Source organism: Zoogloea sp. GW822-FHT05C07 (genome assembly GCF_058800215.1).
This window is the reverse complement of sequence record NZ_CM179510.1, coordinates 5,336,132-5,390,668: the sequence shown is the minus strand read 5'-3', so window position 1 is coordinate 5,390,668 and position 54,537 is coordinate 5,336,132. Positions and strand designations below refer to the sequence as shown.

The window sequence follows — 54,537 nt, the reverse complement described above, 5'->3', positions numbered from 1 at the left end:
AGCGGCGGTGAGCCTTGGTGCCAACCGCTGGCAGGCTTTCCGCCACGTGGTCTTCCCGACCGTGCTGCCGGCGCTGATGACCGGCTTCGCGATGGCCTTTGCCCGCGCGGTGGGGGAATACGGTTCGGTGATCTTCATCGCCGGCAACATTCCGCTGGTGTCCGAGATCACCCCGCTGATGATCATTACCAAGCTGGAGCAATACGACTACGCCGGCGCGACCGCCATCGCCGTGGTCATGCTGCTGATTTCGTTCGTGCTGCTGCTGATCATCAACGGTCTGCAGGCATGGACTGCCAAACGTACCGGGAGGGAACGCTGATGTCCGGCGCTGCTGCTGTATTGCATGGGTCGGCGGATCACGCCGCCCGATTCGAATCGAAGGCCGCCACGCGCGAACCGGCGCTGGTGAAGTGGGGCATCCTGGCGCTGTCGCTGACCTTCTTCAGCATCTTTCTGCTGCTGCCACTGATCACGGTGTTTGTGGAAGCGCTGCGCAAGGGCTGGGATGTGTATTTTGCTGCGCTGATCGAGCCCGATGCGTGGGCGGCGATCAAGCTGACGCTGACCGCCGCGGTGATCTCGGTGCCGCTCAATCTGGTGTTCGGCGTGGCCGCGGCGTGGGCGATCACCAAGTTCGAGTTCCGCGGCAAGCACCTGCTGATCACGCTGATCGACCTGCCGTTCTCGGTGTCGCCGGTGGTGTCTGGCCTGATCTACGTGCTGGTCTTCGGCGCCCAGGGCTGGTTTGGGCCGTGGCTGTCGGAGCACGACATGAAGGTGATCTTCGCGGTGCCCGGCATCGTGCTGGCGACGGTTTTCGTGACCTTTCCCTTCGTGGCCCGCGAGCTGGTCCCGCTGATGGAAGCCCAGGGGCGCGACGAGGAAGAGGCCGCAGCGGTGCTGGGCGCGCGGGGCTGGCAGACCTTCTGGTACGTGACCCTGCCCAACGTGAAGTGGGGCCTGCTGTACGGCGTGATCCTGTGTAACGCCCGCGCGATGGGCGAGTTTGGCGCGGTGAGCGTGGTGTCCGGCCACATCCGCGGCCAGACCAACACGATGCCGCTGCACGTGGAAATTCTTTACAACGAATACCAGTTCGCCGCCGCCTTTGCGGTGGCCTCCCTGCTGGCGCTGCTGGCACTCGTGACCCTGGTCATCAAGACCTGGGTGGAGCATCAGGCTGGCAAGGCTAGCCAGCAATCCGAGGAATGAGATCATGAGCATCCAGGTTCACAACATCCGCAAGGAATTCGGCAGTTTCACCGCCCTCAACGACGTGTCGCTGGACTTTCCTACCGGCGAACTGGTGGCGCTGCTCGGGCCGTCCGGCTGCGGCAAGACCACGCTGTTGCGCATCATCGCCGGCCTGGAGTCGGCGGACAGCGGGAAGGTGCTGCTGGATGGCGCCGACGCTTCCGATACCCATGTGCGCGAACGCCAGGTGGGTTTCGTGTTCCAGCATTACGCGCTGTTCCGCCACATGACCGTGTTCGACAACGTGGCCTTCGGCATGCGCATGAAGCCGCGCAGCCAGCGCCCGTCGGAAAGCGCCATCAAGGCCAAGGTGACCGAACTGCTAAAGCTGGTGCAGCTCGACTGGGTGGCGGACCGCTTCCCGTCCCAGTTGTCCGGCGGCCAGCGTCAGCGCATCGCGCTGGCCCGGGCGCTGGCAGTTGAACCCCGCGTGCTGCTGCTCGACGAGCCTTTCGGGGCGCTCGACGCCAAGGTGCGCAAGGAGTTGCGCCGCTGGCTGCGCCGCCTGCACGACGAATTGCACATCACCTCCATCTTCGTGACCCACGACCAGGAAGAAGCCCTGGAAGTGGCCGACCGGGTGGTGCTGATGGACCACGGCAAGGTGGAGCAGGTGGGCACGCCGGAAGAGGTGTACCGCCATCCGGCGTCGCCCTTCGTGTATGGCTTCCTCGGTTCGGTGAACCTCTTCCACGGCCGCGTGGATGGCCAGAAGGTGCATGTCGGCGACGACGTGCTGGCGCCGGGCAAGGTGGATCTGGCCCACGGCTCCGAGGTGTTTGCGTTCGCCCGTCCGCACGAGCTGAACATCGTCGTCAATCCGCAGGAAGCCGGCGGTGTGTCGGCCAAGATCAGCCGCATCCTGGCCTTCGGCGTGACGGCGCGCGTGGAGCTTGATGGGCTCAACGGTTCGACCGGCCAGTTGTTCGAAGTCGAAGTGACCCGCGACGAGGTGCAGCGCCTCGGCCTGGAGGAAGGACAGACGGTTCGTCTGGTACCCTCGCGCCTGCGGGTTTTTGAACGCAATGCAGATAAGAATGGCGCCGACCAGGCGCCCAACTGGGTGATCTGATGAATTTCCAGCAACTGCGCATCATTCATGAAACGGTGCGCCGCAATTTCAACCTGACGGAGGTGGCCAATGCGCTGTTCACCTCCCAGTCGGGGGTATCCAAGCACATCAAGGATCTGGAAGACGAACTGGGCTTGGAACTGTTCATCCGCAAGGGCAAGCGACTGCTCGGGCTGACCGAGCCGGGGCAGGAGCTAGTCCACATCGTGGACCGCATGCTGATGGATGCGCGCAACATCAAGAGCATCGCCGACCAGTTCAGCAACAAGGACCACGGCCAGCTGACCATCGTCACCACCCACACCCAGGCGCGCTACGCGTTGCCACGGGTGGTGACCCAGTTCAAGCAGGCCTTCCCGAAGGTGCATCTGGTATTGCACCAGGCCAGTCCGACGGAGATCGTCACGATGCTGCAGGACGGCCGCGCCGACATCGGCATCGCCACCGAATCGCTGGCCGGCGTGGCGGACTTCGTGTCCTTCCCGTACTACGGTTGGCATCACTCGGTGATCGTGCCTGCCGGCCATCCGCTCGAATCCGTCGAGCCGCTGACGCTGGAGGCGGTGGCCGAGTACCCGGTGATCACCTACCACGAAGGCTTCACCGGCCGCGCGAAGATCGACGAGACCTTCGCCAGGGCCGGCCTGACGCCGGACGTGGTGATGTCGGCCCTCGACGCGGACGTGATCAAGGCTTACGTGGAGCTGGGGCTGGGCGTTGGCATCGTCGCGTCGATGGCCTATGACGGCCACCGGGATCAGGGCCTCAGGATGTTGCCGAGCAGCCATCTGTTCGAGGAGAACGTGACGCGCATCGCGGTGCGTCGCGGCCACTTTCTGCGCGGTTTCGCGTACCGCTTCATTGAGCTGTGCTCGGAGGAGCTGACCGAGAGCGTGGTGCGTTCTGCGCTGCGCCCGGAGAAGGAAGGATACGCGGGGGACTTCTGACCCTGGCAAGCGCGCCGGATTGCTGGCACAAAGAGACAGCCCCGCTTCGTGCGGGGCTGTTTCGTTTCCGGGGGCTAGGGACGCCCGCGCGTGCCGTGGCGCAGGCGGGCGAGGGCGCCCTGGCGGCCCCGCCGCACGAGGCTGAAGTCATCGATGCTGCCGAGGGGCAGGTCCTCGGCGGAGGCCTTCAGCGCGTGCAGCAGTTCGAGCCCACGCGGCCATGGGCCGTGGCCGGAATCCACGTTGATGTGTCCGGCGGCGCCGATCTCCACCAGGTGGCTGCCCCAGTTGTCGGCCCAGTAGGCGGCGGAGGACAGGCGCACCCACGGATCGTTGGTGCTGGCGACGACGATGCTTGGTGCGCCGATGGCATTGCGGGGAATCCAGTGGCTCAGGCTTTCGTCTTCCGGGTAGGTGTCTTCGTCCCGTAGGCCGAAAGGCGTGAAGCGTTCGGGATCGGCCGGCGCGACGAGCAGCAGGCCGGCCACCCGGTTGAGGCGGTCGCTGGCGGCGACCACGGAGGCGAGGCAGCCGAAGCTGTGGGCGACGAGCCACACTGGACCAGGCGAGGCGTCGATTTCGTCGCGGACGGTTTGTGCCCAGCGGGCCAGGACCGGGTTTTCCCAGTCGATGCCGCGGACCCGGCGGGCGTCGGGAAGCTGGGTTTCCAGCCAGGTCTGCCAGTGGGCGGGGCCGCTGCCGTGGAAGCCGGGGACGATGAGGGTGGTGTGGTGCATGGGGCGCTTTCCGGCGAGCAGAATGGCGCGGGCGGAACGGCTTGGTGGCCGCTTCGCCCGCACCCTGCTGCCTGTGTCACGTTTTATGGGATGGGGGCAGTCTAGGCAGCGGCGGCGGCGGACTGAACCAAGAAAAACGTGGAAGCTTATTCGTGCCCGGGGATTGCGCCGTCAGAGCAGCAGGAAGGCGCTGCCGGCCACCAGCGTCGGCAGCAGTGCGGCGACGAACAGCCCGCCGGCGTTGATCGATTCGTCGTCGAAGCCGCCGCGCAGGATGGCGCTGCCGGCTGGGTTGGGGGCGTTGGCGATGATGGTGAGGCCGCCACCGGTCACCGCGCCGCTGACCAGCGCGTACTTGAATGCATCGCTGAGCCCTTCGACGAGGGAGCCGAGGTAGGTCAGCGCGGCGTTGTCGGTAACGGCGGTGAGGGCTGTCGCGCCGACAAAGACCGCGTCGCTGCTCATGCTCATCAGTAGCGGCTGCAGCCACCATTGCTGCTGGCCGCCAAGCACCACCAGGCCGGCCAGGAAGAAGGCCACCAGCAGGCCTTCGCGGAGGATCAGGCGGTCCTGGTGGCGGGCGTAGGCATCGGCGACGCCCAGGAAAAACAGGAACAGGCCCAGGAAGATCGCCGGATGGTGGGCGGACACCACGACGCCGCACAGGAACAGCAGGTGCACCAGCGTCAGTGCCATCGGAACGCTCTGCGTGCCGGCATCGCTGGTCACGGGGCGAAGGGCGGCCAGTTCCCGGCGGAAGATCAGGGTGGCACCGAGGGCGTTGATGCCGACGGCGAGCGCGGCCTTCCAGCCGAATTGGCTCAGCATGAAATGGGTGTCCCAGCCCCATTTGCCGGCGACCATCAGCACCGGCGGTGCGGCGAAGGGGGTCAGCGTGCCGCCTATGGAGATGTTGACGAACAGCACGCCCAGGGTCGCGTACTTCAGGCGCGTGGACAGGCCACGGCTGAAAAATTCGTCGCGCAGCATCAGCGCCGCCAGCGTCATGGCCGCCGGTTCGGTGATGAAGGAGCCGAGCAGCGGTACCAGCGCGAGCACCGTGAAGTAGCCGGCCGCAGGGCCGGGCAGCGGCACGGCGCGGGCCGTCAGGTGGACGAGTCCGCTGGCGGCGTGGAGGATCGGGCGTGTGCCGGCAATGACCATGATCGCGAAGACGAACATCGGCTCTGTGAAATTGCGCGATTCGATGTAGGCGATGGCCGGCTGGGTGCCGTCGATGGAGAACATCGCCACGAGCAGGACCATCGCCCAGAAGCCGAACACCACCTCGACCTCGCCGAGCAGATGCCAGATGCCGGCGTGGGCAGGGCGCGTATGGGCCAGGTGCTCGAAGAAGCGGGTGGAGAAGGTGTGCAGGATGGCGACCGCGAAGAGGGCCGCACCGATGAGCTGGATGGCGCTGGGCGTCATGGGATCAAGGCAAGGTGTTGGATGTCGTTTTCATGCAGAGCCCATGCCCATGCACTTGGTTCCCGCATCCGTCAGCGGCGTGCGCGGCCGCGGGGTGGTGTGAAGGGCTTGGCGGCGGCCGGCTTGCTGTATTCCTTGAAGACGCGCTTGGCATCCTGCTCGGCGCGAAGCTGGGTGCAGATGGAGGGATCGTCGTCGTGGCCGCTGAAGTAGCCAGCGGCCTGGGCCTTCATGACCAGCTGGATGGCGGCCTGTTCGGTGAGCTTGTAGCGCTCGAAGAGGAGGGTGGCGACTTCGTCCAGATGTTCTTCGTAGGTCATGGGAGGCTGGGCCGCCGGGCGGCAATCGGTTACGGGCCGCTATTTTAAAGCGCTCGGGCGATCTGTGTCCGATTGCCGCTGCCGGAGCGCTGCCGGGATAATCGGCGCGATTCGCCGGCAGGCTGCTTCGATGGCCTGCCATTTCGATCCTGCAATCCGGGTATCCAAGCCCAACAGAGAAAAAACGCCATGTCCGACAAGCAGCTTGTCCTGTCCGCCCTCTATCGTTACCCAGTCAAGTCCATGCGCGGCGAGCGCCTCGAGGCCAGCCCAGTGAGCCCTATCGGCCTGCCTTTCGACCGCAACTGGATGGTTGGCGACCCCAACGGGCGCTTGATGACCGGCCGGGAGTATCCCGAGCTGGTGTTGATCGACGCCGTCCCGGCGGTGGATGGCGTCCGCCTGTCGGCGCCCGGGCGCGAGCCGCTGTTCGTGCCCAACACAGCCTTCACCAAGCCGCATCCGGCGACGGTGTGGAGTGACACGTTTTCGGCATGGCACGGTGCTGACGAGGCCGACGACTGGATCTCGGCCTACGTGGGCGCGCGCCTGAAGTTCCTGTGGATCGGCGCCGAGACGTCCCGGCGTTTAAGAAATGACGCAGAAGTGCCGCTTTCCTTTGCTGACGGCTTTCCGTTGCTGTTGGCCACGCAGGCTTCGCTGGACGATCTGTCCGCACGGGTCGGGCGTCCGCTGGAGATGGAACGCTTCCGGCCGAATTTGGTGGTGACGGGCTGCGATGCGTTCGCGGAGGACGGCTGGAGGCGCCTGCGCATCGGCGGAGCGGTGTTCCGCATCGCCAAGCCCTGCGAGCGCTGCGTGTTCACTACCGTCGATCCGCAGACCGGGCGCAAGGGGCTGGACCAGGAGCCGCTGCGTACGTTGGCCCAGTATCGGCGGACGCCGGCCGGGGTGATCTTCGGGCAGAACGTGATCGCCGAGGGCTGCGCCGGTTTGCAGGTCGGCATGCCAGTCGAGATTCTCGAGTGACGGATGTCATGGAGAAAACTTGACAAGGGGGTGGGGAAACACCTATTCCGGAAAGCATGCCGGTGTCGCATAAATGTCTGCAGAGCCGCGCCAAACCTTGATATTGATCAAGGGGAGTGCATTTCATGTGTATCGAAATGTTCTGACAAAACAGCACACGCCGATAATTCAGCAGTCGGAATTATGAGGAAATCACGTGTTTGCCAATTTCAAGAACAAGCTGTGCGGAGCCCTGGCCTTGCTGGTCATGCTGACTGCCACGGCATTTGCCGACGATCCCCCCCCAACGCCGGAAGAACTGGCCAATATCAAGACGGCCAATGCCGAGTGCCTGAGCTGTCACTCGGAAGCGGGGCTCAAGAAGCCGCCCAAGGAAGGGCTCGATCTCAAGAAGCTGCGTAATTACCTCGTTGATGTGGATACCTATACGGCGTCTGATCACGGGCAAATGGCATGCTCCAAATGCCATGGTGACGGCTACGACAAGCATCCCCACGCCGCCAAGGCCAAGGAAGGCCTGAGCGAATGCCAGGACTGCCACGCCCGCAAGGCGATGCGCATCGAGCGCCAGTTCGACAAGTCGGTGCATGCCGAGCATCTCAGCGACACCTTCACCTGTTCGACCTGCCACGATCCGCACGTGATGACGCTGGCCGCCAAACTGCGCGACCCGCACAAGATCGTGGCCCAGGACAACAAGATCTGCCTGGACTGCCATGACTCCGACCTGGCCTTCGCGAAGATTGCGCCGGAAAAGAAGAAGCGTCCGCCCATCGACGACATCCACAGCTGGCTGCCCAATACCCGCCTGCACTGGCAAGCCGTGCGTTGCATCGAATGCCACACGCCGACGGAGGACAAGCTGTCCCTGTCCCACGAGATCCTGAACAAGGACAAGGCTGAGAAGAAGTGCGCCACCTGCCATAGCGCCAACACGTCGCTGAATGCGCGCCTCTACCGTCACCTGGCCAAGGAAGAGCAGAACAAGTACGGCTTCCTCAATAGCGTGATCCTCAGCAATTCATACGTGGTGGGTGCGACCCGCAACCCGTCGATCGACTGGATCGTGATCGGCCTGTTCGTCGCCACCGTCGTCGGCGTAATCGGCCACGGCCTGGTCCGCATCATCACCACCCGCATGCGCCGGAGCAAAGACCATGACTAATCGCGTTTTCATGCTGCCCCTGTGGATCCGCCTGTGGCACTGGAGCAATGCGCTGTCGATCATCGTGCTGGCGGTGACCGGCGTCAGCCTCCACTTCTCCAACCCTGATCTGCCACTGGTGGAGTTCTCGCTGGCGGCCCGCATCCACAACGTGGCCGGTGTGTGCCTGGCCGGGCTGTACGTGGTGTTCGTGGTCGGCAACGTCGTTACCGGCAACTGGTGGCAGTACGTGCCGAAGCCGCCCGGCATCATCGGGCGTTGCCTCAAGCAGATGCAGTTCTACGGCTCGGGCATCTTCAAGGGCGAGCGGGAACCGTTCCCGCCGACGCCGGAGGTCAACTTCAACGCACTGCAGGCGGTCACCTACTGGTCGATCATGTACCTGGTGCTGCCGGTGGTCATCGCCACCGGGCTGATCTTCCTGTACCCGCAGTTCGCCCCCGACCGCCTGTTTGGCCTCGACGGCCTGCTGCCGATCGCGCTGGTCCATTACCTCGGCGCCACGGTGATCGTGCTGTTCGCCGTCAGCCACATCTACCTGGGCACCATGGGCCCCAAGGTCTCAAGCCTGTTCAAGATGATGATCAGCGGCTGGTACGAGCACTGATTTCCCGTTCTAACTCAAGCAATAAACATCCTCCAGGAGAGTCGCACATGAAATCCAAACTGACCGTCATTCTGTTGTCCGGCCTTTGCGCATCCGGCCTGATGCTGTCCGCCGAAGCCTTCGCCCTCGACGCCGACGCTGCCCAGGCCCTGGCCAAGAAGGAAGGCTGTACCAAGTGCCACGCGGTGGACAAGAAGAAGGAAGCCAAGTCCCTGACCGAGATTTCCAAGTCCTTCAAGGGCAAGCCGGATGCGGAAGCCAAGCTGCTGCATCACCTCACCTCCGGCGAGATGGTCAAGTTCGATGATGGCAAGGAAGAGGAGCACAAGATCCTCAAGACCAAGGACAAGGCCGAGATCAAGAATCTGACCGACTGGATTCTGTCCCTCGGCAAGTAAGCCGTTCGGGTGGGATGCCCGACTTGCAGGGCATCCCGGACAACGCAGGTAGTACCAGGTAGTACCAGGGAGATACAACATGAAATTTCTGCGACAGCTGATCGCCTCATGCATGGTGCTTGGGGCACTGGCGGGCAGCACCGCCGTGCTGGCGGCCGATGCCCCGACCAGCGGCGGCAAACCGCCCGCGAAGGATCTTGTGCTGAAGGGCGACGCCAAGTGCACGTCCTGCCACGACGAGAGCGATGAACCCAAGCTGCTCCACATCGGCAAGACCAAGCATGGCAGCCTGGCTGACGGCCGCACGCCGACTTGCACTAGCTGCCACGGCGACAGCGACAAGCACGTCAACAACCCCGAAAAGCTGAAGGAACGCCCGGCCGTCGACCGCAGCTTCGGCAAGTCGTCGAAGCTCAGCGCCGATGAGAAGAGCGAGGCCTGTACGACCTGCCACCAGGGCGGCAAGCACATCAACTGGAACACCAGCGCCCACGCCAACCGGGACGTCTCGTGTACCTCCTGCCACCAGGTCCATGCGGGCAAGGACAAGGTCCGCGACAAGCGCACCCAGGCGGAAGTCTGCTACACCTGCCACAAGCAGCAGCGCGCCGAGGCCAACAAGCCGTCGCACCACCCGATCCCCGAAGGCAAGATGACCTGCTCGGACTGCCACAACGCGCATGGCTCGGCTGGTCCGAAGATGCTGGTGAAGGACACCACCAACGCCACCTGCTACACCTGCCACGCCGAGAAGCGCGGCCCCTTCGTGCATAACCACCAGCCGGTCGTCGAGGACTGTGGCAACTGCCACAACCCCCACGGCACCACGGCGGACGCGATGCTCAAGGCGCGCCAGCCCTTCCTGTGCCAGCAATGCCATGGTGATTCCTCGCACCCGGGCAACATCCCGGCGACCCGCGGCAACCTGCCCAATGCGGTCAGCACCAACATCGGCCCGGGCATGGCTCAGGCGCGTGGCTGCATGAACTGCCATACCAACATCCATGGCAGCAACAGCCCCAGCAATGCGACGTCCAGCGGCCCGTTCCGCTTCTTCCGCTGAGCGAGGAGGATGATCATGAGCAAGCATCTGAATTTCCGGCAGACTGCCATCGTCATGGCCCTGTCGGCGGTGTTTCCGGTCGCCAGCGTGTGGGCGGATGAAGTCGAGGAGCTGACCAGCCCCAACAAGACCGAGGCGGCGCTCAACCTGCCGTACTACAGTGCGGTAAACCCGCTGTACCGCCAGTACAGCGGTGTGAACAACGAAGGCTTCAACGGCAACGTGGATATCGACGTGGTGCGCCGCGACGAGGAAGCCAAGTGGTTCAAGCTCAATGCCCGCAATCTCGGCCTGCGTACCCAGGAACTGGACATCCGCTACGAGAAGCAGGGCGACTGGTCACTGGGCCTCAGCTATGACCAGATCCCGCGCTACGCCCCCTACGCTGTGACTACAGCGGTGCAGGGCGTTGGCCGCAACACCATCGTGCAGCCCAATATCGCCAGCACGGCGGGGGCTGCCAACAACCCGAACGCCTACGACGTCACCCTCAAGACCGAGCGCGACATCACCACGCTGACCGCCAGCAAGTTCGTCGCCGAAGGCCTCAAGCTGGGCTTCTCGTTCAAGAACGAGGACAAGACCGGCACGCGCATGGATGGCGTGCGCGGCGTGGCCGGTACCGGAACGCCCAACCTGTACAGCGGCTTCCTGTTCTCGCCGGAGCCCATCGACCAGAACCACAAGCAGTTCGAGGCCACGGTCGATTACACCACCGCAAAGTACCAACTCACCGGGGGTTATTACGGCAGCTTCCTGAGCACAAAGTACAACTCGCTGACCGTGGTGCCGGGCGCCAACACGGCGCTGGTCGCGACCGGCCTGTCGCCGATCGCGCTGGCGCCGGACAACTCGGTGCAGCAGTTCTACGTGAATGGGGCCTACAACTTCACGAAGGACACGCGGGCGAGCCTGAAGGTGTCCTACTCCGAAGGCCGCCAGGACGACACTTTCCTGAGCGGTCAGGCGACGCTGCCGGGCATCGGCGAGAACCTGATGGGCGTAGTGCGGACCACCGAAGTCTTCTCGTCGATCACCTCGCGGGTCAACAAGGACCTCAAGCTGCTGGCGTCCTGGCGTTACGAGGACCGCCAGGACAAGACGCCGATCCGCCTGTTCGCCACCACGACCAGCGCCGGCGTGACGACCAACTACTACAACAACCCCGAGTCCCATGTAGCCAACTGGGGCAAGCTCGAAGCGGATTACCGGATCGGTGGTGGCTACAGCGTGACCGCCGGCTTCGATTATTACGACAAGAGCAGCCTCGAGTGGGAGCGCCACCGGGTTTCCGAAACCACGTCCCGCCTGGCCCTGCGCAAGACCATGAGCGAGACAGTGAATGGCACGCTGTCGCTGGCCCACTCGGAGCGCACGGGTTCGGACTGGTTCGGCGCCAGCGCGTTGCCGATCTACCCGGTGTACCTGGCCGACCGCAACCGCGACAAGGTGCGCGGCATGCTCGACTGGAGCGCGACCGAGAGCCTGAACCTGCAGTTGGCGTATGAAGCCTATTTCGATGACTACCGCAAAAGTACCTACGGCCTCGACAAGGGCAAGGGGCAGGTGCTGTCCCTGGATGGTACCTATGCAGTCAGCGATATCTGGAAGCTGAACGCCTGGTATTCAAAGCAACTGGGTGAATCGTCCCAGAACATGCAGGGCGCGGCATGTACGACGGGTAACAACAGCAACTGCACGGTCAATACGTTCCGCACCGGCGCGCTCATTCAATGGGATGCGACGCTCAAGCAGAACTCCGACCAGTTCGGTCTGGGTGTGAATGGCAAGGTGAAAATGGTGGATGTGGGTGCCCAGTTCCTGTACTCCCAGGACACCAACAAGCAGTTGATCGGCAACCTGCCGGCTACCACCTGCACCAACGCAACCTGCACGACGACGGGCGTGGTGGCTTCGGGGATGGGAGTGCTGCCGGATACCAAGTACACGCAGAACACCCTCAAGCTGAACGCGACCTATCCGGTCAGCAAGCAAACCCGCGTGCGCCTGGATTACATCTACGACCTGCGCAAGATGGACGACTACACCTGGTCGCAGTGGGTGTATGCGGACGGCACCAAGGTCTTCGTGAAGCCGGATCAGGTCACGCAGATCATTGGCTTGTCGCTGCTGCACGCGTTCTAAGCGTTTCCTGAAGCATCAAGCAAGAAGCCCCCGGCGCAATGCCGGGGGCTTCCTGTTTTTGTGGGGCCGGAATCCCGCGCCCCACGGATCGTACCGCTATCAGCGGCTGATCGGCTTGTAGCGGATCCGCTTGGGCTTGGCGCCTTCTTCACCCAGGCGCTTGCGCTTGTCTTCCTCGTATTCCTGGTAGTTGCCGGCGAAGAAGGTCCATTGGGAATCGCCTTCGGCGGCCAGGATGTGGGTACAGATCCGGTCGAGGAACCAGCGGTCGTGGGAGATGATCAGCGCGCAGCCGGCAAATTCCAGCAGCGCGTCTTCCAGGGCCCGCAGGGTTTCCACGTCCAGGTCGTTGGACGGTTCATCGAGGAGCAGCACGTTGCCGCCACTCATCAGCGTCTTGGCCAGGTGCAGACGACCGCGCTCGCCGCCGGACAGGTTGCCGACGAGCTTCTGCTGGTCGCCGCCCTTGAAGTTGAAGCGGCCGATGTAGGCCCGGCTGGGCATCTCGAACTTGCCGATGGTCAGGATATCGGCGCCGCCGGCGAGCTCATCGAAGACCGTCTTGCTGCCGTCCAGGCAGTCGCGGGACTGGTCCACGTAGGCGATCTTGACCGTGGGTCCGATCACCACGTCGCCGGAATCGGGCTTGTCTTGACCGGTGATCATCTTGAACAGGGTCGACTTACCGGCACCGTTGGGGCCGATGATGCCGACGATGGCGCCGGCGGGGATGCTGAAGTTCACCTTGTCCATCAGCAGCTTGTCGCCGAAGCCCTTCGACACGTCGGTGAATTCGATGACCTTGTCGCCGAGGCGCTCGCCGACCGGAATGAAGATTTCCTGGGTCTCGTTGCGCTTCTGGTATTCGACCGAGGACATTTCCTCGTAGCGGGCGATACGGGCCTTGCTCTTGGCCTGGCGCGCCTTGGGGTTGGAACGCACCCACTCCAGTTCCTGCTTCATCGCCTTCATGCGGGCGCCTTCCTGCTTGGCTTCCTGCTCCAGGCGGGCTTCCTTTTGCTCCAGCCAGCTGGAGTAGTTGCCCTTCCAGGGGATGCCCTGGCCGCGGTCGAGTTCGAGGATCCACTCGGCGGCGTTGTCGAGGAAGTAGCGGTCGTGGGTGACGGCCACCACGGTGCCCGGGAAGCGCACCAGGAACTGCTCCAGCCACTCGACGGATTCCGCGTCCAGGTGGTTGGTCGGTTCGTCCAGCAGCAGCATGTCGGGGCGCGACAGCAGCAGCTTGCACAGGGCCACGCGGCGCTTTTCACCGCCGGACAGGGGGCCGACCTTGGCGTCCCAGGGCGGCAGGCGCAGGGCGTCGGCGGCGATCTCGAGCTGGGTTTCCACATCGGCGCCGCTGGTGGCGATGATGTTCTCGTACCTGGCCTGCAGTTCGGCCAGCTTGTCGAAGTCGGCGTCCGGCTCGGCGTAGGCGGCGTACACCTCCTCGAGTTTCTGCTTGGCTTCCATCACCTCGCCGAGGCCCGACTCCACTTCCTCGCGGACGGTCTTGTCAGCGTCGAGCTGCGGCTCCTGGGGCAGGTAGCCGATGGACATGTTGGGCTGCCACTGGACCTCGCCGTCGTATTCCTTCTCGACGCTGGCCATGATCTTCAGCACGGTGGACTTGCCGGCGCCGTTGAGGCCGAGCAGGCCGATCTTGGCGCCGGGGAAGAAGGACAGGGAGATGTCCTTGATGATCTGACGCTTGGGCGGGACGATCTTGCTCACGCGGAGCATGGACATGACGTATTGGGCCATCGGGGTACTTTCCGGAGATGCAAAAAATCGAAGGCGAGACTTTACCCGATGCAGGCGCGGGGCGCTGCCCTCAGGCGACGAATTGCAGCTTGGCGAGGTGAGCGTAGAGGCCGTCCTGGGCGATCAGTTCGGCGTGGCTGCCTTGCTGCACGATGCGGCCGTTGTCCATCACGACGATGCGGTCGGCCTTCTGCACGGTAGCGAGGCGGTGGGCGATGACGATGGTCGTGCGCTGGCGCATCAGCCCGTCGAGGGCCGACTGGACCATGCGCTCGCTCTCTGCATCCAGCGCCGAGGTGGCTTCGTCGAGAAGCAGGATGGGCCGGTCGGCCAGGATCGCGCGGGCAATGGCGATGCGCTGGCGCTGCCCACCGGACAGGCGCACGCCGCGCTCGCCGAGGTCGGTGTCGTAGCCTTCGGGCAACTCGGCGATGAAGTCGTGGGCGAAGGCCGCCACGCAGGCGGCTTTCACGTTGTCCAGGCTGGCGTCGGGGCGGGCGTAGCGTACGTTGTCGGTGACGCTGGCAGCGAAGATCACCGCCTCCTGGGAGACCAGCGCGATGCGCTGGCGCAGGGCCAGCGGATCGGCGGCTGTGAGGTCGATGCCGTCGATGCGGACGCGGCCGCGTTCCGGATCGTAGAAGCGCAGCAAGAGCTGGAAAACGGTGCTCTTGCCGGAGCCGGACGGGCCGACCAGTGCGACCGTCTCGCCGGGCCGCACCTGCAGGTCGAAGTCGTCCAGGGCTGGTGTGTCGGGCCGGGTGGGGTAATGGAAGCGCACGCCATCCAGCGCGATGCGTCCTTCCGCCGGGCTGGGCAGCCCCAGCGGCGCCTTGGGCGCCTGGATGGCCGGTGTGGAGGAGAGGATTTCCATCAGTCTCTCGGTGGCGCCGGCGGCCCGCTGCAAATCTCCCCACACTTCGGACAGCGCACCGACGCTGCCGGCGACGATGGCGGCGTAGAACACGAAGGCCGACAGTTCGCCGGCGCTAAGGCGGCCGGCCAGTACGTCATGCCCGCCGATCCACAGGATGAAGGCGATCGCACCGAAGACCAGCACCAGCACCGCCGCCACCAGGCGGGCCCGGTTGGCGATGCGCTGGCGGGCGGTGCCGAAGCTGGCTTCCACCAGTCGGCCGAAGTCGCGCCGGTCGGCATCCTCGTGGCTGTAGGCCTGGACGATGCGGATCTCGTGGATGGTCTCGTCGATGCGGTTGCCGAGCTCGGCGACGCGGTCCTGGCTTTCCCGCGCCAGGCGGCGCACGCGGCGGCCGAACAGGATGATCGGCGTGACCACCAGCGGCACGCCGGCGAGGGTCAGCAGCGTGAGCTTGAGGCTGGTGGTGAACAGCATGACCAGTCCGCCGATCAGCAGCAGCGCGTTGCGCAGCGCGATGGACAGGCTGGAGCCGACGACGTTCTCGATCTGGGTGGTGTCGGACGTGAGGCGGGAGATCACCTCCCCGGTGCGGCCGGCCTCGAACCACGACGGCGGCAGGCTCAGCAGGTGGTCGAAGACACGCCGGCGCAGGTCGGCGGTGACCCGCTCGCCCAGCCACGAGACGTTGTAGAAACGCAGGTAGGTGGCGGTGGCGAGCAGCGCGATGACGCCGAACATCGACGCCAGCGCGCGGTCCAGCCAGGCCGGGTCGCCGGCCATGAAGCCCTTGTCGATGACTGCCCGCAGCCCCTGGCCGACGGCCAGCATGGCGCCGGCGGCAACCACCAGCGCGATGGCGGCGATAACCATCCGGGAGCGGTAAGGGGCAAGCAGTTGCAGCAGGGCGCGGGCGGGGTGGAGCAGCATGGGCTTGAGAGCGGGCATGGCGAAGAGGAACCGTCGGGATTGTAGGTGGCGGCGTGATTGCCCGGTAAGCTAGGGCACTTCATTCACGAAAAATGTTCCTGCCATGTTGTCTGCCTCGCCTTTGACCGCCGGTGTCACGCTGTTGATTGTGTTGTTGATGTTCGGGACGAGCTTCGCCGTCGGCAAGGGGCGCCACAAGTACGGCATCCAGGCGCCGGCGGTGACCGGCCACCCGGTGTTCGAGCGACTGTACCGCGTGCAGATGAACACCCTTGAATGGGCGGTGATGACACTGCCGTGCCTGTGGATCTGCGCCGCCTATGCGAGCGACGCGCTGGCGGCAGGACTCGGTGGCGTGTGGATCGTCGGGCGGATCTGGTACGCGGTGGGCTATGCGCGGGCGCCGGAGAGGCGGGCCGGCGGTTTCACCATTGGGGCGTTGGCCTTCGGTGCGCTGGGGCTGGCAGCCGGCGGTGGCGTGTTGCGGCATCTGATCGGTGCGTGAGTCGATGCGCGCTGCATTGGCTTTCTGGTACGGACTGGTACTGCCGGCTGCGGTAATGGCAGCGCCGCCATTGCCCGCCGTCGGTGCAAAGGCGGACTCGGTCACGGTGTCGGGCATTTCATCCGGTGGCTACATGGCGGTGCAGTTCCAGGTGGCTTGGTCGCGGCTCGTCAAGGGCGCCGGCATCCTGGCGGCGGGGCCGTACGACTGCGCGGAGGGCAGCATCCGGCGTGCCCTCGTCAATTGCATGTCGCCGCAGTCCTGGGCCAGGTTGCCGACGCCAGCCGAAATACGTGCAAACGTCGATGCCCGCGCCCGTCGCGGCCTGATCGATCCGCCGGCGGGGCTGGCCGACGACAAGGTGTGGGTGTTCAGCGGTGGCGGCGATCAGACCGTCGCCCGTCCGGTGGTGGATGCGCTGGTGGCCTTCTATCGCCAGTGGGTGCCGGCCTCGGCGCTGCAGGTGGTGAGCCTGCCGAACGCGGGACACGCGATGATCTCCGTCGCCGACGCCCATCCGAATGCCTGTGCGACGTCGGAACCGCCTTACATCAACCGTTGTGGCGATTTCGATGCGCCTGGCGAACTGCTGCGCAGCCTGCTGGGGCCGCTGCAGCCGCGTGTCCGGGCGGATGTAGCCGCGCAGCAGGCCTTCGATCAGCGTCCCTTCATCGACGGCCCGGCTGTTGATGCGGGGTTGGCCGAGCAGGGTTATGTCTATGTGCCGCGCGGTTGCCGTGCTGGCGGCTGTGCGGTGCATGTGGCCTTCCACGGTTGTCTGCAGGGTGAAGACCAGATCGGCCGGCGTTTCGTCGACGGGGCGGGCTACAACGAGTGGGCCGAGGCGAACCGGCTGATCGTGCTGTATCCGCAGGTGGCGGCGCGTAGTGGCCTGGCCTCGGGTTCCTGGCGCTGGCTCTACAACCCGAAGGGCTGCTGGGACTGGTGGGGCTACGAGTCGCCGGACTACGCCACGCAGAAGGGGCCGCAGATGATCGCAGTGCGGCGCATGCTCACCCGCCTGGCGGAGCCGGCGGGGCGGTAAACGACAAAGTCCGGCCGGAGCCGGACTTTGCTGGGGTTGGGGGCGCTTTGTATTATTTTTCGACGAAAGCGCGTTCGATCACGTAGTCGCCGGGGGCGCCGATGTGCTCGGAGATCTTGAAGCCGAGGCCGTCGAGCATCTTGCAGCAGTCGTCGAGCATGGCCGGGCTACCGCAGATCATGGCGCGGTCCTGAGCCGGGTCGATGGTCGGCAGGCCGGTGTCTTCAAAGAGCTTGCCGGTGGTGATCACTTCGGTCACACGGCCCTGGTTGCGGAACTCTTCGCGGGTCACGGTGGGGTAGTACACCAGCTTGCTGCGCACTTCCTCGCCGAAGAATTCGTTCTGCGGCAGTTCCTGTTCGATGAACTCGCTGTAAGCCAGCTCGGACACATAGCGCACGCCGTGCAGCAGGATGACCTTTTCGAAGCGCTCGTAGGTTTCCGGATCCTGGATCACGCTCATGAACGGGGCGAGGCCGGTGCCGGTGGAGAACAGATAGAGGTTGCGGCCGGGCAGCAGGTCGGACAGCACCAGGGTGCCGGTGGGCTTCTTGCTGATCACGATCGGATCGCCCGGCTGGAGGTGTTGCAGGCGGGAGGTCAGCGGGCCGTTGGGAACCTTGATGCTGAAGAACTCCAGGTGCTCCTCGTAGTTGGGGCTGGCGATGCTGTAGGCGCGGGTGAGCGGGCGACCTTCCACTTCCAGGCCGATCATCACGAACTGGCCATTGTCGAAGCGCAGGCCTGCGTCACGGGTGACCTTGAAGCTGAACAGGGATTCGTTCCAGTGATGGACGGAGAGGACGGTCTGGGTGCTGAGTTTGCTCATGGCGGCGACAGATTGGATTGCGGTAGTGCAGCAATTTTAACCTGCCTGTAAGATCAGTAAAATGGATTGTATCTATATACATATTCTGTTTTGCAGATATGAAATACACCTTACGCCAGCTGGAAATCTTCGTCGCCGTGGCACGCCAGGAGAGCGTGTCGCGGGCGGCGGACGAACTGGCCCTGTCCCAGTCGGCGGCGAGCACTGCACTGGGTGAGTTCGAGCGTCAGTTCAATACTCAACTGTTCGACCGCATCGGCAAGTCCTTGCGTCTCAATGAGCTGGGGCAGGTTTTGCTGCCCCATGCGGTGCAGCTGCTCGAACACGCGGCGGAGATCGAGTCCCTGCTGGCGCGGAAGACCGATTTCGGGCCCTTGCAGATCGGCGCCACGCTGACCGTCGGCAACTACCTGGCGACGCTGATCGCCGCCGATTTCCTGCGCCGCCACCCCAGCGCGCAGGTCAAGCTGAAGGTGCACAACTCGACGACCATCGTCGATCAGCTGCTCCACTACGAGCTCGACCTGGGGTTGATCGAAGGCACTTGCCGGCACGCCGACCTGCTGGTGGAGCCGTGGGTGGAGGACGAGCTGGTCGTTTTCTGCGCGCCGTCGCATCCGCTGGCGAAGGCCGGGCGCATCAGCCTCGACGAGATGGCCGGCCAGGACTGGATCCTGCGCGAGAGCGGCTCGGGGACGCGGGAGACCTTCGATCAGGCGCTGCGCCATTTCAACGGCGAGCTCAAGGTGCGCCTGGAGCTGGAGCACACCGAGGCGATCAAGCGGGCGGTGGAGAGCGGCGTGGGTATCGGTTGCATCTCCCGCCTCGCGCTGCGCGAGGCCTTCCGGCGCGGCAGCCTGGTGCCGGTGACAACACCGGAGCTGGACCTGCGCCGCCAGTTCCAGTTCGTTACCCACAAGCGCAAGTACGTGACCGCCGGCATGCGCGAGTTCATTGCCCTGTGCCGGCAGATGACGGCCGGGGCGGCGCGTAGCGACCTGATCGATCTGCCCTTCATCCCCTGATGACGGGCGCGTTGGAGGCGCGCCCGGCGCCGTGTGGCGAGTAGAATCACGGCTCCGTCACATTTCCGCCCAGATCGATTCCATGCCTTGCTCCGTCCGGTTCACCATCCAGGCCGCACAGCCGGCCGCCCATCTGTTCGACATCACCTTGCGCATCGAGCGCCCCGACCCGGCAGGGCAGGTGCTCAGCCTGCCGGCCTGGATTCCCGGCAGCTACATGATCCGCGAGTTCGCCAAGAACATCGTGAGCCTGAGCGCCAAGGCCGGTACCCGCCACCTGGCGGTGGTCAAGCAGGACAAACATACCTGGGTGTTGCCGGCGGGGCTGGATGAGCCGGTGACGGTGAGCTACACGGTCTATGCATGGGATCTGTCGGTGCGCACCGCGCACCTGGACCAGACCCACGGCTTCTTCAATGGCACCAGCGTCTTCCTGAAGGTCCATGGCTGCGAGCAGCAGCCTCATTTCGTGGATATCCGTCCGCCGCGGGGCCTGAAGGATGCGGGCTGGCGCGTGGCCACCAGTTTGCCGGAAGCGGCCGGGGAAGCCGGCGCGGCGGAGCGCTACGGCTTCGGCCTGTACCGGGCGAACGATTACGACGAGTTGATCGACCATCCGGTCGAGATGGGCACCTTCACCCTGGCCGAGTTCGACGCCTGCGGCGTGCCCCACGCGGTGGCCATCACCGGGCGCCACGATTGCGACATGACGCGCCTGGTCGCCGACCTTAAACCTATCTGCGAGGCGCAGATCCGGTTGTTTGGCGAGCCGGCGCCGATGGACCGCTATGTGTTCCTGACCATGGCGGTGGGCGACGGCTACGGCGGCCTCGAACACCGGGCGTCCACCGCGCTGCTGTGCAGCCGCAACGATCTCCCCTACGCCGGCATGGACGAGGTGACCGAGGGCTACCGGCAGTTCCTCGGCCTGTGCAGCCATGAGTACTTCCACACCTGGAACGTCAAGCGCATCAAGCCGGCGGCCTTCGTGCCCTACGACCTGACGCAGGAAGGCTATACGCGCCTGCTGTGGGCCTTCGAAGGCTTCACGTCCTACTACGACGACCTGATGCTGGTGCGCAGCGGGCGGATCTCCGACAAGGACTACCTGGCGCTGCTGTCCAAGACCATCACGCAAGTGCACAAGGGCAGTGGCCGCCGCAAGCAGAGCGTGGCGGAGTCGTCCTTCGAGGCGTGGACCAAGTATTACCGCCAGGACGAGAACAGCCCCAATGCCATCGTCAGCTACTACACCAAGGGTTCGCTGGTGGCCTGGCTGCTCGACCTGCGCCTGCGCGCGGACAGCAAGGGCGCCCGCAGCCTGGACGACCTGATGCGTACCCTGTGGCAGCGCCACGGGCTCACCGGCGTCGGCGTGGAGGAGGAAGGTCTCTTCGCGCTGGCGGCGGAACTCGGCGGCGCGGCGCTGGGGCGCTGGCTGCGGGAACTGGTCGAAGGAACCGAAGAACTTCCGCTGGCTGTCTGGCTCAAGCGGCTGGGGCTGAGCCTGGCGTGGGAAGCACCGAACAGCAGCCCGGGCCTGGGCGTGCGCACGGCGGCCGATGGCGATGCGGTCAAGTTGGCCAATGTCTATGACGGCGGCGCGGCCCAGGCGGCCGGGCTGTCGGCGGGGGATGTGCTGGTTGCGCTGGATGGCCTCCGCGTCACCAACGCCAACCTGGACAAGCTGCTGGCCCGCCGGCTGGCCGGCGAGACGCTGCATGTGTACGCCTTCCGGCGCGACGAGCTGATGGAGTTCGAAGTGGAGCTTCAGGCTGCGCCGGCAGATACCGCCAAGCTGGCCTTCGCGGAGCGCAGCTCGGGCCAGGCCAAGGCCTTGCGCGAGGCCTGGTTGACGGCCGCCGCCTGAGCACGCCGCGTGCCCGTCTCGCTCAGAAGCGCCGCGCCACGCGGTACAGGTAGGCGCTGAACAGCACGGCCGCGGCGATGTTGCTGAGCACCGTGGCCTGCCAGAAACCTGCCACGCCCTGGGGCGGCAGCAGGTCGCCGACCCCGTGGAAGGCCAGGCCGTAGCCGCCGGCCAGGCCGATGCCCCAGAAGCACAGGGTGTGCACGAGCATCGGGCCGAAGGTGATCTTGTAGCCGCGCAACGCATGGGCAGCCACCGTCTGGATGGCGTCGAAGAGCTGGTAGAGCCAGATGTAGATGAGCAGGGATATGCCTAGTTGCTGGACCTGCGGATCGGCGGTGTAGGCGGCGAAGATCGGTTCGCGGGCGAGCCAGATGACGGTGGCCACCGTGGTCGACAGTCCTGCCGCCAGGATGACGCCGACCTTGGCCGCATGCCGGGCACCCTTGCCATCCCGGGCGCCGACGGATTGGCCGACCAGCACGAGGGTGGCGATGGCGAGGGCCAGCGGCAGCATGTAGATCAGCGCCCCCAGGTTGCCGACGATGCGGTGGCCGGCCACCACCGAGGCGCCCAGCTTGGCGACGAGCAGGGCGATCAGCGTGAAGGCGGTGATCTCCACGAAACTCGAGAAACCCATCGGCAGGCCCAGCCGCAGCAGGTCCGAGAGCACCCGTGGATGGGGCGCCTGCCAGTGGGAGAACAGCCGATAGCGGGCATAGGCCGGCGATCGGGCCATGTGGAAGAGCGCGCTGACCAGCGCCAGCCAGCCGACGACCGCGCTGGAGACCGCACAGCCGGTGCCGCCGAGGGCGTCCAGCCCGAGATGGCCATTGACCAGCGCCCACGACAGCGGGATGTGCACCGTGGTGGTGACCAGGCTGATCACCATCAGCACCCGGCTGTGCCCCAGCGCATTGGTGAAGGCATAGAAGGTGCGGTACAGCAGCACCGCTGGCAGGCCCCAGGCGATGGTGCCCAGGTAGGCGCGGGCGCGGGCCTCGATCTCGGGGCTCATCTCGCTGAACTGCATCAGCCAGTCCGGCCGGGTGAGCAGCAGCACGCCGGGAACGGCCAGCAACAGGGCCAGCCAGAAGCCCTGCTGGAGGGTTGGGGCGATGTCCTGGTGGCGCGCCGCGCCGATGTGATGGGCGACGGTCGGCGAGATGGCCTGCAGGATGCCGACCAGCAGCATCACGATGGAAATGTAGATGCCGCTGCCGACTGCGACGGCGGCCAGATCGGTGGTGCCATAGTGGCCGCTCAGCACGGTGTCGCTGACCATCTGGGTCATGGACGACAACTGGGCGACGAGTACCGGCCAGGCGAGTTCGAGGATGCGCCGGGCGAGGGAGGATGAGGAGGGCGATTTCATGAGCCGCGTAGTCTAGCCCAGCCGTGTCGACGGCTCTCAGGCGAAATGGCCGTGGAGATACCAGTAATGGGGCGCGACGCCGTCCCGGAAAACCCAGGCCAGGCCGCCATCCTGGCTGCGGGCGACGAAGTAGTCCCGGCGTACCGTGGCTTCGGGCCCATCCCACCAGCCGGATGCGATGCGCTCCGGACCGGCGAGCAGCGTCCACGGCGGCGGGGCCGGAATCGGACGGGGCTCCGGTAGCAGCCATAGGGGGCGCGGCGAAGCGGGCAGCGGCGGCGGTTCTTGGCGGCCGCGGCTGCGGTCCGGCGGCTGGGGTTCGACCCAGCGCCAGGCCTTTTCGGGGCGGTGGTCGGGGTGGGGGGCGAGGCAGCGCACGGCCTGGTCGCCGAGACGCGCCCGCAGGGTGGCCAGCAGCAGGCCCGCATCGCCCGGCTGACCGTCATCGCCCTGGAAGAGTTCGCCGGCGGGCGGCGCCAGCGGACGGGGCTCGTCGGCGGTGAGGCGCAGGGCGTCGACGGCGGCCGGCAGGGGCAGGCGGCTCAGGTGCTCGCGGGCTAGCAGCTGGCAGCGCTGCATGTCCTGGGAGAGGGTGCCCAGCACGATTTCCAGCGGCGCTTCCGGCGCTCGGCTGTTGCGTTCGAACTCCAGGACCAGCGTGAAGCGCTCGATGCCGGCCTGGCGGGCGTCCAGCCAGCCGGCCAGGCCGGCGAGCAGGCGGCGGGTGGCGAACAGCAGGGTGTCCACCTGGTCGGACGGGATCGGCAGCGGCAGGCGGGATGCGTAGCGTTCGGGCGGCTTGAACCACGGACGTGGATCGGGGATGTGCCCGTAAGCCCGGTCGAGGGCGTCGGTGACCGCCTGGGCATGGCGCCGGGCCAGGCCATGGCGGGGCAGGCGGCGCACCTCTCCCAGGCTGGCATGGCCGGTACCGGTGAGCAGGTCCAGGCTGTCGGGGCCGACCGGCGTGCCGTCGGCGAGGGCGATCAGCGGCAGCGGGTCGAGCCGCGCCGTCAGTGCCTTTTCGGTGTCATCCCCGGCGCCGAAGCGGGCCAGCCAGCGGGCCGCCAGCGGTGTCTGCGCGACTGCCAGGCGGGCGTGGAAACCGAGTTCCTCGATGCCTCTGGTGATCTGCTGGCCCAGCGGAACGAGTCCGCCGAACAGGCGCAGGCAGGTTTCCACTTCCAGCAGGATGGCGTGGGGCGGGTCGAGGCTGATGGCGGGGGTGAAACGTCCGGCCCAGGTGGCGATATCGATCTGCGCCGCGTGTTCGAGGGCGGGCTGCCGGTCGACCAGGCACAGCTCCGGCGCTATGGCCAGTGCGCTGGCCCGCCCAAGCCCTGGCTCCACGCCGCGCGCCATTGCCGCCGGATCCGCGGCCACCACCCGCCGGCGAGGGTGACCATCGAGGACCGCAAGCGGGGCGGCCTCACTGCGCCCCCGCGTGAAGACCTGGAGGGGCAGATCGGGGAGGTAAAGGGCGCACCAGAGCATGCTTGCCGGAGGGGGAGGAGGGCTGCGGTTCGCCCGTTGTCGTCGAAGGGCATTCGAGGCCGCCGTCGGGGCGTGGGCCGCCACCCGGCCATGGGAGTTCGAGGGCCAGGGGCTCGGCCAGTTGCGGCCCGCGGCGCTTCAGGATACGGATCCCGAGGCCGCCGCGGCAGGGGCTGAGCGCCAGCCGCAGGACGGCCGGTGAAGGTTGGTGGGCCGCGCTTTCTGGGCGGAGCAGGATCAGCGGTGTGCCGCTTTCTTCGGCGGCCAGTTGCAGGCGGCGCAGCGCGCCCATGTCGGCATCGGCCAGCCACAGCAGGACCACCTCGCAGCTGCGGGAGTCGAGGGCCTGGCGGGCCGCCCAGCGGGCATGGGCCGGGCTTTCGGCCTGCACGATGAGCAGGCGTTCGAGGGGCACGCCGACTGCTGCCAGGGCTGGCGCATAGGGCAGGCCGGGCGGGGCGATGCAGGCCGCCCAGCGGCCGGCCGGCACGTTGGCCAGCAGCGGCAGCAGCAGCCCCAGTTCGCCGACGCCATTGCGCGGCAGCAGCAGTTCGCTCAACGCGGCGAGGGGCCAGCCGCCGCCGGGCAGGACTGCGTCGAGTGCGGCATGGCCGGTCGGCCGTCCCGGCAAGGCCGGCGTGGCCAGCTGGTCGCCGCGCCAGACCAGCTGGTCGAGGGAGGAGGCGGATGCGGCCATGGCGTGGCTCAGGCGGGCAGGTGGGTCAGAAGCTGTCGTTGCGGATCAGGCCGACGGCGATGCCTTCGATTTCCAGCTGGTCGTTGCGGGTGTCCACGACGATGGGTTCGAAGTCCGGGTTGGCCGGCAGCAGCTCGACGATGGGGCCTTTGCGGGCCAGGCGCTTGACGGTGACTTCGTCCGCCACGCGGGCGACGACGATCTGCCCGTCCCGGACCTCGGTGGTGCGATGGACGGCCAGCAGGTCGCCGTCGAGGATGCCGGCGTCGCGCATGCTGAGGCCGCGCACCATCAGCAGATAATCGGCGCGCGGGGAGAACAGGCCTGGATCCACCTGGTAGCGGCCCTGCACATGCTCGGCGGCGAGGATGGGGCTGCCGGCAGCCACCCGACCGATCAGCGGCAGGCCGAGGCCTTCCTTCAGGCGGATGCCGCGGGCGCGGCCTTCTTCCAGGGAGATGGCGCCCTTGGCGGCCAGGGCGCGCAGATGGGTTTCCGCCGCGTTGGGGGAGCGGAAGCCGAAGGCGGTGCAGATCTCGGCCCGGGTCGGCGGACGCCCTTCCTGTTCCACGGTGTCGCGGATCAGCTGGAGGATTTCCTGTTGGCGGGGGGTGAGATTGTCGGACATTGGGGGCTCCTGTGAGTCTTGTGTAATTTTATACAGGTTGCGGCGGATGGCAAGCCACGCGTGCCTTCGCGCGTGCTTTACCGGCCGGGAGCCGGGCCCCGGCAAGCGTGACAAACTGCAGTGTGTAGACACAAATGACTTGAGCCGCCGCCCCCGGTGGACTATCCATTCAAGGGCATGCCTTCTCCTGATTGAGGCAGGTGTGGCAAGCTGGCATCCGGAACACCAGCCAACAGATTTCGCAGACAAGACACACCACATAGATAGATTTCACCCCAACCCGCACGGGTTCGCGAGAGCCCAGCCCCCGGAGGAGAGATGCCCATGTTCGTCGGCCCGCAACACGCTTCGGGTAGAGTTCTCAGCGCTGCTCGGTTAGAATCCTCCGACTCGCCGGCGACGCCTTGCGAAGGCTCGCCCGCTCCGCTCTTTTCCCTGCCCGATGCTGACATGGAGATGTTCGATCTGGCGTCGGTGCTGGGTTCCAGACACGTAGTCCTGTACTTTTATCCCCGTGACAACACTCCCGGCTGCACGCGCCAGGCCATCGATTTCAGCGACCACGATGCCGACTTCGAGCAGGAAAGCTGCATGGTGATCGGCATCAGTCCCGACGATTGCCTGACCCATGCCGAATTCCGCGACCAGCACGGCCTGTCGGTGGAGCTGCTGTCCGACGAGGATGGCGAGGTCTGCCGCCTGTACGGTGTGTGGCTGTCGGCCGTGGTCGATGGGGTCGCCAAGCGCAGCGTGCGTCGCTCGACCTTCATCATCTCCAGCGACGGGGTGGTGCAGCATGTGCTGCACGATGTGAATCCGCGCGGCCATGCCGCCGAAGTCTTCCAGCTGATAAAGCAACTCAACTCAAGGAATGTAAATGGAAATCGCCAAGAACACGGTCGTCACGCTTGACTACAAGGTTACCGACCCGGATGGCAACGTGATCGACGACGGCCAGCACCCGCTGGTGTACATACACGGCGGTTACGACGGCATCTTCACCGTGATCGAGGAAGCCCTGCACGGCAAGAACAGTGGCGACAACCTGAAGGTCAAGCTGCAGCCGGAAGACGCCTTTGGCGAATACGACGAGGAACTGGTGCTGGTGGAAGACGCCACCCTGTTCCCCGACAACATCGAAGTCGGCATGTCCTTCGAGCGCGTCGGTGAAGATGGTGAGGACGAAATGGTCTACCGCATCACCGACATCGCCGACGGCAAGGTCGTGGTGGATGGCAACCATCCCCTCGCCGGCACCGCGCTGATCTTCGACATCACCGTCAAGAGCGTGCGTGCGGCCAGCGCCGAAGAAATCGGCCACGGCCACGTCCATGGCGAAGGCGGCCATCACCACTGATGAGCCCGGTGGTCGGCGGGCCGGAAGCATTCCGGTGCCGGCCAACCCGTACTCGCTGAACGGGCCGCTTTGCGGTCCGTTTTTTTTGGAATGAATGGATTGGACTCGGACAATCAGGCGCTGTTGCAGGTGGATGGCCTGCAGGTTGAACTGGGGAACGCCGGCAAGCGCGTCCGCCCGGTGGATGGCATCAGCTTCGAAGTGGCGGCGGGACGTACGCTGGCGCTGGTCGGTGAATCCGGCTGCGGCAAGTCGATGACCGCGCTGGCCTGCATGCGGCTATTGCCGAGCGGCGGTCGGATCTCGAACGGGAGCGTCAGGCTCGGCGGCGAAGCGCTGCAGGGCCTGCCCGAAGTGCGGATGCGCGACATCCGGGGCCACCGACTGGCGATGATCTTCCAGGAGCCGGCCACCAGCCTTAATCCTGTGATGACGGTTGGCGACCAGATCGGTGAGGTGCTGGTCCGCCACCGCGGCATGCACGGCAAGCCCGCCTGGGACGAGGCGGAGCGCCTGCTCGACGCGGTCGGCATCCCCGACGCACGCCGGCGTCTCGCCGAATACCCCTTCCAGCTGTCCGGCGGCATGAAGCAGCGCATCATGATCGCCATTGCGCTGGCGGGCGACCCGGAGGTGCTGATCGCCGATGAGCCCACCACGGCGCTGGACGTGACCATCCAGGCCCAGGTGCTGGACCTGCTCGCCGGCCTCCAGGCCCGGCGCGGCATGGGCATGCTGCTGATCACCCATGACCTGGGCGTGGTGGCGCGCATGGCGCACCGGGTCGGCGTGATGTACGCCGGCGAACTGGTGGAAACCGGCGAGCGGGAGGACTTCTTCCGTACGCCGCTGCACCCGTATTCCCGCAAGCTCTTTGCGGCCCTGCCGACCCAGGCCCTGCGGGGCAGAGCGCTGGAAACCATCCGCGGCCAGGTGCCGCGCCTCGGTGCCCATCGGCAGGGCTGCCGCTTTGCCGAGCGCTGCCCGCAGGCGCAGGACTTGTGCCGCCAGGTGGAGCCGGCGATGTTCACCGTCGGCCACCAGACTGTGCGCTGCCATCTGTACGATCCGGCCGCGCCGATTGGCTGGCTGCCGGAATCGCCGGCCGGCGTCGAATCCGCTGCTGCGGGCCCGGCCACGGCCGGCGGGGCGCTGGAGGTCGAAGGCCTGCAAGTCCATTTCCCGGTCCGCAAGGGCCTGTTCCGCCGGGTCGTCGGCCACGTCAAGGCCGTGGACGGGGTGTCGCTGAAGGTGCCGGCCGGCGAAACCCTGGCCCTCGTCGGCGAGTCCGGCTGCGGCAAGACCACCGCGGGCAAGGCGTTGCTCAGCCTGCTGCCGGCCACCGGCGGTTCGGCCCGCTACGGCGGCCATGAACTGCTCGGCCTCAGCCCCCGCGAATGGCAGCCCCTGCGGCGGGATCTGCAGATGATCTTCCAGGACCCCTTCAGCTCCCTCAACCCGCGCATGCGGGTCGGCGAGATCCTGGAGGAGGGGATGGCGGCCCTCAAGGTGGAAAAGACCGCCGAGGCGCGCGCGGCCCGGATCGACGCCCTGCTCAAGCGGGTGGGCCTGGACCCGGCGATGCGCGATCGCTTTCCCCACGAATTCTCGGGCGGGCAGCGCCAGCGCATCGCCATTGCCCGCGCGCTGGCCGTAGCTCCGAAGCTGATCGTCTGTGACGAACCGACCAGCGCCCTCGATGTGTCGGTGCAGGCGCAGATCCTCAACCTGCTGCGGGAACTGCAGGCCGAATACGGCCTGTCCTACCTGTTCATCACCCACAACCTGGCCGTCGTGGATTATCTCGCCCACCATGTGGCGGTGATGTACCTGGGGCGGATCGTCGAGCAGGGGAGCGTGGAAGAGGTGCTGAGAGCACCCAGCCACCCCTACACGCGCATGCTGCTGGCGGCCGTGCCGCGGGTGGATGGCCGTGAGGTGGGTGTGGTGCCCGCAGCCGGGGAAAACCGCGGGGATCTGCCGTCCCCGCTGGCCCCGCCGGCCGGCTGCCACTTCCATCCCCGCTGCAGCCAGGCCATGGACGTGTGTCGTCAGACTTATCCCGGGGAGACCCGACAGTCACCAACCCGGGTCGTACGCTGTCATCTGTACTGAAAAGAGGGACTGAGGTACCGAGGCGCGGGACTGCGCAGCCCCCGAACCCGTCCCGACCATCCGGAAGCTCCTCACGAGGAGCCCGGCGAATGTCCCGCCCGGGAGTGTCAGATATTTTGTGTTCAAGGCGGTTCGATTCTTCCTGCCCTGCCGCGGCAGGGCAGGAAGAATCGGCTCATCGTGTCATCGCCGGGATGAAACGATCGGTGTAGAGGATGGCAAACTGGTTCATCGCCTGCCTCCAGTACAGCATCGGCTTCTTCCACTCGGCCGTAATGTTGCGCAGCGCCAACCAGATCAACTTGGTCGCCGCCTCGTCCGTCGGGAAGTGGCCCCGCGTCTTGATGATCTTGCGTACCCGCGCATTAAGACTCTCGATAGCATTGGTCGTGTAGATGACCCGGCGCACCTCGGGTGGGAAGGCAAAGAACGGGATCACCTGCTCCCAGGCCCGTCGCCACGACAGCGTGATGGTCGGGAAGCGCTGCCCCCATTCCCCTTCTGCAAACGCCTCGAGCGCCGCCTCCGCCGCCTCGACGCTCACCGCCTGGTAGATCGGCTTCAAGGCATCGGCGAGCCCCTGACGGTCCTTATAGCCGGCGTAGCCCAGGCTGTTGCGCAGTAGATGCACGATGCAGGTCTGTAGCGTCGTGCGCGGATACACCGCTTCGAGCGCCTCGGCCATGCCTTTCAGACCGTCGGTGACGGCAATCAGGATGTCGTCGCAGCCGCGCAGCTTCAGGTCGTTGAAGACCTTCAGCCAGAACTTCGCTCCTTCGGTCTGCTCGATCCACAGGCCCAGGATGTCCCGGCTACCGTCCGAGCGCACGCCCAGCGCCAGGAATACCGCCTTGCTGCACACCACCGCATCCTCGCGGATCTTCACCCGCAAAGCATCGAAGAACACCACGGGGTACATCGCCTCGAGTGGCCGGCTCTGCCACTCCCGCACTTCTTCCATCACCGAGTCGGTGACCTGGCTGATGAAGTCCGGCGACACCTCTGTGTTGTACATCTGCATTAGAAATGCCTGGATCTCGCGCACGCTCATCCCGCGGGCGTACATCGCAATGATCTTGTCGTCGAAACCCGTAAAGCGCCGTTCGTGCTTGCCGATCAACTTCGGCTCGAACTGTCCGGCACGGTCCCGCGGCACGTCGATGCGCAGCGGCCCCTCGTCGGTGAGCACCGTCTTGCCGCTCGTGCCATTGCGCTGGTTGGCGCTCGATTCAGGCTTCTCCTCGCCCGCTGCGTAGCCAAGGTGATGGCTCATCTCGGCCTGCAGCGCCCGCTCGATCAGCGCCTTCTTGAAACCGCGCATCACGTCCTCGACCGCCTCTGCCGTCATCGGACCTGTCACCATCTGCTCCAGCCATCGCTTCGCCTCTTCCGGCAACTCCGCAACGGCGGGCAGGGGCTGTTTCTGTTTCTTCCTTGGCATAACCTTCCCTTTCAGGGCTTACGTTATGCCTCAAACACAAAAATTCTGACAGGCTCCTCGCGAGCCCCTCCGGGACAGACCGGCCCTATCCCGCTGACAGACCCACCCTATCCGAAAGCCCCTCGCGAGGAGCTCAAAGTTGCTCGCGAGGCCCACCGGGATAGAGACCGACCATCCCGGAGCTCCTCGCGAGCAGCCCGGAGACAGACCCGTCCTATCCCTCGTACTCAATCGAGGGCCTCCGATACAGGACGGACTACCCCGGTTGGGGGCGTGAGTACCTCCGGGAGAGTCGCGAGTACCTCCGGGAGGGGCGCGAGTACTTCGGAGGAGGTCGCGAGTACCTCCGAGGGGGGCGCGGGCCCATGCGGCGGGGAGACGAGTGAAGGCAAGCATGCCCGGCGTGCAGGTCTTCGCCGCGCGATGGGCACAAAGACGAGGAAGCGATCAATCCGGCTGGCTCGCGGCTTCGATAGGATGGCGTGGCCTGTCGGATACGTGAGCCTGTCACCAAGTCGGAGTGACTTGGCTGCGACGAAATTCAGCATCGAGGCTTCAAACGCAAATCGGGAAGGCGACGAGATCTACGCGCCGCCCTCCCACCGATCAAGCCCCTCTTTCAGCAGCCCTCAGCGCCTCGAACAGATCCCGCATCTCCTGGGCCAGCATCGAGCACGCCCACAGGTAATTGTCCTGCAGCGTCGGATTCATGCGCCGGAATGCATCCCCCGCATCGCCATAGGTCATGGCGAGCAAGGACAGCAACTGCACCTGTCGGGCGGAAAACTGATCGACGATGGCCAGCGCATTGGCCTCCTCGGCCAGCCGATAGAACGGCCCCGCCGGGGCGGGGAAACTGAGCGGCGTATTCATCGCAGCCCCCTCCGTGCCTGGCGTGGAAGAGGCAAAGCAATTACGAGGGCATTGCGAATGGACGCGTGCGAACCGGCGCACGCCAGGGTGGAAACAACCATGGTGCGGACTCCTTGTTGATGGACTGATCCGCCAACCGCTGCGAAACGGGGGGCGGGCCAAAGCGGGGTTCGCAGACCGGCAACAAGGAACCGGCAGGCCGAAGCCTCCCCACCCGGCCCGCCATTGATCGTGGGCGCACCTCGGGTGCACGGACAAAAAAATAGCCGCGGCGCGGCTGTTGTCCGCCTTGCTGTACCGGGCTGCGAAACCCGGTCGCTGTTGTTTCAGCGACGGGCGGGAGTATCGGTCGGGTGTTGCGGGGGCGTCAAGAGACGGTGTTGATGGCATGAATGACGAAATCGTCAAGCTCTCGCACTGTCTGCCAGATCAGAAAATTGTGAACTGCTCCGCTGCGAGGATGTTCCTGCATGGCCAACAATGGACAGTAGTTTTCGGCCAACAGCGGAGGGTTGCGTCCCGATCCAGATAGCGGTCATCGAGGCAAGGCGGTAGGCTTTACACCTACGTACTGCATTAATCGGATGCCGCCAGAAAGAGATTGAGAAGGAAAATATGGACTCTGCAATTATACAAGTACTGAAAGATTGGATTATTCCGCTTGGAAGTGTCGCAATTTCAATCTGGTTTGCTGCATCCGCAAAAAAAGACGCTGACAGGGCCGATACATTGCTAGTGCAAATTAACGAGGCTATTCAAGGGTGGCAGAGCAAAATCATGGGCTCAGCCACAAATATCCTTGATTCATCACCGCAGGTAATTGAAGGAAAAACAATGCTTGCCAAAATGCGAGCCGCCGAGTCGATGGTTGAGATGATCAAAGAACACGCCCAAAACCCGAACAAACTTTCGGCACAAGAACATGAACACACCATGCTAGCCCTGTCGGCACAACTGTCCATGCTTCTAGATAGTACAAAGCGGTAGCACGCCTTTTACCTATTCATTACAGTACCTGCGCAACAATCCGTGCAAGTCGGTGATTCAAACGTTGAACGACAGCATTCCTCGGTGCTAAACGACGGCTCTGGGTCGGAACTTGTCGGTCCGACGGGCGGTAGTCGGCCAAAAGCGGCCATTTGTCGACTTGGGTGACATCCACCACCACTCTGTGCACCAGACCGGACTCGCTGTCGGCTTCAATGTGCCGAAGTAGTGCTGGTTGACCCTCTTGATCTGATCCTCTGGGCACTGCAGGCCGGTACCCACCGCTTTTCGGCGGCCTTGCTGCGACCCGAGAGGGTATATAAGAACATGACTGCCTCAAACAGGTTTCGATCGAACCGAGTTGGCCTACGCCTTCGACTACTAGGATCTTTTAGCCAAGATAGGCGGATGCCATCGTTGACCTTCCGTTGGATATTGGCTACATTATGGTCACGACATCATTCGTGGTCAGCGTACGCAAATTACGGATTCTCTTATCTCACTAAATAGTGGGAGGCGAATCCGCGCATCAGCGTGATCAGCCTCCTGCATCTCACCTAGGAGGCTGAAAATGACAGATATCGTCCCATCCCCTCTCGCTACCTCAGAACGTCGCAAGCTTAAAGGGCGTGCGCTTGCGCGTATTGATCGCGAGCAGAAGATGCTGGCCTCCGGCCCACTTGGCGTCGAGCGACTGGTTCTAAATATTGCGCTTGACTTCATGGAACGCCACCCAGGCATGTCCTTGACTCAGGCCGTTTTCGCTGCGCAAGCTTACTGCGATCGAGCACATGGCTAAGCGAGGACGACCATGAATAAGCAAACGACTTCTGTTTCGCATAACGACGCCATTTATGCTATCAGCATAGCGGGTTGGCTTGAGCATCTTCATAGCGATCTCTCGGAAGCACTCCTTGAGATAGCAACTGAAGACATTCAGCTGCCTAATGGGCAGAAAGCAGGCATTTACAAGGCTGAAAAAAAGGCTGAGTATTACGCTCAGTCCGACAGGTCATGCTTGTCCGCCAAAAAGTATCTAAATAGCTGCTCACAGAGCGATTTTGGACTTGAGTGGGACAAGCTCATCAGCAAAGTCAAACAAATAATAAATGACAAATGCATCCCCCTTCTAGTAGCACGGCATGAGCCCTCTGTGACAGAGCAGCATGAAATCCTAAAGGCTGCCAGCAACGGACACGTTGGTGCAATGTACTGGATCGGTACTGCTCTCAGGGGCATTAAGGATGACAATTGTCTACTGTGGTTATCGATGGCTCACAACCGGGGGCATGTCGGGGCGTGCTACGAAATGGCAGCACATCTTGCATCTAAGGGTAATCACATCGAAGCTCTGCGATGCTTGATAGTATCCGCCGATGGAGGATGCGATCACGCCTTCATGAGCATCTTCGACTTTGACGTCTTGATTAATATGTTCAAGACTAAGCAAGTTAGCCTGCTTGAAAATATGCTCGATGAGCTTGCGGCAACCCACTCTTCAAGCGCCAGATATCTCAAAGGCATGCTAATGCTCTTTCACGGCAGGGAAACTGAAGGAGTTGCGGTTTTAGAAGCCTTTTCGAAAGGGCCGAAAAAACAACCACCGAAAGATGATATTGATATAGTGTATGAAAACCAAATCAAGATGATCAGTAGTTTCGTTGAGGGCTTCTTGGCGGATATTGCTTCAGGGATACAACCGCTGGATGCCATCCTGGCTCGTGGCAAACAGGCAGGATTCATTAAATTTGAGGACTACGATGAATTAGCCACAGCTGTTCATAACATGCGCTTATCTGGATAGAAGGCCGCTTCGTCAGGCAGGTTCACTATCCTGCTGGCGCTCACGAATTGTCGTTTTTCCTGGCCGTTTTTGCCTGATACGACCGACCGCTTTGGGTCGGTAGCGGGCAGCGAGAGTCGGGGGCTGGCTGCAACACACAACCGGTTGCCCCAGGTTTCCTTCAGCCGTGCCGTTACTGGGCATTCCACTGCTTGGAAGATATGCAGGAATCCAGTCATGGATCTCCGGCTCTCCTGCCAGGGCGGGTGCATCCCCTTTTGAGGCAGACGTCGCCAAGCTTTGGTGGACGCGAGTTGCTAGCACCCGATATACATTCCTGAGGCACCCGGCGGGCGCCCGTCTTCAGTGATGCTTCTTGTCCTTGCCGACGCTGTCCTTCGCGTCCTTGGACTTGCTGCCACCGTCCTTCTTGTCGGCCTTGTGGCCACCTTCCGCCTTGCTGTCCGCGGACTTGTCCTTCCCGGCGGCTTTTTCCTTGCCTTGGGCTTTTTCGTGGGTGGCTGGCTTCTCCTTGGCGGAGGGCTTGTCCTTGCCGGAGTCCTTTTCCTTTGCAGACGAAGCGGATTTGTCTCTTGCAGAGGATTTTTCGGAGGCGGGCTTCTCGTCCTGTTTGTCGGCGGCTTTACTCTTCCCATGCTTGCCGCGCGGGGCTTCCTTTTCCTGCTCCCGGTCCTTGGCGGACGGTGCCTCGCCCTTGCCGTGGGCGAACGGCTTGATCGGTGCGGCGCCGACGGCCACCTTGCGCTCAACCACCATCGGTCTGCCGTTGCGGCCGCGTACGACGGTGCGCTGGACGATGAAGGTGGGGGGCTCGATGGCGCCGGCCTGGGGGCGGGTCGGCAGCATGTTGGCGAGGGTAATGCGCTCGCCGTCGCTTTCCGACGGCACGATCAGCGTGTAGCCGGTGCCGATGCGGGCCCGCGGCGACAGGCCATTGACCTGGCGCAGACGGCTGGCCGAGATGCCCAGCCGGTCGGCCACGCCTTCGAGGGCCTCACCTTCCTGCAGTTCGTAGGTCTTCCAGCTGGCGCTGGCCGGGTCGTGCTTCTCGAGGTTGCTGAGGAAGACATCGACCTTGTTGGCCGGGATGATCAGCGACTGGGTGCCGTTGGTCGGTAGCACCGGGCGCTTGTAGCCGGGGTTGAGGGCGAGGATTTCCTCCACCGGCGTTTCGGCCAGGCGGGCGGCGGTCGCCAGGTCGAGGGGTACGCGGCTCTCGACCGTGGAGAAATAGGGCCGGTTGGGGATGAATGGCAGGGTGATGCCGAACAGCTCCGGCTGGGCCACGATGTTCTTCAGCGCCTGCAGCTTGGGCACGTAGTAGCGCGTTTCGCCCGGCATGTTGAGGTACTGGTACTCGGTCGGCTGGCCGGCAGCGCGGTTCTTGGCCACCGCCCGGCCTACCGCGCCTTCGCCCCAGTTGTAGGAGGCGAGGGCCAGCTGCCAGTCGCCGTGCATCTCGTAGATGTATTGCAGGTAGTCCAGAGCGGCGTTGGTGGAGGCGATTACGTCGCGCCGCTCGTCCACCCACCAGTTCTGTTCCAGCCGGTAGGTCTTGCCCGTGGACGGCACGAACTGCCACAGACCGGAGGCCTGAGCGGAGGACAGGGCCATCGGGTTGAAGGCGCTCTCCACCATCGGCAGCAGGGCCAGCTCGGTGGGCATGCCGCGGCGTTCCAGCTCTTCGACGATGTAGTAGAGGTAGCGCTGGCCGCGGCTGAAGATCTGGCGCAAGGCGGCGGGGCGGTTGATGTAATAGATCTGCCGGTCGGTCACCAGGTCGGTGTTGAGGTCCGGCATCGAGAAGCCGCGGCGGATGCGTTCCCACAGGTCGTCGGGCGCTACCGTCAGGTCGATGGTCGGCACCTTGACATGCTGATCCCGGATCTCGAAGGTTTGCGTCGTGGGTGAGGCGCTGTTTGCGTCGAGCCGCGACGCGGCCTGGGCCAGTTGCTGCGGCGCCTGGCCGTTGTCGGCGAGCGAGGGCGCAACCCAGGATAGAGAAAGGAGCAGCGCGATAACTCTTGGGAACATCAGGATTCGTCGCGCAAAAAGCAAAGGCGGGATTCTAGCCGTCCGCCTGCAAGGGGGTCAAACCCGCGGGCGGCGCCATTTCGCAACAAATCCTTGCGCTCCGCAGGGGTGGGATGACGCCATTTTGAGCCCATTTAGGGCACAATCCGCCTGCAGGGCCGGAGCCCGATCTTCCCCACTTGATTTCCAACTTATAGTCCGAGAGCGTTCAGTGAAAGCGTTGTTGATCGAGGATACCCTGACCAGTGCGACGCTGGTGTCCCATCAACTGCGCAAGATCGGAATCGACCCCATCGTCGCGCGCAACGGCGAGAAGGGCATCGAGATGTTCAAGCAGGAACGTCCGGACCTCGTCCTGCTCGACATCATCATGCCGGGCATGGACGGTTTCGAGGTGGCGCGGCGTATCCGCCAACTGGAGCAGGCCGGCGAATGGACGCCGATCCTGTTTCTGACCGCCCGCACCAGCGACGAAGACCTGGAAAAGGGGATCGCGGTCGGCGGTGACGACTATCTGATCAAGCCTGTGTCGGAAACCGTGCTGGCCGCCAAGGTGCGGGCCATGCAGCGCATCGCGCAGATGCGTTATTCGCTGCTGGTGCTGACCCGCAAGCTGGACGAGGCCAACCAGGAACTCACCCGCCTGTCGTCCCTCGACGGCCTCACCGCCATTCCGAATCGCCGCCAGTTCGACGACACGCTGCAGTCCGAATGGCGCCGCGCCAGCCGGCAGGGGCGTCCGTTGGCGCTGCTGTTCTGCGACGTGGATTTCTTCAAGCAGTTCAATGACGGCTACGGGCATCAGGTTGGCGACGAATGCCTGAAGGCGGTGGCCCGCATCCTCAAGGGCAACCTGCGCCGCCCGGCCGATCTGGTGGCCCGTTACGGCGGTGAGGAGTTTGCGGTGATCCTGCCCGACACCGACATCGCCGGTGCCCTGCAGGTGGCGGAAAGCATGCGCTCGTCGGTCGAGGGGCTCAGCATCACCCACCGGTTCTCCCGCGCGAATAACGTGGTGACGATCAGCATCGGCGCCGCGGCAGTGGTGCCAGGGCGGGGTGACGGCAACTCGGCCAGCCTGATCAAGGTCGCTGACGATGCGCTGTACCAGGCCAAGCAGGGCGGGCGGAACCGCATTGCCGCCGCCGCGGCCGTCACGTCGGCCGCGGGCGGATCCTAGAAGCGGTTCTTCCATTCCCGGATGGCCGCGAACACCTCGACTGGCGTCGTGAGAGCGTGTCCGGCCTGGGCTTCGGCCTGGCGGATCACCGCCGGCGCACCGCTGCGCAGAAAGGGGTTGGTGTCGAGCTCGCCGGCCAGCAGGAAGGGAACGGTCGGCTGATCCGCCGCGCGCAGCGCCTCGCTGGCGGCGATGCGTTCGGCGACGGCCGCATTGTCCGGCTCGACGGCCGCAGCAAAAGCCAGGTTGGACAGCGTGTACTCGTGCGTGCAATAAACCCGCGTGTCGCCGGGCAAGGCGGCCAGCTTGGCGAGGGACGCGTACATCTGGGCCGGCGTGCCTTCGAAGAGCCGCCCACAGCCCGCTGCAAACAAGGTGTCACCGCAGAGCAGTGCGCCTTCACCGTAATAGCCCACATGACCGGCGGTGTGGCCCGGAATGTCCAGTACTTTTAAGCAGGCGTCGATGCCCGGCAGGTGGACTTTCCCGCCTTCCGTCACCGGATGGCTGATGCCGGCGATGTTCTCCCGTGCTGGCCCGTACACGGGCACCGGAGCCGCGGCAAGCAGCGCCGGCAGACCGCCGACGTGGTCGGAGTGGTGGTGCGTGACGAGGATGGCTTCCAGGCTCAGGCCTTCGTCAGCCAGGTAGCGGAGCACCGGCTCGGCGTCGCCCGGGTCCACGACGACAGCGTGGCGATCGTTGCGAAGGACCCAGATATAGTTATCGCGGAACGCGGGAAGAGGGATAATCTGCATCGGTCTGGTGCCTCAAAAGGCGCGTAGTTACTGGGGTTTTGAGTCATCACAGGGTTGGTATGGCCGAGCAGTTTCAGGGGGGCTTGACCCTACTCGTCGTTTCCGTTCCTGGCTTGGCTCGCATGTCGTGAATCGTAACACCCCTACCTTTGCAAGGCCCCTCGCCTCGTCGAACCACGTCAGAGCTGCGCCGAAAGAAGAGGTGCTAACTGAGTGCTTGCAGGTGTTCAAGCCAGTGCGCTTCGCTGACGATCTTGATGGGAAACCCCGCATCCCGATACTCGATCGCCTTGGCGATCTTCGAGCCGAAGGTGGTGTGCCGCCAACACTCTGAGCCCACGTTTCCGATGACCAGATAGTTGAGGGCCTTGGTTATGGATTTGGAGGGAATGCCATTGCGGGCTTCAATGGCTGCATGGCAGTCTGCGCGCGTCCCGAAGTCAAACACGCCAGTGAAGCAGAAACTATGCTCGGGAAATGCGATTTCCGGTGGCGGTGCGTTGAGGGGGAGAGACGCCGGCGCCCTTGCAGACTCAAGCGGGGGTTGTGCGATGCTCATGACGAGGCCGAGGAGTTCACCTTCTTCGTTTTCATCGAGATGGCCATCCGCGAGCATGAGCTTGAGCCGCTCATACAAAACGTTTGCAGGCCATGCATCAAGGCTGCTGCTATGGTTGTCCAGCCAGGTCAGTATGCCTTCAGCTTCACGTTGATCGATCATCCCGTCCTGCAACGCAAATTCGCATACAGCAAGCAGTTGATCGATGTCACGACGCACCAGACGTTCAGCATGAAGGCGGCGAAGGCGCGGGTCTTCTGGATCGTTGATAGGCTTCATGGTATCTCTGTGCCTTAAGGGTTTTCGATGCTGTAGCGCAGGACATCTCTCGCGCTTGCGGCGTTTGTGATGCGTGTGGTTTCTGGTATCAGCCCGGTCTTCAGGCTACTCACTAGGGTTGCCTCGGTCATTCGGTAGGCTTGTCTTGGAAGGCCGGTGGTCACGCGATGCACTTCGACCATATCGTCGATGTTGACGATCTGAAGTGCATGGCTCCCGTCGGCTGACCAGAACAGGTCAAATTCCTGAAAGTCTGGAGTTGTCGTATTGACCCAGGCCTTACGCATTACCTTGAGGCGCTGGACGTCTTTAGGAGCCATGCCTTCCTGGCGCGCTACGGCCCGAAGCTCCTTGGTGGGCTCCTTGTCGACGTACTCCCGGCGCTCCACCCCCAGCGTCTCCCAGTGCTGGGGACCGATGGCATAGGCCCATTCTGAAAACCACCCTTGAGGATCGACTTCGGAAATACGAGTAGTCGAGGCCGGTGCGCTGCTCATAGCTGTCGTCATTTGGTTGTGTAGTTGAACTGAACTTACCAAGTGCCGACAGAGGTCCCCAATTGCGGATGGCGCAACTGCGGGGTGACCTGCATCACAAAGGGGAAAAGTCCGCTCTTGGTCGCAGCTTGTCTTGCTTGTGATGGGGGGAATAACATTGTTATAACTTCACACGAGGAGCAAGCGATGCGTACGATGCTGAGGAAGGTGGGCAACTCGCGGGGCGTGCTGATTCCCGCCGCGCTGCTGGCGGAATGCCGGATCGAGGGGGCTGTGGATCTGACGGTAGAGGAGGGGCGGTTGATTATTACGCCCATCAAGGCGCCGCGCGCGGGATGGGCGGAGGCGGCCGCGCAGATCGCCACCCGGGAAGACGAGGACGAAGCACTCTGGCCCGCGACCTTTTCTGAGGAAGAGGGCGGAGAGTGGGAATGGTGAGGCCGGCGCTGCAGCGGGGGGACGTGTGGCTGGTGAATCTCGACCCGACGATAGGGGCGGAGATCAAGAAGACGCGTCCCTGCCTGGTGGTTTCTCCCCCCGAGTTGCATGACTACCTGCGCGCAGCGCTGGTGGTTCCGCTGACCAGCAAGGGTTTTGCTGCGCCATTCCGCGTGGCGGTGCAGTTTGACGGCGTATCTGGACTGGCGTTGCTGGATCAGATCAGGACGGTGGACAAGATGCGCCTGGTGAAGCGGTTGGGCGCGATCGATGAGGCGGTGCTGCAGGCGATCCTGGAGACGCTGCAGGAACTGTTTGCGGCCTGAGGCTGGCTGCGTAGACGGTCGAAATCGAGAGAAGCGCCACAACTCACTCGCCCGCGCCATCGGGGCTTCTGTATTTACAGGGGTGCTGCAAATTCCAAGAGGTACAATCTGAACCCGGTCACTAGCCGCTCCAGGTCCGCATCCGAAAATGTCGCCTCCCGAATCCTTCCCCGGTCTGCATGCGTGGCTCGAAACCCCGCTGGGACGCTATGTGATGGCGTGGGAGAAGGCGCGTTTCGACGTGCTGGTGGCGGATATCTTCGGCTACCACGCGGCGCAGCTGGGCCTGCCGGAGTTCGATCTGCTGCAGGCCAACCGGATGCCGTTCCGTTTCCGCGCCGGAGCCGGCGAGGTTCAGGTGGAGCTTGATTATGCGGCGCTACCTTTTGCCGCCGGCAGCCTGGATCTGGTGGTGCTCCCGCATGTGCTGGAGTTTGCCGACAACCCGCACCAGGTGTTGCGGGAAGTGGAGCGGGTGCTGGTGCCGGAAGGGCATGTGGTGATCGCCGGTTTCAATCCGCTCAGCCTGTTCGGCATGAAGCGCCTGCTGGTCCGGGAAACCTGTGCCTACCCGTGGCACGGGCAGTACCTGTCCCTGCGGCGCATCAAGGACTGGCTGGCGCTGCTCAGTTTCGAGGCCAATTGCCAGGCCTCGGGCTGCTTCGTGCCGGCGATGGAGCAGGAGAAATGGATCGAGCGCCTGGCCTTCATGGATGGCGCCGGCGACCGCTGGTGGCCGATCGGTGGCGGGGTGTACATCATCCATGCCATCAAGCGGGTGCAGGGCATGCGGCTGATCATGCCGAAATGGGAGCGCAAGGCGGCGTCGCGTGCGCTGGCGCCCCTCATTCAAAAAACGGGCCCCCGTCACGGGGGCTCGCAGAAAACCCTGGTCGAGAAAGATTTTGGACGAGATTGATATTTATACGGACGGCGCCTGTTCGGGCAATCCGGGCCCGGGCGGCTGGGGCGCGATCCTGCGTGCCGGCCCCCACGAGAAGGAACTGTGGGGCGGCGAGCCCGCCACCACCAACAACCGGATGGAGCTGCTGGCGGTGATCCGCGCGTTGCAGGCCCTCAAGCGTCCGGTCGCGGCGCGGGTGTATACCGACTCCCAGTACGTGCAGAAAGGCATCTCCGAGTGGATCCACGGCTGGAAGGCGCGGGGTTGGAAGACCGCCTCCAAGGAGCCGGTCAAGAATGAAGACCTGTGGCGCGCCCTCGACAGCGAGGCCGCCCGTCACCAGTTGCGTTGGCTGTGGGTCAAGGGCCACGCCGGCCATCCCGAGAACGAGCGGGCCGATGCGCTGGCCCGGCGCGGCGTCGAGGCTGTGCGCAAGACTGGAAAGATAGTGGATACAGGAGCAGCGGCATGAGGCAGATCGTTCTCGATACGGAAACCACCGGCCTGGACTGGAAGAACGGCGACCGGGTGATCGAAATCGGTTGCGTGGAGCTGATTGACCGCAAGCTGACCGGCCGCCACTACCACGTGTTCATCAACCCGCAGCGGGATATCGATGCGGGCGCGATCGCGGTGCACGGCATCACCAACGAATTCCTCGTGGACAAGCCGCTGTTCAAGGACATCGTCGCCGAGTTCGAGGAATTCGTCGCCGATGGTGAGCTGGTCATCCACAACGCGCCCTTCGACGTGGGCTTCCTGAACCACGAACTGAGCCTGCTGCGCCGGCCGCTGCTCACCGCCATCTGCCCGAGCGTGATTGACACCCTCAGGCTGGCGAAGGAGCAGAACCCCGGCAAGAAGGCATCGCTGAACGCGCTGTGCAGCTTCTACGAGATCGACAATACGCACCGGACGTTGCACGGCGCCTTGCTCGATGCGGAGCTGCTCGCCGACGTGTACCTGGCCATGACCCGTGGCCAGGAAAGCTTGATCATGATGCTCGACGAGCCAGCGCCCCAACTGGACGACGGCGATGCTGGAGGCCCCATCGAGCGTCCGCCGCTGCGGGTGTTGCGGGCAACGCCGGAAGAGCTGGAAGGCCACGATAAGGTGCTCGGCGAGATCGCCAAGGCCAACAAGGGCAAGTGCCTGTGGTTGCCGCCGGCGCCGGCCGAGGCGCCTGCGGCCTGAAATCTTCAAGGAAATGCCGGGGCGTCCCAAGCTCCTTGTCCCTCGCGGGGCGGGTTGGGCGTAGCCTGGCTTTGGGGCGTTCAGGCCTGGCCCAGTAGTGCGCTCAGTACCGCGTCCGCCAGCGCCAGGCAGCTCGTGAGGCCCGGTGATTCGATGCCGAACAGTTCGACGAGGCCGGGCGCGCCATGCTCCCGCGGGCCGAGCAGCATGAAATCGGCGGCGGCCTGTTCGGGGCCGTGGATTTTCGGCCGCACGCCCGCATAGGCGGGCAGTAGCGCGCCATCCGGCAGGCCGGGCCAGTAACGGCGCACGGCAGGGTAGAACGATTCCGCGCGCGTCGGCGTCACGCCGTAGTCCGGCGCATCGATCCATTCCACGTCGGGGCCGAAGCGGGCTTGGCCGCCCAGGTCCAGCGTCAGGTGCACGCCCAGCCCGGCGGCCTCCGGGATCGGGTAGATCAGGTGGCGGAACGGGGCCTTGCTCTGCAGCATGAAGTAATTGCCTTTGGCGAAGTGGGCCTTCGGCAGGCGTGCCGCTGCCAGACCGCCAAAACGGCGGGCCAGCGGCACCGCGCCCAGGCCGGCGGCGTTGACGACGCTGCGGGCTCGCAGCTTCATCCCCGCATTGCCACCCACCTCAAGCGCAAAGCCATCCCCGATGCGCTCGCCGCGCAGTACCGGGCTGTGGGTGACGAGCGTGGCGCCGGCCGCTTCGGCATCGCCAAGCAGGGACAGCATCAGCGCGTGGCTGTCGATGATGCCGGTGTCCGGCGACAGTAGCGCGCCGACGCAGCGCAGTTGTGGTTCCAGCGCGACGGCCTCGTCGGCGTGCAGGCGGCGTAGGCCCGTCACGCCGTTGGCCGAGGCGCTGTTGGCAATGGCGTCCAGCTGCGGCAGCTGGGCGTCGTCCGTTGCCACCAGCAGCTTGCCGGTGCGGCGGTGGGGAATGGGGCGCTCGGCGCAGTAGGCGTACAAGGCCTGGCGGCCGGCCACGCACAGGCGTGCGCGCCAGGAGTTCGTCGGATAGTAGAGGCCGGCGTGGATCACCTCGCTGGAGCGGCTGGAAATGCCGCTGCCGAAACGTTCCGTGGCTTCGAGGATCAGCACTTCACGTCCAGCCTGGGCGAGGGCGCGAGCACAGGCCAGGCCGACGACCCCGGCGCCGATCACCACGCAGTCCGCGCACTCCATCAGAAGGCGATCCGTCCGTCCGGCAGTTGCCCCGACTTTTCCAGCCGTTTTAGGCTCTGCTTGAGGTCGAGGCCGCTTGAGGTCTTGAGTTCGGTAGCGCGCTCGCCGAGCGCGGCCAGCGTGGCGACCACCGGATTACCGCCGTGGGCGAAGGCCACCACATTGCCGCTGGGGCAGGGTGGCAGCGCGAACACGCGTCCGTCGAAGGCCTCGCCCAGGCGCTTGAGTTGCGTCTTGAAACCGCGGATCTGACCGAACAGGTTGACGCTCAACAGGCCATCGGGCGACAGCCGCGCCTTGCACGCTTCGTAAAAGGCCTGGCTGGCGAGCTCGCCGGCGCGGGCATTGCGATCGAAGCCATCCACGACGATCAAGTCCCATTGGCTGTCGTCGTTGGCGACGAAATGCGCGCCGTCGCCGATCACCACCTGCAGCCGCTCGTCCTCGGGCGGCAGGCGGAAATACTGGCTGGCCACCGCATGCACTTCCGGCGCGATCTCGACGACAGTGGTGCGGGCCTGGGGCAGGTGGCGGTGGAGGAACTTGGCGATGGACCCGGCGCCAAGGCCGATCAGCAGCACCCGCTCCGGCCACGGCGCGGCCCGCAGCAGCAGGCCGGCCATCATCTCGCGGGTGTATTCGAGTTCCAGCGCGTCGGGTTTGCGGATGCGCATGGCGCCCTGCACCCACACCGAGCCGAAATGCAGGTAGCGGACGCCGGATTCTTCGCTGATATCGATGGGTACGGTCATGACAATTTAGTTGTTGCGCTGCGGTAAAATGGGCTGAAAATCATTGCGGAGCCTCACACCATGGCCACCTTCGAAAACCACGATGCGGAACTCCTGTCCATCGACCTGGAAATCGCCCGCCTGGCCCAGCTGTGCGACATCGGCCTGCTGGAGCCCGGCGTCGCCGAGGGCGTGCTGCGCGGCGACAAGAGCCTGTGCCCGTCAGACAACCCGGTCGCCTGGGAAAAGCTCCGTGGCCTGCTGGTGCTGCATTATCACGTGGTCAGCGAAGTCGCGGCGACCGATGGCGTCGAAGCAGCGGCCAACAGCGTGCGGCGGGCGCTGGAGCAGGTCATGGGGCGCATGAACCCGCAACAGCGTTAAAAGCGTTCAGTTGGCGCTATCCGCCTGCATCGGGCTGTAAGGGCGCGCGGTGTAGCGGAACAGGGGCTGCCGGCCCGGCTCCACGTCCACCTTGACCCAGCCCATGAAGGGCGAACCGAAGGTTTCCAGGCGGGTAAAGTTCTTCACCACCTCGCCGCTGGCCGGGTCACGCAAGGGCTGGTCGATGCGCTGGAAGTGCGTGTCGCCATGCACCAGCACGACTTCGCCGGCAAACTGCTGCGTTTCGGCAAGGATCTGTTCCAGCAGCGCCCGGTAGCCTTTGTTGGGCTTGCCCTGGCTGAATTCCTCGATGTCCGGGTTGGCCTGCATCGCCAGCACCACGCCTTCCAGGCCCTTGCTGCGGGCCAGCGCAAAGCCGTCGGCAATCCAGGCCTTTACCGCCGCGCTGCGTTGCACGAACTCGTCGCCGGGCTGGCTGCCGCGGCCGTAGTTGTTGTCGCTGCCCGGTACGTTGAGGGACAGGAACAGCACGGGACCGATCTGCCAGCGCAGGTTCTCGCGGTAGGCGGCATGCTCGGGCACGCCGGCCTGGGACTCCACCGCCATCGGGTGCTGCCCCAGCGTCTTGCCCGGCTCGGCAAAGAACAGCCTGCGTAGCGTGGCAAGCCGTTCAAGCGGATCGAAGGCGCCGTTGCTGCTGCGGTGGCAGTCCGTCCATTCGTTGTCGCCAAAGGCGAAGACGAGCGGGTGGAAGCTACTCTGGAACAGGGCCAGCCGGTCCTCGAACAAGGCATCGTCGCAGCGCTCGCCGCCGTTCTTGATGTCGCCGTCGTGGAGCACGAACTTGAGCGGCTCGGTGTTCATTTCGGCGATCAGGCCGGGCAGGGCGAGGCGTTCGAACCGGTTGTACGGCGTGTCGCCGAACAGGCCGAAGCTGAACGGCTCGGCGGCGGACGCCGACAGCGCAAGCAGCGCGCCGGAGCAGGCGACGAGGGCGAGGCGGGCGAAGGGCTTCATGCGGTCAGGCGTTTGAGTTCGTAGAGGGCTTCTAGGGCTTCCCGCGGCGACAGGGCATCTGGGTCGATGCCAGCCAGTGCGCCGAGCACCGGGTGGCCGGTGGTCTCGGGTTCTTCCGGCGGCAGGCTGGCGAACAGGTCGGCCTGCGGGCCGGCGCTGATCTCGCGGTTCTCCAGCGCACGCAGGCGGCGTTTTGCGTCGCGCACCACGGCCGACGGAATGCCAGCCAGTGCGGCCACCTCGATCCCGTAGCTCTGGCTGGCCGGCCCTTCCTCCAGTGCGTGCAGGAAGACGATGCCGTGGTTGTGCTCGACGGCGTCCAGGTGCACGTTGGCGCACTCCGGGTAGTCCTGGGCCAGGCGGGTGAGCTCGAAGTAGTGGGTGGCGAACAGCGTCCAGCAGCGGTTCTTGTCGAGCAGGTGGCGGGCAATGGCGACCGCCAGCGCGACACCGTCGAAGGTGGATGTGCCGCGGCCGATCTCATCCATCAGCACCAGGCTCTGGTCGGTGGCGCCGTGCAGGATGGCGGCCGCCTCGGTCATCTCGACCATGAAGGTGGAGCGCCCGGAAGCCAGGTCGTCCGATGCGCCGATGCGCGTGAAGATCGCATCGACGGGCCCGATGCGCGCCGCGCTCGCCGGCACGAAGCAGCCCACGTGCGCGAGCAGTACGATCAGCGCGACCTGGCGCATGGTGGTCGATTTACCGCCCATGTTGGGGCCGGTGATCAGCAGCATGCGGCGGGTCGGATCGAGGCGGGTGTCGTTGGCGATGAAGTTTTCCACCTGCCGTTCGACCACCGGATGGCGGCCGCCGACGATCTCGATGCCGGGCTGCTCGCTGAACGCCGGCATCGCGTAGTTGTAGCGCGCCGCCGCTTCGGCAAAGGCCGACAGGCCATCGAGCAGCGCGCAGGCGCGGGCGATGCGCTGGAAACGCGGAATGTCGCCGGCGAGCTGCTCCAGCACGCCTTCGTACAACAGCTTTTCGCGGGCGAGGGCGCGCTCTTGGGCCGACAGGGCCTTGTCCTCGAAGGCCTTCAGCTCCGGCGTGATGAAGCGTTCGGCGTTCTTCAGGGTCTGGCGGCGGCGGTAGTCTTCCGGCAGTTCGCCCTTGGCGGCGTTGGCCGCGGAGATCTCGATGTAGAAACCGTGAACGCGGTTGAACTCGACCTTCAGGTTGGCGATGCCGGTGCGCTCGCGCTCACGGGCTTCGAGTTCCAGCAGGAAGGCGCCGCAGTTGGTCTGGATGCCGCGCAGTTCGTCCAGGTCGGCGTCGAATCCGGTAGCGATCACGCCGCCGTCGCGCAGCACGGTGGAAGGTTCCGGTGCGATTGCGCGACTGAGGAGGTCGAGAGCGTCGTCCGGCGTGGCCAGCTCGTCGAGCATGTGCCCGAGCAGCGGTGCCTGCGGTGTGCCGAGGGCCGCACGCAGTTCGGCCAGGCGGCCGAGGCTGTCGCGCAGCGCCGACAGATCCCGCGGACGGGCGCTGCGCAGGGCGACGCGGGCGGTGATCCGCTCCACGTCCGACACGCCGCGCAGGATGCGGCGCACCGGCTCCACCGGGCCTTCGCCCAGCTCGCCGACGGCCACGTGGCGGTGGGCTGCCGCGGCGCGGTCGCGCAGCGGGTGGTGCAGCGCGTGGCGCAGCCAGCGGGAACCCATGCTGGTCGCGCAGGTGTCGAGCAGCGACAGCAGGGTCGGGGCCGCCTCGCCGCGCAGGGTTTCGGTGAGCTCGAGGTTGCGCCGGGTGGCGGCATCCAGGCGCAGGTAGGCGCTGTCCCGCTCGGCGGTGAGGGCGGTGATGTGGGCCAGGGCCTGGCGCTGGGTGGCGCGGGCGTAGTCGAACAGCGCGGCGGCGGCGGCCAGGGCCACCGGCATCTCGTCGGCGCCGAAGCCGGCCAGGTCGCGGGTGCCGAAGTGGGCGGTGAGCAGGCGACGCGCGGTTTCGGCGTCGAACTGCCAGTCGGCCAGGCGGCGCAGGCTGGGGGCGAGATGCTCCAGCAGCGGCAGGCGCAAGCCGTCGGGGATCAGCACCTCGGCTGGGCGCAGGCGCTCGAACTGGGCGGCCAGTTGCGGTGCATCGCATTCGAGCACGCGGAAATCCCCGTTGGCGAGGTTGAGCCAGGCCAGGCCCAGCACGCCCCGGTGCAGGTTGACGGCCAGCAGCGGCGCGTCGGCCTTGTCGTCGAGGAGGGCCGCGTCGGTGAGCGTGCCCGGCGTGACGATGCGCGATACCGCGCGCTCCATCGGCCCCTTGGTGGCGCCCGGGTCGCCAACCTGTTCGGCGATGACCACCGACTCCCCCATCTTCACCAGCCGCGCCAGGTATTGCTCGACGGCGTGGTGCGGCACACCGGCCATCTTGATCGGCTGGCCGGCGGAGCTGCCACGGGTGGTCAGCGTGATGTCCATCAGCCGCGCGGCTTTCTCGGCGTCTTCAAAGAAGAGCTCGTAGAAATCGCCCATCCGGTAGAAGAGGAGGGTGTTGGGGTGCTCGTACTTGATGCGGATGTATTGCTGCATCATCGGCGTATGGCCGTGCAGGAGCTCTTCGAGCGACTTCTGGCTGCCCGTTTGTTCTTTTGTAGTCAATCTGTTACCCAGCTCTTCGTAAAACGCGCCCGGCCTGCGGGCGACGGAAAATCGTGCCGGTTGCGCCGTGCGGCGTAACTTTTGGCGTAACCCGACAGTCTACCGGGGCAGGCGGTGCTGATCCACGGCGGCATTGCATCTTTTCCATATACGGGCAGGAGGTGCGGCAGATGCCCAGGTTTCCGGATGACTACGGCAAGGGTGGCCGGGCACGGATGCTGGCGGATATTGCCGACGAACTGGCGGCCACCCGCTGGGAGACGGGGCAGGATGTGCTGGACCCACGCGTGCTGGCCGCCATGGCGACGGTGCCACGGGAGGTCTTCGTGCCGGATGACGTGCGTTACCTCGCTTTTCGCAATGGGCCGGTGGGCATCGGCCACAGCCAGACGATCTCACAGCCCTTCATCGTGGCGTTGATGACCGAGCTGCTCGCGCCGCGTGCGGGGCTGACGATCCTGGAGGTTGGCACCGGCTCGGGTTACCAGACCGCCGTGCTGGCCGAATTGGCAGGGCAGGTGTTCAGCGTGGAGATCATCGCGGCGCTGGCGCATGAGGCGGGGCCTCGCCTCGCCGGCCTTGGCTACGCCAACGTGGAGGTCCGCCATGGCGACGGCTACGAAGGGTGGCCGGAACACGCGCCCTACGACGGAATCATCGTCACCGCGGCTGCGCCCGCCGTGCCGCCGCCCTTGGTCGAGCAATTGAAGCCGGGGGCGCGGCTGGTCATTCCGGTGGGTTTCAATCACGCCTTCCAGACCTTGAAACTCATCGAGAAGCACGTGGGTGGCGGCATTTCCAGCCGTAACGTGCTGACCGTCGCCTTCGTGCCGCTGACCCGGAATCTACGGGACGACTGAGCCATCATGCACGTCCGCTTCCATTTCCTCGGTGTGCTGGGCCGTTTTCTGCCGAGGCCGCAGCGGGGGCGTCCGCTGGATGCCGAGCTGGTTGCGACGGCGACGCTCAAGCACGCCGTCGAGGTGCTCGGCGTGCCACATACGGAGATCGGCGCCGTGCTGGTCGATGGCAGGCCAGCCGCGCTGAAAGGCAGGCTGGAGGAGGGCGCGGAAGTCCGGGTGCATCCGGCGGATGCCTCGACGATGCCGCCGGGTGATCTGCGCTTCATCGCTGACGCCCACCTCGGCGCGCTGGCCCATCGGCTGCGCATGGCGGGTTTCGACACCCTGTTCCGCAACGATTTCGCCGACCCGGAAATCGCCGCTATCGCCGAGCGCGAACAGCGCATCGTGCTGACCCGCGACCGGGCGCTGTTGATGCACAAGGCGATCGCCCGTGGCTGCTACGTGCATGCGCTCAAAACCGATGCACAGTTTCGCGAGCTGGCCGCCCGGCTGCCGCTGGCGCCGGCCTGCCGGCCGTTCTCCCGCTGCCTGGAATGCAATGCGCCGCTGCATCCGGTGCCGAAGGCCGACGTGCTGGTGCAACTGCCCAAATCGGTTCGCCTGAAGCACGAACGCTTCACCCGTTGCGAGGGTTGCGGGCGCGTGTTCTGGGAAGGTTCCCACTGGCGGCGCATGCGCGGCCTGCTGAGTGCCGTACTCGATTGCGCGGACGGCGACGTTCAGGCAGGGCGTCCTGGCGCCTCAGACGCTATAATTCGCGATTACTCGTTTTCATCCAACGGAACCGCTGTGCACAAGAAAATCCTGATCCTCGATTTCGGCTCCCAGGTCACCCAGCTCATCGCCCGCCGCGTGCGCGAGCAGCAGGTGTACTGCGAAATCCACCCGTACGACGTGTCGGACGATTTCATCCGTAACTTCGCGCCCCAGGGGATCATCCTGTCCGGCGGCCCGAACTCGGTCTACGAGGCCACGGAATGGAAGGCGCCCCAGGCCGTCTTCGAGATCGGCGTGCCGGTGTTCGGCATCTGCTACGGTATGCAGACCATGGCCAGCCAGCTCGGCGGTAAGGTCGAGAGCTCAGGCAAGCGCGAGTTCGGCTATGCAGAGATCCGCGCCCGCGGCCATTCCGAACTGTTCCGCGGTATCCAGGACCGGACCAACGACGAAGGCCACGGCCTGCTGGACGTGTGGATGAGCCACGGCGACAAGGTCACCGAGCTGCCGCCGGGCTTCAAGGTCATCGCCTCCAACGAGTCCACGCCGCTGGCCGCGATGGCCGACGAAGTGCGCAAGTTCTACGCCGTGCAGTTCCACCCGGAAGTCACGCACACCATCAAGGGCAAGGACATGATTGCCCGCTTCGTGCACGAGATCTGCGGCTGTGAGCACGACTGGAACATGCCGGACTATGTGAACGAAGCCATCGAGAAGGTCCGCGCCCAGGTCGGCAGTGACGAGGTGATCCTCGGCCTGTCCGGCGGCGTCGATTCCTCTGTGGTTGCCGCGCTGCTGCATCGCGCGATTGGCGACCAGCTCACCTGTGTGTTCGTGGACAACGGCCTGCTGCGTCTCAACGAAGGCGAGATGGTCATGCAGATGTTCGCCCGCAACCTGGGCGTCAAGGTCATCCACGTGGACGCCACCGAGCAGTTCATGGGCCACCTGAAGGGCGTCTCCGATCCGGAAGCCAAGCGCAAGATCATTGGCCGCGAGTTTGTCGAAGTCTTCCAGGCCGAGGCCGCCAAGCTGCCCAGCGCCAAGTGGCTGGCCCAGGGCACCATCTACCCGGACGTGATCGAATCCGCCGGCGCCAAGACCGGCAAGGCCCACGCCATCAAGAGCCACCACAACGTCGGCGGCCTGCCGGAAACCCTCAATCTCAAGCTGCTCGAACCGCTGCGTGAGCTGTTCAAGGACGAAGTCCGCGAACTGGGCATCGCCCTCGGCCTGCCCCACGAGATGGTCTACCGCCACCCGTTCCCCGGCCCTGGCCTGGGCGTGCGCATCCTCGGCGAAGTGAAGAAGGACTACGCCGACCTGCTGCGGCGCGCCGACGCGATCTTCATCGACGAACTGCGTGCCGCGGACTGGTACGACAAGACCAGCCAGGCCTTCGCCGTCTTCTTGCCGGTGAAGAGCGTCGGCGTGATGGGCGACGGCCGCACCTACGAATACGTCGTCGCGCTGCGCGCCGTGCAGACCCAGGACTTCATGACCGCCCACTGGGCCGAACTGCCCCACAGCCTGCTCGGCAAGGTCAGCAACCGCATCATCAACGAAGTCCGCGGTATCAACCGCGTGGTGTACGACATCAGCGGCAAGCCGCCTGCAACGATCGAGTGGGAGTGATCCACACGGTGCCGACGCCTGTCGGCAGCAATCAGCAAACCAGCGAGAACCCCGGCACTGCCGGGGTTTTTGCTTTCTGGGGCTGAGTCCGCCCTGACGGATCGGAAAGCGCTGGGTGGTATGTTGCTGCGCACGCCGGGGGGCCCACTCTTGATCCAGCCCAATATTTGCGTCGATACGACGGTGGTAGACTACCCGCCTCGGGCTTGATACTTGAATACGATGAGTTCATATCCGATCGACGTGATCAATGAGGCGTTGCACGCCCACGACCCCGACTACGCTTACTGGCTGGAGCGCGTCAATGCCTTGCTGAGAGATCCGGCCAACTTCCTGCACCGCAAGGCGCTGGAGCATACGCGGGACTATCTCGAGGATGCTTCCGGGCTGACAGATGGCGTCAGCGGCCATCCTCCCAGCGACGATTGCCAATAGCCCCACCGGCTGGAGGGTGCCGGCCATGGACAAGGATGTCGAGCGTTATCACCGGAACTGGCGCGACGAGCAGGATGGCGCGGCGCTGTATGCCGGACTGGCCCGGGCCGAAACGGACCCGGTACGCCAGGATCTTTTCCAGCAACTTTCCCAGGCCGAGCTGAGCCACGCTGCTCATTGGCGCGGCAAACTCGATGAAGCAGGTGTCGGCGTCGAAGCCCATGCGCCGGGGCTGCGCACGCGGATGCTGGTGTGGCTGGCCCGGCGTTTCGGGCCGCGCTTCGTGTTGCCGGCCCTGGCCACGGCGGAGTTTGCGGACCGCGACAAGTATGCCGGCCAGCCCGATGCGGAGGCTTTGTCTGGGGAGGAGCGTTCCCACGCGGCGATCATCGAGGCGGTCAATCGGCGGGGCGGGCATGTCGGCGCCGATATCGCGCGGGCCGAGCGTTGGCATGGGCGCGGTTCCGGCAACGAGCTGCGTGCGGCTGTGCTCGGCGCCAACGACGGCCTGGTGTCCAGCCTGTGCCTGGTGATGGGGGTTGCCGGTGCGGGGGCCTCGCCCAATGCCATCCTGCTGACCGGTCTGGCCGGCCTCATCGCGGGGGCGGTGTCGATGGCGCTGGGGGAATGGCTGTCGGTAACCAATGCTCGCGAATTTGCGTCCGCCCGCGTCGCCCAGGAGCGTCAGGAGCTGGAGGAAAACCCGGAGGCCGAGCGCAAGGAGCTGGCGTTGATCTTCCAGGCCAAGGGCCTGGCCCGCGAGGATGCCCAGCGAGTGGCCCACGACATGATGCGCGACCGGGATACCGCCCTCGATACACTGGTGCGAGAGGAGCTCGGCATCGATCCTGCGGAGATGGGCGGCAATCCGTGGAGCGCCGCGGCGGTGTCCTTCGCGCTGTTTGCGGCCGGTGCAATCTTGCCGGTGCTGCCGTATTTCTTTACCGGCGGCCCGCCGGGCATGGCCTGGAGTTTGTCCCTCAGTGCGGCGGGCCTGGGGGGGATAGGGTTGGCAACATCCTTGTTCAGTGGGCGGAGCCCCGTGTATTCGGCGGCGCGGCAGATCCTGATCGGTGTGGCGGCGGCCGGCGTCACCTATGGCAGCGGGGCGCTGATCGGCGTGTCCATCGCGTGAAAGGCATGTCCTGCATGGAGTTCCGGTAGACGGAGACTCATGCTGGACGCGGGAAGGAGGCGGTCAAAAATGCGTATCAGCTTCTTTGGTGCGGCCGGCGAAGTCACCGGCTCGTGTACGCTGGTGGAAACTGGCGATGTGCGTTTCCTCGTGGATTGCGGCATGTTCCAGGGCGGTGGCGAGGCCCGCTTGAAAAACCAGCGCGCGCTGGATTTCGGTTTCGATGTCCGCAAGATCGACTTTGTGCTGCTGACCCATGCCCACATCGACCACTCCGGGCTGTTGCCGCGCCTGGCTGTGCTGGGCTTCCGTGGCCCGATCTACGCGACACCGGCGACGATGGACCTGCTCGAAGTGCTGCTGCTCGACAGCGCCCATATCCAGGAGAAGGAATCCGAGTGGCAGCTGCGTCACCAACGGCGCAGCGGCAAGAACGGGCGGGGCGTGCATCCACCCTTGTATACCGTGGCCCAGGCCCAGGCGACTCTGCCGCTGCTGCGGCCGGCGGCCTATGGCCAACACATCCAGCCGGCCGAAAGCATACAGGTGTGTTTCCACGATGCGGGCCATATCCTCGGTTCGGCCTGGCTGGAAGTGACGGTTGGTGGAGAAGGCAAGCCGCGCAAGCTGGTGTTCTCGGGCGACCTGGGGATGCGCGACCGGCCGGTCCTGAACGATCCCGAGCCCGTCGTGCCGAGCGCCGATGTGCTGCTCATCGAGTCGACCTACGGCGATCGTCTGCACCGGCCTCTGCAGGAAACGGAAGACGAGATCGTCGCGGCCTTCGGCAGAACCCACGCCTGTCATGGCAACCTGATCATTCCGTCCTTCGCAGTGGGGCGTACCCAGGAGATCATCTACATTCTGGCGGATCTGGTGCGCCGGGAGCGCTTGCCGCCACAAAAGGTGTATGTGGATTCGCCGATGGCCAACGAGGCCACCCGCATCACGCTGGCCCATCCGGCGCTGCTCGACAATGAGACCCACGAGCTGACCGCCTGGCTGCGGGAGCACCCGGACAGGATGAAGGTGGAGTTCGTCGCGGACGTCGAGGCGTCCCGCGCCCTCAACGAAGTCCGCAGCGGTGCGGTGATCATCTCCGCCAGCGGCATGTGTGAGGCGGGGCGCATCAAGTATCACCTGCGCGAGAACCTGCCGCGCAGCGAGTGCAGCGTGCTGATCGCCGGCTTCCAGGCCGCCGGAACCTTGGGCCGCCGACTGGTGGACGGGGCACGGCTGGTGCATATCTTTGGTGAGGCTGTGCCGGTCCGGGCGCGTATCTATACGGTTGGGGGCTTGTCCGCCCATGCGGACCAGGCCGGGCTCATCGGCTGGCTGAAGGGCTTCCATTCGCCGCCGCGCCACACCTTCGTGGTTCATGGCGAGGCCGGTGCGGCAGTCCACTTTGCCGAGGCGCTCGAGGCGCAATTGGGCTGGCGCGATGTTCATGTGGCGCAGCAAGGGGAGGCCGTCAGCCTGTGAGTGGAGGGAGGCTTGCATTGCCCATCTTCTTGCCCAGGATCAAAGTCAGCAAGAAATAACTGAGTAAACTGCTCAACAATATGAATGAGGAGCAGTGATGGCGAAGAAATTTCCGCTGCACCCGGCCCATCCGGAGCGCATCTGCTGGGGCTGCGACAAGTACTGCCCGGCGGAATCCCTGGCCTGCGGCAACGGATCGGGGCGCACCCTGCATCCGGCCGAGATGCTCGGCGACGACTGGTATTGCCATGGGGACTGGGGGTTCGACGTGTCCGACGACGCCACTTCCGTCAACAAGGCCGATTAGAGGGGCAGAAGCAGCCCGTCGCCGTCCGCCCGGCCGGATGCCGTCGGTGAACGAGACGAATTGCTCGGTTCAAATCTTGTCGGTGAGGGCCCGCAGTAGATCGAGGGCGGGCTTGAAGCGCAGGCCTTGCACTGCCGCCGCGACAGGTTCGATCCCGGCGGCGCCA

Annotated in this window: 55 protein-coding genes and 1 pseudogene (2 of these 56 only partly in view); 34 read left to right on the top strand and 22 right to left on the bottom strand. The window is 64.9% G+C overall.

Annotated features, from left to right (window positions below; all coding sequences use genetic code 11):
* The 4 genes in view from cysT to AC3QL2_RS24640 are tightly spaced (at most 4 nt apart) and all read left to right on the top strand, a layout consistent with a single transcriptional unit that may run on beyond the window.
* Positions 1-322, top strand: partial view of a sulfate ABC transporter permease subunit CysT gene (cysT, locus tag AC3QL2_RS24655; RefSeq protein ID WP_481122921.1) — the end only. It extends 515 nt beyond the left edge of the window; 322 of the gene's 837 nt are visible here — the last part of the coding sequence; the start codon falls outside the window, past its left edge; it ends in the stop codon at positions 320-322.
* Entirely contained in the window at positions 322-1,215 is an 894-nt protein-coding gene (gene cysW, locus AC3QL2_RS24650) for a sulfate ABC transporter permease subunit CysW (RefSeq protein WP_493236057.1), read from the top strand. The genes cysT and cysW overlap by 1 nt, the downstream gene beginning before the upstream one ends.
* Positions 1,216-1,219: 4 nt before the next feature.
* The gene (locus tag AC3QL2_RS24645; protein ID WP_493236034.1) at positions 1,220-2,329 is read left to right on the top strand and encodes a sulfate/molybdate ABC transporter ATP-binding protein; all 1,110 of its coding nucleotides are present in this window, start codon (positions 1,220-1,222) and stop codon (positions 2,327-2,329) included.
* Positions 2,329-3,276, top strand: coding sequence for a CysB family HTH-type transcriptional regulator (locus AC3QL2_RS24640; RefSeq protein ID WP_493236035.1), 948 nt, complete (start codon positions 2,329-2,331; stop codon positions 3,274-3,276). Before AC3QL2_RS24645 ends, AC3QL2_RS24640 begins: the two co-directional genes overlap by 1 nt.
* A gap of 74 nt (positions 3,277-3,350) precedes the next feature.
* Here AC3QL2_RS24640 and AC3QL2_RS24635 read toward each other — a convergent pair whose 3' ends face one another.
* The 3 genes from AC3QL2_RS24635 to AC3QL2_RS24625 form a co-directional block, all read right to left on the bottom strand.
* Positions 3,351-4,013, bottom strand: a complete 663-nt coding sequence (locus AC3QL2_RS24635) for an RBBP9/YdeN family alpha/beta hydrolase (protein WP_493236036.1) — start codon at positions 4,011-4,013, stop codon at positions 3,351-3,353.
* Between the two features lie 171 nt (positions 4,014-4,184).
* Positions 4,185-5,444 carry a putative Na+/H+ antiporter gene (locus AC3QL2_RS24630; RefSeq protein WP_493236037.1) on the bottom strand — a complete coding sequence of 420 codons (1,260 nt, stop codon included), beginning with the start codon at positions 5,442-5,444 and terminating at the stop codon, positions 4,185-4,187.
* 71 nt (positions 5,445-5,515) lie between these two features.
* Entirely contained in the window at positions 5,516-5,764 is a 249-nt protein-coding gene (locus AC3QL2_RS24625; protein WP_493236038.1) for a hypothetical protein, read from the bottom strand.
* A 189-nt stretch (positions 5,765-5,953) separates the two neighbouring features.
* Between AC3QL2_RS24625 and AC3QL2_RS24620 the strand changes: the two genes are divergently transcribed.
* From AC3QL2_RS24620 to AC3QL2_RS24595, 6 genes are all read left to right on the top strand, one after another.
* Positions 5,954-6,754 carry an MOSC domain-containing protein gene (locus AC3QL2_RS24620; protein WP_493236039.1) on the top strand — a complete coding sequence of 267 codons (801 nt, stop codon included), beginning with the start codon at positions 5,954-5,956 and terminating at the stop codon, positions 6,752-6,754.
* Positions 6,755-6,950: 196 nt separating this feature from the next.
* Positions 6,951-7,919, top strand: a complete 969-nt coding sequence (locus AC3QL2_RS24615; RefSeq protein WP_493236040.1) for a cytochrome c3 family protein — start codon at positions 6,951-6,953, stop codon at positions 7,917-7,919.
* Positions 7,912-8,526, top strand: a complete 615-nt coding sequence (locus AC3QL2_RS24610; RefSeq protein WP_493236041.1) for a cytochrome b/b6 domain-containing protein — start codon at positions 7,912-7,914, stop codon at positions 8,524-8,526. The genes AC3QL2_RS24615 and AC3QL2_RS24610 overlap by 8 nt, the downstream gene beginning before the upstream one ends.
* Positions 8,527-8,573: 47 nt before the next feature.
* Positions 8,574-8,924: a c-type cytochrome gene (locus tag AC3QL2_RS24605; protein ID WP_493236042.1), complete on the top strand. Its 351-nt coding sequence runs from the start codon at positions 8,574-8,576 to the stop codon at positions 8,922-8,924.
* A gap of 79 nt (positions 8,925-9,003) precedes the next feature.
* A complete protein-coding gene (locus tag AC3QL2_RS24600) occupies positions 9,004-9,987 on the top strand; it encodes a DmsE family decaheme c-type cytochrome (RefSeq protein WP_493236043.1) in 984 nt (327 codons plus the stop codon).
* A 15-nt stretch (positions 9,988-10,002) separates the two neighbouring features.
* A complete protein-coding gene (locus AC3QL2_RS24595) occupies positions 10,003-12,132 on the top strand; it encodes an MtrB/PioB family decaheme-associated outer membrane protein (protein ID WP_493236044.1) in 2,130 nt (709 codons plus the stop codon).
* A 99-nt stretch (positions 12,133-12,231) separates the two neighbouring features.
* On the opposite strand, the gene ettA is transcribed toward AC3QL2_RS24595, so the two are convergent.
* Complete coding sequence (gene ettA / locus AC3QL2_RS24590; protein ID WP_493236045.1) at positions 12,232-13,896, bottom strand: energy-dependent translational throttle protein EttA; 1,665 nt, start codon at positions 13,894-13,896, stop codon at positions 12,232-12,234.
* Positions 13,897-13,966: 70 nt separating this feature from the next.
* Positions 13,967-15,721 (bottom strand): ABC transporter transmembrane domain-containing protein, encoded by a 1,755-nt coding sequence (locus AC3QL2_RS24585; protein ID WP_493236046.1) that lies wholly within the window; start codon positions 15,719-15,721, stop codon positions 13,967-13,969.
* 85 nt (positions 15,722-15,806) lie between these two features.
* On the opposite strand from AC3QL2_RS24585, the gene AC3QL2_RS24580 reads away from it, so the two are divergent.
* Complete coding sequence (locus AC3QL2_RS24580) at positions 15,807-16,208, top strand: MAPEG family protein (protein ID WP_493236047.1); 402 nt, start codon at positions 15,807-15,809, stop codon at positions 16,206-16,208.
* Positions 16,209-16,212: 4 nt separating this feature from the next.
* A complete protein-coding gene (locus tag AC3QL2_RS24575) occupies positions 16,213-17,253 on the top strand; it encodes an extracellular catalytic domain type 2 short-chain-length polyhydroxyalkanoate depolymerase (RefSeq protein ID WP_493236048.1) in 1,041 nt (346 codons plus the stop codon).
* 52 nt (positions 17,254-17,305) lie between these two features.
* Here AC3QL2_RS24575 and AC3QL2_RS24570 read toward each other — a convergent pair whose 3' ends face one another.
* The gene (locus tag AC3QL2_RS24570; protein ID WP_481114009.1) at positions 17,306-18,082 is read right to left on the bottom strand and encodes a ferredoxin--NADP reductase; all 777 of its coding nucleotides are present in this window, start codon (positions 18,080-18,082) and stop codon (positions 17,306-17,308) included.
* 98 nt (positions 18,083-18,180) lie between these two features.
* Between AC3QL2_RS24570 and AC3QL2_RS24565 the strand changes: the two genes are divergently transcribed.
* Both AC3QL2_RS24565 and AC3QL2_RS24560 read left to right on the top strand, forming a co-directional pair.
* A complete protein-coding gene (locus tag AC3QL2_RS24565) occupies positions 18,181-19,107 on the top strand; it encodes a LysR family transcriptional regulator (RefSeq protein WP_493236049.1) in 927 nt (308 codons plus the stop codon).
* Positions 19,108-19,189: 82 nt separating this feature from the next.
* Positions 19,190-20,977, top strand: a complete 1,788-nt coding sequence (locus AC3QL2_RS24560) for a M61 family metallopeptidase (RefSeq protein WP_493236050.1) — start codon at positions 19,190-19,192, stop codon at positions 20,975-20,977.
* Between the two features lie 22 nt (positions 20,978-20,999).
* Here the strand turns inward: AC3QL2_RS24560 and AC3QL2_RS24555 are convergent, their stop codons facing one another.
* The 4 genes from AC3QL2_RS24555 to lexA are packed head-to-tail and all read right to left on the bottom strand — an operon-like array spanning position 21,000 to position 25,171.
* Positions 21,000-22,352 carry an MATE family efflux transporter gene (locus tag AC3QL2_RS24555; protein WP_493236051.1) on the bottom strand — a complete coding sequence of 451 codons (1,353 nt, stop codon included), beginning with the start codon at positions 22,350-22,352 and terminating at the stop codon, positions 21,000-21,002.
* A 36-nt stretch (positions 22,353-22,388) separates the two neighbouring features.
* Positions 22,389-23,846, bottom strand: a complete 1,458-nt coding sequence (locus AC3QL2_RS24550) for a Y-family DNA polymerase (protein ID WP_493236052.1) — start codon at positions 23,844-23,846, stop codon at positions 22,389-22,391.
* Positions 23,782-24,543: a translesion DNA synthesis-associated protein ImuA gene (gene imuA, locus AC3QL2_RS24545; protein ID WP_493236053.1), complete on the bottom strand. Its 762-nt coding sequence runs from the start codon at positions 24,541-24,543 to the stop codon at positions 23,782-23,784. Before imuA ends, AC3QL2_RS24550 begins: the two co-directional genes overlap by 65 nt.
* Before the next feature lie 25 nt (positions 24,544-24,568).
* Positions 24,569-25,171 carry a transcriptional repressor LexA gene (lexA, locus tag AC3QL2_RS24540; protein ID WP_493236054.1) on the bottom strand — a complete coding sequence of 201 codons (603 nt, stop codon included), beginning with the start codon at positions 25,169-25,171 and terminating at the stop codon, positions 24,569-24,571.
* 450 nt (positions 25,172-25,621) lie between these two features.
* Here lexA and AC3QL2_RS24535 point away from each other — a divergent pair, with 450 nt between their 5' ends.
* The 3 genes from AC3QL2_RS24535 (at position 25,622) to AC3QL2_RS24525 (ending at position 28,643) form a co-directional block, all read left to right on the top strand.
* Positions 25,622-26,083 (top strand): peroxiredoxin, encoded by a 462-nt coding sequence (locus AC3QL2_RS24535; RefSeq protein ID WP_493240320.1) that lies wholly within the window; start codon positions 25,622-25,624, stop codon positions 26,081-26,083.
* On the top strand, positions 26,049-26,528 hold the full coding sequence (locus AC3QL2_RS24530; RefSeq protein ID WP_493236055.1) for an FKBP-type peptidyl-prolyl cis-trans isomerase: 480 nt from the start codon (positions 26,049-26,051) through the stop codon (positions 26,526-26,528). The genes AC3QL2_RS24535 and AC3QL2_RS24530 overlap by 35 nt, the downstream gene beginning before the upstream one ends.
* A gap of 99 nt (positions 26,529-26,627) precedes the next feature.
* Positions 26,628-28,643: an ABC transporter ATP-binding protein gene (locus AC3QL2_RS24525; RefSeq protein WP_493236056.1), complete on the top strand. Its 2,016-nt coding sequence runs from the start codon at positions 26,628-26,630 to the stop codon at positions 28,641-28,643.
* A 175-nt stretch (positions 28,644-28,818) separates the two neighbouring features.
* On the opposite strand, the gene AC3QL2_RS24520 is transcribed toward AC3QL2_RS24525, so the two are convergent.
* Together AC3QL2_RS24520 and AC3QL2_RS24515 are read right to left on the bottom strand one after the other, a co-directional pair.
* Positions 28,819-30,084, bottom strand: a complete 1,266-nt coding sequence (locus AC3QL2_RS24520; RefSeq protein WP_493236435.1) for an IS256 family transposase — start codon at positions 30,082-30,084, stop codon at positions 28,819-28,821.
* Positions 30,085-30,690: 606 nt separating this feature from the next.
* Positions 30,691-30,957: a hypothetical protein gene (locus AC3QL2_RS24515; protein WP_493234789.1), complete on the bottom strand. Its 267-nt coding sequence runs from the start codon at positions 30,955-30,957 to the stop codon at positions 30,691-30,693.
* Positions 30,958-31,572: 615 nt separating this feature from the next.
* Between AC3QL2_RS24515 and AC3QL2_RS24510 the strand changes: the two genes are divergently transcribed.
* The 3 genes from AC3QL2_RS24510 (at position 31,573) to AC3QL2_RS24500 (ending at position 33,748) form a co-directional block, all read left to right on the top strand.
* Positions 31,573-31,944 carry a hypothetical protein gene (locus tag AC3QL2_RS24510; RefSeq protein ID WP_493234791.1) on the top strand — a complete coding sequence of 124 codons (372 nt, stop codon included), beginning with the start codon at positions 31,573-31,575 and terminating at the stop codon, positions 31,942-31,944.
* A gap of 571 nt (positions 31,945-32,515) precedes the next feature.
* Positions 32,516-32,743 carry a hypothetical protein gene (locus AC3QL2_RS24505; RefSeq protein WP_493234793.1) on the top strand — a complete coding sequence of 76 codons (228 nt, stop codon included), beginning with the start codon at positions 32,516-32,518 and terminating at the stop codon, positions 32,741-32,743.
* A gap of 12 nt (positions 32,744-32,755) precedes the next feature.
* Positions 32,756-33,748, top strand: a complete 993-nt coding sequence (locus AC3QL2_RS24500; protein WP_493234795.1) for a hypothetical protein — start codon at positions 32,756-32,758, stop codon at positions 33,746-33,748.
* On the opposite strand, the gene AC3QL2_RS24495 is transcribed toward AC3QL2_RS24500, so the two are convergent.
* Entirely contained in the window at positions 33,724-33,966 is a 243-nt protein-coding gene (locus AC3QL2_RS24495; RefSeq protein WP_493234797.1) for a hypothetical protein, read from the bottom strand. The two genes, AC3QL2_RS24500 and AC3QL2_RS24495, sit on opposite strands and share 25 nt — an antisense overlap.
* Before the next feature lie 124 nt (positions 33,967-34,090).
* Positions 34,091-35,782, bottom strand: coding sequence for a transglycosylase SLT domain-containing protein (locus tag AC3QL2_RS24490; protein WP_493234799.1), 1,692 nt, complete (start codon positions 35,780-35,782; stop codon positions 34,091-34,093).
* 211 nt (positions 35,783-35,993) lie between these two features.
* On the opposite strand from AC3QL2_RS24490, the gene AC3QL2_RS24485 reads away from it, so the two are divergent.
* A complete protein-coding gene (locus tag AC3QL2_RS24485) occupies positions 35,994-36,962 on the top strand; it encodes a diguanylate cyclase (protein ID WP_493234800.1) in 969 nt (322 codons plus the stop codon).
* Here the strand turns inward: AC3QL2_RS24485 and gloB are convergent.
* The 3 genes from gloB to AC3QL2_RS24470 all read right to left on the bottom strand — a co-directional run bounded on the left by gloB (position 36,959) and on the right by AC3QL2_RS24470 (position 39,055).
* Positions 36,959-37,720 (bottom strand): hydroxyacylglutathione hydrolase, encoded by a 762-nt coding sequence (gene gloB / locus AC3QL2_RS24480; protein ID WP_493234801.1) that lies wholly within the window; start codon positions 37,718-37,720, stop codon positions 36,959-36,961. The two genes, AC3QL2_RS24485 and gloB, sit on opposite strands and share 4 nt — an antisense overlap.
* Positions 37,721-37,925: 205 nt before the next feature.
* Entirely contained in the window at positions 37,926-38,558 is a 633-nt protein-coding gene (locus AC3QL2_RS24475) for a hypothetical protein (protein ID WP_493234803.1), read from the bottom strand.
* Between the two features lie 14 nt (positions 38,559-38,572).
* The gene (locus AC3QL2_RS24470; RefSeq protein ID WP_493234804.1) at positions 38,573-39,055 is read right to left on the bottom strand and encodes a hypothetical protein; all 483 of its coding nucleotides are present in this window, start codon (positions 39,053-39,055) and stop codon (positions 38,573-38,575) included.
* A 186-nt stretch (positions 39,056-39,241) separates the two neighbouring features.
* On the opposite strand from AC3QL2_RS24470, the gene AC3QL2_RS24465 reads away from it, so the two are divergent.
* From AC3QL2_RS24465 to dnaQ, 5 genes are all read left to right on the top strand, one after another.
* Positions 39,242-39,493: an AbrB/MazE/SpoVT family DNA-binding domain-containing protein gene (locus AC3QL2_RS24465; protein WP_493234806.1), complete on the top strand. Its 252-nt coding sequence runs from the start codon at positions 39,242-39,244 to the stop codon at positions 39,491-39,493.
* Positions 39,487-39,819 (top strand): type II toxin-antitoxin system PemK/MazF family toxin, encoded by a 333-nt coding sequence (locus AC3QL2_RS24460; RefSeq protein WP_493234807.1) that lies wholly within the window; start codon positions 39,487-39,489, stop codon positions 39,817-39,819. The genes AC3QL2_RS24465 and AC3QL2_RS24460 overlap by 7 nt, the downstream gene beginning before the upstream one ends.
* A gap of 148 nt (positions 39,820-39,967) precedes the next feature.
* Positions 39,968-40,738 carry a class I SAM-dependent methyltransferase gene (locus tag AC3QL2_RS24455; protein WP_493234808.1) on the top strand — a complete coding sequence of 257 codons (771 nt, stop codon included), beginning with the start codon at positions 39,968-39,970 and terminating at the stop codon, positions 40,736-40,738.
* A complete protein-coding gene (gene rnhA / locus AC3QL2_RS24450) occupies positions 40,725-41,195 on the top strand; it encodes a ribonuclease HI (RefSeq protein ID WP_493234810.1) in 471 nt (156 codons plus the stop codon). Before AC3QL2_RS24455 ends, rnhA begins: the two co-directional genes overlap by 14 nt.
* Positions 41,192-41,917 carry a DNA polymerase III subunit epsilon gene (gene dnaQ / locus AC3QL2_RS24445; RefSeq protein ID WP_493234812.1) on the top strand — a complete coding sequence of 242 codons (726 nt, stop codon included), beginning with the start codon at positions 41,192-41,194 and terminating at the stop codon, positions 41,915-41,917. The genes rnhA and dnaQ overlap by 4 nt, the downstream gene beginning before the upstream one ends.
* Before the next feature lie 80 nt (positions 41,918-41,997).
* Here the strand turns inward: dnaQ and AC3QL2_RS24440 are convergent, their stop codons facing one another.
* Entirely contained in the window at positions 41,998-43,107 is a 1,110-nt protein-coding gene (locus tag AC3QL2_RS24440) for an NAD(P)/FAD-dependent oxidoreductase (protein WP_493234813.1), read from the bottom strand.
* Positions 43,107-43,859: a fused MFS/spermidine synthase gene (locus tag AC3QL2_RS24435; protein WP_493234815.1), complete on the bottom strand. Its 753-nt coding sequence runs from the start codon at positions 43,857-43,859 to the stop codon at positions 43,107-43,109. The genes AC3QL2_RS24440 and AC3QL2_RS24435 overlap by 1 nt, the downstream gene beginning before the upstream one ends.
* 60 nt (positions 43,860-43,919) lie before the next feature.
* Here AC3QL2_RS24435 and AC3QL2_RS24430 point away from each other — a divergent pair, with 60 nt between their 5' ends.
* The gene (locus tag AC3QL2_RS24430; RefSeq protein ID WP_493234817.1) at positions 43,920-44,222 is read left to right on the top strand and encodes a hypothetical protein; all 303 of its coding nucleotides are present in this window, start codon (positions 43,920-43,922) and stop codon (positions 44,220-44,222) included.
* 6 nt (positions 44,223-44,228) lie between these two features.
* On the opposite strand, the gene AC3QL2_RS24425 is transcribed toward AC3QL2_RS24430, so the two are convergent.
* Positions 44,229-45,200 (bottom strand): hypothetical protein, encoded by a 972-nt coding sequence (locus AC3QL2_RS24425; protein ID WP_493234818.1) that lies wholly within the window; start codon positions 45,198-45,200, stop codon positions 44,229-44,231.
* A complete protein-coding gene (gene mutS / locus AC3QL2_RS24420; protein ID WP_493234997.1) occupies positions 45,197-47,725 on the bottom strand; it encodes a DNA mismatch repair protein MutS in 2,529 nt (842 codons plus the stop codon). The genes AC3QL2_RS24425 and mutS overlap by 4 nt, the downstream gene beginning before the upstream one ends.
* 239 nt (positions 47,726-47,964) lie before the next feature.
* On the opposite strand from mutS, the gene AC3QL2_RS24415 reads away from it, so the two are divergent.
* The 7 genes and pseudogenes from AC3QL2_RS24415 to AC3QL2_RS24385 all read left to right on the top strand — a co-directional run bounded on the left by AC3QL2_RS24415 (position 47,965) and on the right by AC3QL2_RS24385 (position 54,371).
* Entirely contained in the window at positions 47,965-48,654 is a 690-nt protein-coding gene (locus tag AC3QL2_RS24415) for a protein-L-isoaspartate(D-aspartate) O-methyltransferase (RefSeq protein WP_493234819.1), read from the top strand.
* 6 nt (positions 48,655-48,660) lie between these two features.
* A pseudogene (locus AC3QL2_RS24410) lies at positions 48,661-49,281 on the top strand (Mut7-C RNAse domain-containing protein); the annotation flags it as partial.
* A 168-nt stretch (positions 49,282-49,449) separates the two neighbouring features.
* Positions 49,450-51,012: a glutamine-hydrolyzing GMP synthase gene (guaA, locus tag AC3QL2_RS24405; RefSeq protein ID WP_493234999.1), complete on the top strand. Its 1,563-nt coding sequence runs from the start codon at positions 49,450-49,452 to the stop codon at positions 51,010-51,012.
* 222 nt (positions 51,013-51,234) lie between these two features.
* Positions 51,235-51,447 (top strand): hypothetical protein, encoded by a 213-nt coding sequence (locus AC3QL2_RS24400; RefSeq protein WP_493234820.1) that lies wholly within the window; start codon positions 51,235-51,237, stop codon positions 51,445-51,447.
* Between the two features lie 25 nt (positions 51,448-51,472).
* On the top strand, positions 51,473-52,582 hold the full coding sequence (locus AC3QL2_RS24395; protein ID WP_493234821.1) for a VIT1/CCC1 transporter family protein: 1,110 nt from the start codon (positions 51,473-51,475) through the stop codon (positions 52,580-52,582).
* A 69-nt stretch (positions 52,583-52,651) separates the two neighbouring features.
* Entirely contained in the window at positions 52,652-54,064 is a 1,413-nt protein-coding gene (locus AC3QL2_RS24390; protein ID WP_493234823.1) for an MBL fold metallo-hydrolase RNA specificity domain-containing protein, read from the top strand.
* A 97-nt stretch (positions 54,065-54,161) separates the two neighbouring features.
* Positions 54,162-54,371, top strand: coding sequence for a DUF3079 domain-containing protein (locus tag AC3QL2_RS24385; protein WP_493234824.1), 210 nt, complete (start codon positions 54,162-54,164; stop codon positions 54,369-54,371).
* A 69-nt stretch (positions 54,372-54,440) separates the two neighbouring features.
* Here AC3QL2_RS24385 and AC3QL2_RS24380 read toward each other — a convergent pair whose 3' ends face one another.
* Positions 54,441-54,537, bottom strand: partial view of a PAS domain-containing protein gene (locus tag AC3QL2_RS24380; RefSeq protein WP_493234826.1) — the 3' portion only. 3,866 nt of this gene lie beyond the right edge of the window; only the last 97 of its 3,963 coding nucleotides appear in the window; its start codon lies beyond the right edge, outside the window; the stop codon is at positions 54,441-54,443.

Excerpts from the sequence above, each read along its gene's own strand:
- cysW (WP_493236057.1), top strand. The coding sequence starts at position 322 with ATGTCCGGCGCTGCTGCTGTATTGCATGGGTCGGCGGATCACGCCGCC.
- AC3QL2_RS24645 (WP_493236034.1), top strand. The coding sequence starts at position 1,220 with ATGAGCATCCAGGTTCACAACATCCGCAAGGAATTCGGCAGTTTCACC.
- AC3QL2_RS24640 (WP_493236035.1), top strand. The coding sequence starts at position 2,329 with ATGAATTTCCAGCAACTGCGCATCATTCATGAAACGGTGCGCCGCAAT.
- AC3QL2_RS24635 (WP_493236036.1), bottom strand. The coding sequence starts at position 4,013 with ATGCACCACACCACCCTCATCGTCCCCGGCTTCCACGGCAGCGGCCCC.
- AC3QL2_RS24630 (WP_493236037.1), bottom strand. The coding sequence starts at position 5,444 with ATGACGCCCAGCGCCATCCAGCTCATCGGTGCGGCCCTCTTCGCGGTC.
- AC3QL2_RS24625 (WP_493236038.1), bottom strand. The coding sequence starts at position 5,764 with ATGACCTACGAAGAACATCTGGACGAAGTCGCCACCCTCCTCTTCGAG.
- AC3QL2_RS24620 (WP_493236039.1), top strand. The coding sequence starts at position 5,954 with ATGTCCGACAAGCAGCTTGTCCTGTCCGCCCTCTATCGTTACCCAGTC.
- AC3QL2_RS24610 (WP_493236041.1), top strand. The coding sequence starts at position 7,912 with ATGACTAATCGCGTTTTCATGCTGCCCCTGTGGATCCGCCTGTGGCAC.
- AC3QL2_RS24605 (WP_493236042.1), top strand. The coding sequence starts at position 8,574 with ATGAAATCCAAACTGACCGTCATTCTGTTGTCCGGCCTTTGCGCATCC.
- AC3QL2_RS24600 (WP_493236043.1), top strand. The coding sequence starts at position 9,004 with ATGAAATTTCTGCGACAGCTGATCGCCTCATGCATGGTGCTTGGGGCA.
- AC3QL2_RS24595 (WP_493236044.1), top strand. The coding sequence starts at position 10,003 with ATGAGCAAGCATCTGAATTTCCGGCAGACTGCCATCGTCATGGCCCTG.
- ettA (WP_493236045.1), bottom strand. The coding sequence starts at position 13,896 with ATGGCCCAATACGTCATGTCCATGCTCCGCGTGAGCAAGATCGTCCCG.
- AC3QL2_RS24585 (WP_493236046.1), bottom strand. The coding sequence starts at position 15,721 with ATGCCCGCTCTCAAGCCCATGCTGCTCCACCCCGCCCGCGCCCTGCTG.
- AC3QL2_RS24580 (WP_493236047.1), top strand. The coding sequence starts at position 15,807 with ATGTTGTCTGCCTCGCCTTTGACCGCCGGTGTCACGCTGTTGATTGTG.
- AC3QL2_RS24575 (WP_493236048.1), top strand. The coding sequence starts at position 16,213 with ATGCGCGCTGCATTGGCTTTCTGGTACGGACTGGTACTGCCGGCTGCG.
- AC3QL2_RS24570 (WP_481114009.1), bottom strand. The coding sequence starts at position 18,082 with ATGAGCAAACTCAGCACCCAGACCGTCCTCTCCGTCCATCACTGGAAC.
- AC3QL2_RS24565 (WP_493236049.1), top strand. The coding sequence starts at position 18,181 with ATGAAATACACCTTACGCCAGCTGGAAATCTTCGTCGCCGTGGCACGC.
- AC3QL2_RS24560 (WP_493236050.1), top strand. The coding sequence starts at position 19,190 with ATGCCTTGCTCCGTCCGGTTCACCATCCAGGCCGCACAGCCGGCCGCC.
- AC3QL2_RS24555 (WP_493236051.1), bottom strand. The coding sequence starts at position 22,352 with ATGAAATCGCCCTCCTCATCCTCCCTCGCCCGGCGCATCCTCGAACTC.
- AC3QL2_RS24550 (WP_493236052.1), bottom strand. The coding sequence starts at position 23,846 with ATGCTCTGGTGCGCCCTTTACCTCCCCGATCTGCCCCTCCAGGTCTTC.
- imuA (WP_493236053.1), bottom strand. The coding sequence starts at position 24,543 with ATGGCCGCATCCGCCTCCTCCCTCGACCAGCTGGTCTGGCGCGGCGAC.
- lexA (WP_493236054.1), bottom strand. The coding sequence starts at position 25,171 with ATGTCCGACAATCTCACCCCCCGCCAACAGGAAATCCTCCAGCTGATC.
- AC3QL2_RS24535 (WP_493240320.1), top strand. The coding sequence starts at position 25,622 with ATGGAGATGTTCGATCTGGCGTCGGTGCTGGGTTCCAGACACGTAGTC.
- AC3QL2_RS24530 (WP_493236055.1), top strand. The coding sequence starts at position 26,049 with ATGGAAATCGCCAAGAACACGGTCGTCACGCTTGACTACAAGGTTACC.
- AC3QL2_RS24520 (WP_493236435.1), bottom strand. The coding sequence starts at position 30,084 with ATGCCAAGGAAGAAACAGAAACAGCCCCTGCCCGCCGTTGCGGAGTTG.
- AC3QL2_RS24515 (WP_493234789.1), bottom strand. The coding sequence starts at position 30,957 with ATGAATACGCCGCTCAGTTTCCCCGCCCCGGCGGGGCCGTTCTATCGG.
- AC3QL2_RS24510 (WP_493234791.1), top strand. The coding sequence starts at position 31,573 with ATGGACTCTGCAATTATACAAGTACTGAAAGATTGGATTATTCCGCTT.
- AC3QL2_RS24505 (WP_493234793.1), top strand. The coding sequence starts at position 32,516 with ATGACAGATATCGTCCCATCCCCTCTCGCTACCTCAGAACGTCGCAAG.
- AC3QL2_RS24500 (WP_493234795.1), top strand. The coding sequence starts at position 32,756 with ATGAATAAGCAAACGACTTCTGTTTCGCATAACGACGCCATTTATGCT.
- AC3QL2_RS24495 (WP_493234797.1), bottom strand. The coding sequence starts at position 33,966 with ATGACTGGATTCCTGCATATCTTCCAAGCAGTGGAATGCCCAGTAACG.
- AC3QL2_RS24490 (WP_493234799.1), bottom strand. The coding sequence starts at position 35,782 with ATGTTCCCAAGAGTTATCGCGCTGCTCCTTTCTCTATCCTGGGTTGCG.
- gloB (WP_493234801.1), bottom strand. The coding sequence starts at position 37,720 with ATGCAGATTATCCCTCTTCCCGCGTTCCGCGATAACTATATCTGGGTC.
- AC3QL2_RS24475 (WP_493234803.1), bottom strand. The coding sequence starts at position 38,558 with ATGAAGCCTATCAACGATCCAGAAGACCCGCGCCTTCGCCGCCTTCAT.
- AC3QL2_RS24470 (WP_493234804.1), bottom strand. The coding sequence starts at position 39,055 with ATGAGCAGCGCACCGGCCTCGACTACTCGTATTTCCGAAGTCGATCCT.
- AC3QL2_RS24465 (WP_493234806.1), top strand. The coding sequence starts at position 39,242 with ATGCGTACGATGCTGAGGAAGGTGGGCAACTCGCGGGGCGTGCTGATT.
- AC3QL2_RS24460 (WP_493234807.1), top strand. The coding sequence starts at position 39,487 with ATGGTGAGGCCGGCGCTGCAGCGGGGGGACGTGTGGCTGGTGAATCTC.
- AC3QL2_RS24455 (WP_493234808.1), top strand. The coding sequence starts at position 39,968 with ATGTCGCCTCCCGAATCCTTCCCCGGTCTGCATGCGTGGCTCGAAACC.
- dnaQ (WP_493234812.1), top strand. The coding sequence starts at position 41,192 with ATGAGGCAGATCGTTCTCGATACGGAAACCACCGGCCTGGACTGGAAG.
- AC3QL2_RS24440 (WP_493234813.1), bottom strand. The coding sequence starts at position 43,107 with ATGGAGTGCGCGGACTGCGTGGTGATCGGCGCCGGGGTCGTCGGCCTG.
- AC3QL2_RS24435 (WP_493234815.1), bottom strand. The coding sequence starts at position 43,859 with ATGACCGTACCCATCGATATCAGCGAAGAATCCGGCGTCCGCTACCTG.
- AC3QL2_RS24430 (WP_493234817.1), top strand. The coding sequence starts at position 43,920 with ATGGCCACCTTCGAAAACCACGATGCGGAACTCCTGTCCATCGACCTG.
- AC3QL2_RS24425 (WP_493234818.1), bottom strand. The coding sequence starts at position 45,200 with ATGAAGCCCTTCGCCCGCCTCGCCCTCGTCGCCTGCTCCGGCGCGCTG.
- mutS (WP_493234997.1), bottom strand. The coding sequence starts at position 47,725 with ATGCAGCAATACATCCGCATCAAGTACGAGCACCCCAACACCCTCCTC.
- AC3QL2_RS24415 (WP_493234819.1), top strand. The coding sequence starts at position 47,965 with ATGCCCAGGTTTCCGGATGACTACGGCAAGGGTGGCCGGGCACGGATG.
- AC3QL2_RS24400 (WP_493234820.1), top strand. The coding sequence starts at position 51,235 with ATGAGTTCATATCCGATCGACGTGATCAATGAGGCGTTGCACGCCCAC.
- AC3QL2_RS24395 (WP_493234821.1), top strand. The coding sequence starts at position 51,473 with ATGGACAAGGATGTCGAGCGTTATCACCGGAACTGGCGCGACGAGCAG.
- AC3QL2_RS24390 (WP_493234823.1), top strand. The coding sequence starts at position 52,652 with ATGCGTATCAGCTTCTTTGGTGCGGCCGGCGAAGTCACCGGCTCGTGT.
- AC3QL2_RS24385 (WP_493234824.1), top strand. The coding sequence starts at position 54,162 with ATGGCGAAGAAATTTCCGCTGCACCCGGCCCATCCGGAGCGCATCTGC.